The 57,671-nt window shown below is 64.3% G+C and carries 53 protein-coding genes and 3 pseudogenes (1 of these 56 only partly in view); 33 read left to right on the top strand and 23 right to left on the bottom strand.

The window, feature by feature from the left end; translation table 11 throughout:
• The 16 genes from D5687_RS04005 to D5687_RS03930 all read left to right on the top strand — a co-directional run.
• Positions 1-247, top strand: the 3' end of a protein-coding gene (locus D5687_RS04005) for a carboxysome shell carbonic anhydrase (protein WP_125198466.1). 1,316 nt of this gene lie to the left of the window's left edge; 247 of the gene's 1,563 nt are visible here — the last part of the coding sequence; its start codon lies off the left edge, out of view; it ends in the stop codon at positions 245-247.
• Positions 244-495, top strand: a complete 252-nt coding sequence (locus D5687_RS04000) for a carboxysome peptide A (protein ID WP_058575620.1) — start codon at positions 244-246, stop codon at positions 493-495. The genes D5687_RS04005 and D5687_RS04000 overlap by 4 nt, the downstream gene beginning before the upstream one ends.
• A 1-nt stretch (position 496) precedes the next feature.
• On the top strand, positions 497-745 hold the full coding sequence (locus D5687_RS03995) for a carboxysome peptide B (RefSeq protein ID WP_125198465.1): 249 nt from the start codon (positions 497-499) through the stop codon (positions 743-745).
• A gap of 44 nt (positions 746-789) precedes the next feature.
• Positions 790-1,086: a BMC domain-containing protein gene (locus tag D5687_RS03990; RefSeq protein ID WP_058575618.1), complete on the top strand. Its 297-nt coding sequence runs from the start codon at positions 790-792 to the stop codon at positions 1,084-1,086.
• A gap of 69 nt (positions 1,087-1,155) precedes the next feature.
• Positions 1,156-1,452 carry a BMC domain-containing protein gene (locus D5687_RS03985; protein ID WP_125198464.1) on the top strand — a complete coding sequence of 99 codons (297 nt, stop codon included), beginning with the start codon at positions 1,156-1,158 and terminating at the stop codon, positions 1,450-1,452.
• 139 nt (positions 1,453-1,591) lie between these two features.
• Complete coding sequence (locus D5687_RS03980) at positions 1,592-1,921, top strand: BMC domain-containing protein (RefSeq protein WP_125198463.1); 330 nt, start codon at positions 1,592-1,594, stop codon at positions 1,919-1,921.
• 39 nt (positions 1,922-1,960) lie between these two features.
• The gene (locus D5687_RS03975) at positions 1,961-2,371 is read left to right on the top strand and encodes a bacterioferritin (protein WP_158611739.1); all 411 of its coding nucleotides are present in this window, start codon (positions 1,961-1,963) and stop codon (positions 2,369-2,371) included.
• Positions 2,372-2,399: 28 nt separating this feature from the next.
• On the top strand, positions 2,400-2,678 hold the full coding sequence (locus D5687_RS03970) for a 4a-hydroxytetrahydrobiopterin dehydratase (protein WP_158611738.1): 279 nt from the start codon (positions 2,400-2,402) through the stop codon (positions 2,676-2,678).
• A gap of 35 nt (positions 2,679-2,713) precedes the next feature.
• Positions 2,714-3,352, top strand: coding sequence for a ParA family partition ATPase (gene parA / locus D5687_RS03965; RefSeq protein ID WP_125198460.1), 639 nt, complete (start codon positions 2,714-2,716; stop codon positions 3,350-3,352).
• Complete coding sequence (locus D5687_RS03960; protein WP_125198459.1) at positions 3,349-3,711, top strand: hypothetical protein; 363 nt, start codon at positions 3,349-3,351, stop codon at positions 3,709-3,711. The genes parA and D5687_RS03960 overlap by 4 nt, the downstream gene beginning before the upstream one ends.
• A gap of 70 nt (positions 3,712-3,781) precedes the next feature.
• Positions 3,782-6,133, top strand: a complete 2,352-nt coding sequence (locus tag D5687_RS03955; protein WP_125198458.1) for a nitric oxide reductase activation protein NorD — start codon at positions 3,782-3,784, stop codon at positions 6,131-6,133.
• A 111-nt stretch (positions 6,134-6,244) separates the two neighbouring features.
• Positions 6,245-7,927, top strand: a complete 1,683-nt coding sequence (locus D5687_RS03950) for an NADH-quinone oxidoreductase subunit L (RefSeq protein WP_125198457.1) — start codon at positions 6,245-6,247, stop codon at positions 7,925-7,927.
• A gap of 1 nt (position 7,928) precedes the next feature.
• Positions 7,929-8,675: a hypothetical protein gene (locus D5687_RS03945; RefSeq protein ID WP_125198456.1), complete on the top strand. Its 747-nt coding sequence runs from the start codon at positions 7,929-7,931 to the stop codon at positions 8,673-8,675.
• Positions 8,676-8,679: 4 nt separating this feature from the next.
• The gene (locus tag D5687_RS03940) at positions 8,680-11,820 is read left to right on the top strand and encodes a DUF2309 domain-containing protein (RefSeq protein WP_240031410.1); all 3,141 of its coding nucleotides are present in this window, start codon (positions 8,680-8,682) and stop codon (positions 11,818-11,820) included.
• Positions 11,817-12,143 carry a P-II family nitrogen regulator gene (locus D5687_RS03935; protein WP_058575608.1) on the top strand — a complete coding sequence of 109 codons (327 nt, stop codon included), beginning with the start codon at positions 11,817-11,819 and terminating at the stop codon, positions 12,141-12,143. Before D5687_RS03940 ends, D5687_RS03935 begins: the two co-directional genes overlap by 4 nt.
• Before the next feature lie 62 nt (positions 12,144-12,205).
• Complete coding sequence (locus D5687_RS03930) at positions 12,206-13,051, top strand: CbbQ/NirQ/NorQ/GpvN family protein (protein WP_125198455.1); 846 nt, start codon at positions 12,206-12,208, stop codon at positions 13,049-13,051.
• A gap of 365 nt (positions 13,052-13,416) precedes the next feature.
• Here D5687_RS03930 and D5687_RS03925 read toward each other — a convergent pair whose 3' ends face one another.
• The 5 genes and pseudogenes from D5687_RS03925 to D5687_RS03905 form a co-directional block, all read right to left on the bottom strand.
• Positions 13,417-14,007, bottom strand: a complete 591-nt coding sequence (locus D5687_RS03925) for a hypothetical protein (protein ID WP_125198454.1) — start codon at positions 14,005-14,007, stop codon at positions 13,417-13,419.
• Between the two features lie 254 nt (positions 14,008-14,261).
• A complete protein-coding gene (locus tag D5687_RS03920; RefSeq protein WP_125198453.1) occupies positions 14,262-14,765 on the bottom strand; it encodes a DUF2141 domain-containing protein in 504 nt (167 codons plus the stop codon).
• 159 nt (positions 14,766-14,924) lie between these two features.
• Positions 14,925-15,760: pseudogene (locus tag D5687_RS11410) on the bottom strand (oxaloacetate decarboxylase).
• Between the two features lie 185 nt (positions 15,761-15,945).
• Entirely contained in the window at positions 15,946-16,425 is a 480-nt protein-coding gene (locus D5687_RS03910) for a DsrE family protein (protein WP_125198452.1), read from the bottom strand.
• A 212-nt stretch (positions 16,426-16,637) separates the two neighbouring features.
• Positions 16,638-18,011 (bottom strand): DEAD/DEAH box helicase, encoded by a 1,374-nt coding sequence (locus tag D5687_RS03905; protein ID WP_125198451.1) that lies wholly within the window; start codon positions 18,009-18,011, stop codon positions 16,638-16,640.
• Between the two features lie 368 nt (positions 18,012-18,379).
• Between D5687_RS03905 and D5687_RS03900 the strand changes: the two genes are divergently transcribed.
• Positions 18,380-18,931, top strand: coding sequence for a DUF2058 family protein (locus D5687_RS03900; protein WP_125198450.1), 552 nt, complete (start codon positions 18,380-18,382; stop codon positions 18,929-18,931).
• 159 nt (positions 18,932-19,090) lie between these two features.
• A complete protein-coding gene (locus D5687_RS03895; protein ID WP_125198449.1) occupies positions 19,091-20,149 on the top strand; it encodes a DUF748 domain-containing protein in 1,059 nt (352 codons plus the stop codon).
• 15 nt (positions 20,150-20,164) lie between these two features.
• On the opposite strand, the gene rssA is transcribed toward D5687_RS03895, so the two are convergent.
• Positions 20,165-21,106, bottom strand: a complete 942-nt coding sequence (rssA, locus tag D5687_RS03890; RefSeq protein ID WP_125198448.1) for a patatin-like phospholipase RssA — start codon at positions 21,104-21,106, stop codon at positions 20,165-20,167.
• A gap of 544 nt (positions 21,107-21,650) precedes the next feature.
• A complete protein-coding gene (locus D5687_RS03885; protein ID WP_125198447.1) occupies positions 21,651-22,145 on the bottom strand; it encodes a DUF4174 domain-containing protein in 495 nt (164 codons plus the stop codon).
• A gap of 265 nt (positions 22,146-22,410) precedes the next feature.
• Between D5687_RS03885 and D5687_RS03880 the strand changes: the two genes are divergently transcribed.
• On the top strand, positions 22,411-23,634 hold the full coding sequence (locus D5687_RS03880; RefSeq protein ID WP_125198446.1) for an acetyl-CoA carboxylase biotin carboxylase subunit family protein: 1,224 nt from the start codon (positions 22,411-22,413) through the stop codon (positions 23,632-23,634).
• Between the two features lie 303 nt (positions 23,635-23,937).
• Complete coding sequence (locus D5687_RS03875; RefSeq protein ID WP_204742127.1) at positions 23,938-25,977, top strand: hypothetical protein; 2,040 nt, start codon at positions 23,938-23,940, stop codon at positions 25,975-25,977.
• 34 nt (positions 25,978-26,011) lie between these two features.
• On the opposite strand, the gene D5687_RS03870 is transcribed toward D5687_RS03875, so the two are convergent.
• From D5687_RS03870 to D5687_RS03860, 3 genes and pseudogenes are all read right to left on the bottom strand, one after another.
• The gene (locus D5687_RS03870) at positions 26,012-26,263 is read right to left on the bottom strand and encodes a Rho termination factor N-terminal domain-containing protein (RefSeq protein WP_125198445.1); all 252 of its coding nucleotides are present in this window, start codon (positions 26,261-26,263) and stop codon (positions 26,012-26,014) included.
• 88 nt (positions 26,264-26,351) lie between these two features.
• Positions 26,352-27,290, bottom strand: coding sequence for a cation diffusion facilitator family transporter (locus D5687_RS03865; protein WP_125198444.1), 939 nt, complete (start codon positions 27,288-27,290; stop codon positions 26,352-26,354).
• Positions 27,287-27,871: pseudogene (locus D5687_RS03860) on the bottom strand (substrate-binding periplasmic protein); the annotation flags it as partial. The pseudogene D5687_RS03860 and the gene D5687_RS03865, both read right to left, overlap by 4 nt.
• 405 nt (positions 27,872-28,276) lie before the next feature.
• Here D5687_RS03860 and D5687_RS03855 point away from each other — a divergent pair.
• Positions 28,277-28,720, top strand: a complete 444-nt coding sequence (locus D5687_RS03855; protein WP_125198442.1) for a hemerythrin domain-containing protein — start codon at positions 28,277-28,279, stop codon at positions 28,718-28,720.
• A 352-nt stretch (positions 28,721-29,072) separates the two neighbouring features.
• Here D5687_RS03855 and D5687_RS03850 read toward each other — a convergent pair.
• The 6 genes and pseudogenes from D5687_RS03850 to D5687_RS03825 all read right to left on the bottom strand — a co-directional run bounded on the left by D5687_RS03850 (position 29,073) and on the right by D5687_RS03825 (position 36,184).
• A pseudogene (locus D5687_RS03850) lies at positions 29,073-29,826 on the bottom strand (hypothetical protein).
• Positions 29,827-29,913: 87 nt separating this feature from the next.
• Positions 29,914-31,002, bottom strand: a complete 1,089-nt coding sequence (locus tag D5687_RS03845; protein ID WP_125198441.1) for a glycosyl transferase family 90 — start codon at positions 31,000-31,002, stop codon at positions 29,914-29,916.
• A 523-nt stretch (positions 31,003-31,525) separates the two neighbouring features.
• The gene (locus D5687_RS03840; protein ID WP_158611736.1) at positions 31,526-32,311 is read right to left on the bottom strand and encodes a class I SAM-dependent methyltransferase; all 786 of its coding nucleotides are present in this window, start codon (positions 32,309-32,311) and stop codon (positions 31,526-31,528) included.
• 196 nt (positions 32,312-32,507) lie between these two features.
• Positions 32,508-33,854: an amino-acid N-acetyltransferase gene (argA, locus tag D5687_RS03835; protein WP_240031409.1), complete on the bottom strand. Its 1,347-nt coding sequence runs from the start codon at positions 33,852-33,854 to the stop codon at positions 32,508-32,510.
• 162 nt (positions 33,855-34,016) lie between these two features.
• Complete coding sequence (gene argF, locus D5687_RS03830; RefSeq protein WP_125198439.1) at positions 34,017-34,940, bottom strand: ornithine carbamoyltransferase; 924 nt, start codon at positions 34,938-34,940, stop codon at positions 34,017-34,019.
• Positions 34,941-35,005: 65 nt separating this feature from the next.
• On the bottom strand, positions 35,006-36,184 hold the full coding sequence (locus D5687_RS03825; protein ID WP_125198438.1) for an aspartate aminotransferase family protein: 1,179 nt from the start codon (positions 36,182-36,184) through the stop codon (positions 35,006-35,008).
• A gap of 274 nt (positions 36,185-36,458) precedes the next feature.
• On the opposite strand from D5687_RS03825, the gene D5687_RS03820 reads away from it, so the two are divergent.
• From D5687_RS03820 to D5687_RS03805, 4 genes are read left to right on the top strand one after another with little or no spacing between them, the layout of a single operon-like run.
• Positions 36,459-37,805, top strand: a complete 1,347-nt coding sequence (locus D5687_RS03820) for a TRZ/ATZ family hydrolase (RefSeq protein ID WP_125198437.1) — start codon at positions 36,459-36,461, stop codon at positions 37,803-37,805.
• A gap of 50 nt (positions 37,806-37,855) precedes the next feature.
• Positions 37,856-38,584 carry a bifunctional 2-polyprenyl-6-hydroxyphenol methylase/3-demethylubiquinol 3-O-methyltransferase UbiG gene (ubiG, locus tag D5687_RS03815; protein ID WP_125198436.1) on the top strand — a complete coding sequence of 243 codons (729 nt, stop codon included), beginning with the start codon at positions 37,856-37,858 and terminating at the stop codon, positions 38,582-38,584.
• Positions 38,585-38,593: 9 nt separating this feature from the next.
• A complete protein-coding gene (locus D5687_RS03810) occupies positions 38,594-39,295 on the top strand; it encodes an HAD-IA family hydrolase (protein ID WP_125198435.1) in 702 nt (233 codons plus the stop codon).
• Entirely contained in the window at positions 39,292-39,873 is a 582-nt protein-coding gene (locus D5687_RS03805) for a hypothetical protein (protein ID WP_125198434.1), read from the top strand. Before D5687_RS03810 ends, D5687_RS03805 begins: the two co-directional genes overlap by 4 nt.
• A 20-nt stretch (positions 39,874-39,893) precedes the next feature.
• On the opposite strand, the gene D5687_RS03800 is transcribed toward D5687_RS03805, so the two are convergent.
• On the bottom strand, positions 39,894-41,075 hold the full coding sequence (locus tag D5687_RS03800) for a methyl-accepting chemotaxis protein (protein WP_158611735.1): 1,182 nt from the start codon (positions 41,073-41,075) through the stop codon (positions 39,894-39,896).
• 118 nt (positions 41,076-41,193) lie between these two features.
• Between D5687_RS03800 and D5687_RS03795 the strand changes: the two genes are divergently transcribed.
• Both D5687_RS03795 and D5687_RS03790 read left to right on the top strand, forming a co-directional pair.
• Positions 41,194-42,093 (top strand): squalene/phytoene synthase family protein, encoded by a 900-nt coding sequence (locus D5687_RS03795; protein ID WP_125198432.1) that lies wholly within the window; start codon positions 41,194-41,196, stop codon positions 42,091-42,093.
• Positions 42,094-42,150: 57 nt separating this feature from the next.
• Positions 42,151-42,921 carry an SDR family NAD(P)-dependent oxidoreductase gene (locus D5687_RS03790; RefSeq protein WP_125198431.1) on the top strand — a complete coding sequence of 257 codons (771 nt, stop codon included), beginning with the start codon at positions 42,151-42,153 and terminating at the stop codon, positions 42,919-42,921.
• On the opposite strand, the gene D5687_RS03785 is transcribed toward D5687_RS03790, so the two are convergent.
• The 5 genes from D5687_RS03785 to epmB all read right to left on the bottom strand — a co-directional run bounded on the left by D5687_RS03785 (position 42,922) and on the right by epmB (position 49,624).
• A complete protein-coding gene (locus D5687_RS03785; protein WP_125198430.1) occupies positions 42,922-44,103 on the bottom strand; it encodes a class I SAM-dependent methyltransferase in 1,182 nt (393 codons plus the stop codon). It abuts the gene before it with no gap.
• Positions 44,100-44,522 carry a dihydroneopterin aldolase gene (folB, locus tag D5687_RS03780; RefSeq protein ID WP_125198429.1) on the bottom strand — a complete coding sequence of 141 codons (423 nt, stop codon included), beginning with the start codon at positions 44,520-44,522 and terminating at the stop codon, positions 44,100-44,102. The genes D5687_RS03785 and folB overlap by 4 nt, the downstream gene beginning before the upstream one ends.
• Before the next feature lie 107 nt (positions 44,523-44,629).
• Positions 44,630-46,723 (bottom strand): EAL domain-containing protein, encoded by a 2,094-nt coding sequence (locus tag D5687_RS03775; RefSeq protein ID WP_125198428.1) that lies wholly within the window; start codon positions 46,721-46,723, stop codon positions 44,630-44,632.
• On the bottom strand, positions 46,720-48,363 hold the full coding sequence (locus D5687_RS03770; protein WP_125198427.1) for a hypothetical protein: 1,644 nt from the start codon (positions 48,361-48,363) through the stop codon (positions 46,720-46,722). Before D5687_RS03770 ends, D5687_RS03775 begins: the two co-directional genes overlap by 4 nt.
• A 328-nt stretch (positions 48,364-48,691) precedes the next feature.
• A complete protein-coding gene (gene epmB, locus D5687_RS03765) occupies positions 48,692-49,624 on the bottom strand; it encodes an EF-P beta-lysylation protein EpmB (protein WP_125198426.1) in 933 nt (310 codons plus the stop codon).
• 32 nt (positions 49,625-49,656) lie between these two features.
• Between epmB and efp the strand changes: the two genes are divergently transcribed.
• Both efp and D5687_RS03755 read left to right on the top strand, forming a co-directional pair.
• Entirely contained in the window at positions 49,657-50,226 is a 570-nt protein-coding gene (efp, locus tag D5687_RS03760; protein ID WP_125198425.1) for an elongation factor P, read from the top strand.
• An 11-nt stretch (positions 50,227-50,237) separates the two neighbouring features.
• Positions 50,238-51,227 (top strand): EF-P lysine aminoacylase GenX, encoded by a 990-nt coding sequence (locus tag D5687_RS03755; RefSeq protein ID WP_125198424.1) that lies wholly within the window; start codon positions 50,238-50,240, stop codon positions 51,225-51,227.
• Positions 51,228-51,514: 287 nt separating this feature from the next.
• On the opposite strand, the gene asd is transcribed toward D5687_RS03755, so the two are convergent.
• On the bottom strand, positions 51,515-52,429 hold the full coding sequence (asd, locus tag D5687_RS03750; RefSeq protein WP_125198423.1) for an archaetidylserine decarboxylase: 915 nt from the start codon (positions 52,427-52,429) through the stop codon (positions 51,515-51,517).
• Between the two features lie 128 nt (positions 52,430-52,557).
• Between asd and prmB the strand changes: the two genes are divergently transcribed.
• The 4 genes from prmB (at position 52,558) to D5687_RS03730 (ending at position 57,386) form a co-directional block, all read left to right on the top strand.
• Positions 52,558-53,523, top strand: coding sequence for a 50S ribosomal protein L3 N(5)-glutamine methyltransferase (gene prmB, locus D5687_RS03745; protein WP_158611734.1), 966 nt, complete (start codon positions 52,558-52,560; stop codon positions 53,521-53,523).
• A 191-nt stretch (positions 53,524-53,714) separates the two neighbouring features.
• Entirely contained in the window at positions 53,715-54,992 is a 1,278-nt protein-coding gene (locus D5687_RS03740; protein ID WP_125198421.1) for an NAD(P)/FAD-dependent oxidoreductase, read from the top strand.
• A 401-nt stretch (positions 54,993-55,393) separates the two neighbouring features.
• Positions 55,394-56,596, top strand: coding sequence for a cupin domain-containing protein (locus tag D5687_RS03735; RefSeq protein ID WP_125198420.1), 1,203 nt, complete (start codon positions 55,394-55,396; stop codon positions 56,594-56,596).
• Between the two features lie 10 nt (positions 56,597-56,606).
• The gene (locus D5687_RS03730) at positions 56,607-57,386 is read left to right on the top strand and encodes a hypothetical protein (protein ID WP_125198419.1); all 780 of its coding nucleotides are present in this window, start codon (positions 56,607-56,609) and stop codon (positions 57,384-57,386) included.
• Positions 57,387-57,671 lie beyond the last annotated feature (285 nt).

The following is a 57,671-nucleotide window of genomic DNA, read 5'->3' as shown; positions in this document are numbered from 1 at the left end:
CGTCGGGATCAAGATTTTCCGCAAGCTCAATGTGAGCCACGGACTGCCCATCCCGATCGCCATCCACTTCCGTTACGACGGTCGTGTTCCGGGTGGACGCGAACGGGCCGTGGCCCGGGCACAGCGGGTCTGCAATGCGATCCGCGAGCGTCACTCGGAGCTGGATGAACAGGACATGCTGTATTTCCAGCTGACCGTACAGGACCGCCCGTCGGGCAGCGAAATTGAAGAGGTTTCTCAGGCATGAAGATCATGCGGGTCGAAAAGACCTTGGTCTCGACCAATCGGATCGGCGAGCTGGGCCACCGCCCGCTCCTGGTCGTGACCGACAAGCCGGGCGGCACGCCGCAGGTTGCCGTTGACGCGATCGGCTGCATCCCGGGTGACTGGGTGATCTGCGTTGGTTCCTCGGCGGCTCGGGAAGCGGCTGGTAGCAAGTCCTACCCGTCCGACCTGACCATCGTCGGGATTATCGACCAGTGGTCCGCTGAGTGACATGGAGATCATGCAGGTACGTTCCGACCTGGTGGCCACGCGGCGTGTACCCGGGTTGAAACATGTTTCCTTGAGGGTGCTGGTCGACCAGTCCGGCAAACTCAACGTCGCGGCCGATCCGGTCGGGGCACCAGAGGGTAAATGGGTCGTCACCGTCAGCGGTTCCGCCGCCCGGTTGGCGCTCCCGGATCCCACGATCCAGACGGATCTGACAATTGTCGGCATCATCGATCACTGGGATCCTTGCTGACATTAGGTTTTCGTTTTAACAAGTCGTTCGAGAGGAGAGACAAGATGGCTGATGTATCCGGTATCGCACTGGGAATGATTGAAACACGCGGTCTCGTGCCGGCTATCGAGGCGGCTGACGCCATGACCAAGGCTGCCGAGGTTCGCCTGGTTGGTCGTCAATTCGTCGGCGGTGGCTACGTGACCGTTCTGGTCCGTGGTGAGACCGGCGCGGTCAACGCCGCCGTTCGCGCTGGCGCTGATGCGTGTGAGCGTGTTGGTGACGGTCTGGTTGCTGCGCACATCATCGCGCGTGTCCATTCCGAAGTAGAAAACATCCTGCCGAAAGCCCCGGAAGCCTAAGGCGGATTTACGTAATGTCGGCGTCCTGACGTCGCCGACTGATTCAACTACAGCTTGGGAGTAACTCAAATGGCTGATGTATCCGGTATCGCACTGGGAATGATTGAAACGCGCGGCCTGGTGCCGGCAATCGAAGCGGCTGACGCCATGACCAAGGCTGCCGAGGTTCGCCTGGTTGGTCGTCAGTTCGTCGGCGGTGGTTACGTGACCGTTCTGGTCCGTGGTGAGACCGGCGCGGTCAACGCTGCCGTTCGCGCTGGCGCTGATGCGTGTGAGCGCGTTGGTGACGGCCTGGTCGCTGCGCACATCATCGCGCGCGTCCACTCCGAGGTAGAGAACATTCTGCCGAAAACCCCGGACGCCTAATTCCGGGTACTTTGAGCAGGCTCCTGTGGTCGTGTCCCCGTGACACGACCCTGTCTGCCAACCAGATTCTTTTTCAGGAGCCGTACAGACATGAGTGCTGACGGCTCTTGTTGGATTGACTGACCCGAGGGTTCACTACATGGCTAATTCCGGTATTGCACTGGGCATGATCGAAACGCGTGGCCTGGTCCCTGCCATCGAGGCAGCGGACGCGATGACCAAGTCCGCGGAAGTGCGGCTGATCGGCCGCTCGTTTGTCGGTGGCGGTTACGTCACCGTCCTCGTGCGCGGCGAGACCGGTGCCGTGAATGCCGCCGTCCGTGCCGGCGCCGATGCCTGTGAGCGCGTCGGCGACGGCCTGGTGGCCGCCCACATCATTGCCCGCGTGCATGGTGAGGTCGAGTCGATCCTGCCGGAGGATGCCGCCCACTGCGAATCCTCCTGGTGCGTCCCGTCCATGGACGCGTAAACGTGGCTGATCCTATGAATTGAGGGGTTGACCATGATCATGCGATCGAATTCGCGTGTGATCGGGCTGCTTGGACGAGCCCTGGAACTGGAAATGGAATCCGCCCAGCAGCATGCCACCCGTGCCACGTTGGCATCGCTCTGGGGCCAGCACTCGCTGGCAGAACAACTGACGCGCCTGTCGGACGAGGAAATGGGGCACGCCGACCTCGTCACCCGGCAGATGCTGCTGTTGGGGTTCGCCCCGCCGGCGCTCTCCCTCGCCCCGGTCCGGCCCGGCCGGGACCCGGAGGAACTTTTGGCCCTCAGTCGGGCCAAGAAATGGGAGACCGTTCGGTTCTACGAGGATGCGTCCAACTGGTTCCGGCGTTTCCAGCCGGACGAGACCGGCGCCCTCTTCACCCACCTCTTCAACGAGGAGCTGGGCCACGTCCGTCAGCTCGGCGGTTAGGCAACACGAGTTCTCAGGGAGAACGCACATGGTTGAGACGACCGACATCCAGGTGGACGGCTGGCAGACCCAGAAGCGCCCCCCCATGCTGATCCGCAAGTTCGAGTTCGAGGACTATTCGCAGACGCGTGATTTTCTCGATCGCCTCGCCGAGGTGTCCGAGGAAATGGGCTACCACCCCAGCCTGCAATTCGACCGCACCCAGGTCAGCGTCAATGTCTCCCCGCTTGAGGAGACGCTCGGCGACCTCGAGGTGCGTTTCGCCAAGCAGGCGACCGAACTGGCCGAGAAGACCCAAGCGGGTTAACCAGGCAGGCTAAGCCCATCAAGGAGGGTGACACCATGGCCGCACACGTCATCGCACTGGCCAACCTCAAGGGCGGCTGTGGCAAGACCACGCTGTCGATCAACCTCGCCTCCGGACTCGCCCGGCGCGCCGAGGTGGGCCTGATCGACGCCGACCCCCAGGGTGCCCTGCGCCACTGGTCGGGCTGGGGCGAGGCCAAGTCCGGCCTCCCACGTCTGTTCGACGACCACGACGATGCCCACGCCAACCTCGCGGCGGCACGCCAGCATTGCGACTACGTGATCGTCGACTGTCCGCCGTCACTCGACATGAACGTGACCATCGAGTTGCTGCTTCACAGTCACCAGGTCCTGATCCCCGTTCTCCCCTCGCCGCTCGACCTCTGGGCGAGCGCCGACACCGTCAAGGCGGTGAACAAGGCGCGCGAGAACGGCAACCAATCCCTTTCCGCGGCTCTGTTGCTCAATCAGACCGAACCGCGTAGCGCCATGACCCGCGCCATGCAGAATGCCGTCGCGGGACTTGGCTTGCCCGTCCTCCCGGCGGCCGTCCGCCGTCGGGCCGCCTATCGAACGGCGGTCGTGGAGGGAGTGAGCGTCTACCAGCTTGGCGGCCGTGGTCGTGCGGCGGTGGACGAAATCGAGAACATCATCGACGAGGTAACGTCACCATGAGCAAGTTGGAAGACAAGCTGAGCGCCAGCGTGAAGTCGGACTCCGAGTCCAAGCCGACCGAGACCCCCAAGACCGAATCCAAGCCGGCCGCAACCAGCAGCACGGCAAGCAAAACGACGGCAGCAAGCAGCTCTGCAAGCAAGCCGGCGGCGTCCACCTCCACCGCCCGCAAGGCACCGGCCAAGCGATCCGCCCCGGCCCGCAAGGCACCGGCGACGAAAACCGCAGCCAAGAAGCCGACAGCCAAGCCGAGCACCGCGACCAAGTCCTCGACCACCCGCAAGCCGGCGACCAAGCCGAAGAAGGCACCGGGTCTGGGCGAACAGCCGCTGCACCCGCGCCGTGTTTGGCCGGACTGATCCCGCCTCCCGGCCGGCCTAGCGCCGGCCAACTTTCTTCCTTGTCAACAGCAGAGCCACGATCGACGTCATGACGAGTGCACGGCTAGAAGACCAGGAGCGCCTGGACGAACTGGGCGAATCCGCGCGCGAGATCCTCGAGATCCACTGGGTGGACGCCTCGCGGGTCTTCCCGCCGCGTGCCCTCGAAGCCTATCTCGAGGGTGCGATCAGCCTGCAATCGCTTGGACGTGGCGAGGAACTGGTCCTCGCCTATATCGAGAGCACTCCCCAGGTGGCACGGGAGCTTGGCACCGATGCCGCCTTCGAGTTGCTCTCGATGTCGATAAAGATGTTCTCCAAGACCAGTGCCGCGGTCCTCGTCCTGCTGTTCTCCACCGCTCCGGTGGCGGCGAGCCGCCTGGGCGAGGCCTCTCTGTTCCAGCAGTACCTGTCACTGGTCAACTACATTCTGGCGCAGGCACCGCGCGCCCTGCGCCCCATGCTCACGCAGCTCGACCACCTGCTCGAGGTGCTTACCCTGGGCGGCCTGCGACGCTGGGCCACCTGGGGCATCAATGCCCACCGCAACGACTTCGAGGCGCTGGACGCCTACTTCAGCCTGGCGAGTGCCGATGCCGACGCCGTCCTGCAGAAAGAGCGCCGCGGCACCCTGTTCGTCGACGTCCAGCGCCGCCTGGTGATGTACCTGCGTGCCCTGTGGGCGCGCAACTTCCTGCTGCGTCCCACCTCGGGCGACTTCGAAAGCCGCCAGGGCTACCGCCCGTTCATCGAGGGGCCGTTCATCAACCTGCCCGATGCCTTCGACGACTACGTCGACCGCGATGATTCCTCCGTCGATGGCGTCAACCTCTACCGCGCCTCGGCCGCCCACGCCGCGGCACACATGATCTACTCGGGCTTCGATGCCGAGTCGGAAGAGGCCACCAAGCTCCAGCAGACCTTCATCGGCCTGATGGAGGACGCGCGCGTTGAAACCCTGGCCGGCAAGGACTTCCCCGGGCTGGCACCGTTGTGGACGCGCATCGCGCGCATCGCGGTCAATCGCCACGAGGAAACCGATTCCGAGCGCGTGGGTCCGCTGCTCGACCGCATCGCCCTCGCCCTGCTCGACCCGAACTACGCCGACGATCACCCGCTGATCGCCCAGGCACGCGAGGCGGTGAGCTCCATCCGCGAGGATCTCGAGGACTACGAGCGGGTCCGCCAGGCCGGCTTGGCACTGGCCGATCGTTCCGAGCAGATGGGCCTGCACTTCAGCCCCAGCCAGGACGTGCCCAGCATCCCCTACCGCGACGACAACCGCTTCCTGTTCGAGAAGCCGGAGTCGGCCTTCGAGGTCCAGCAGCAGGGCAGCGTCGACGACAAGCGTCGCTACGTCTCGCTGCTGGAGATGCTCAACTCGCTGGACGTCGAGTACATCTCCGCCGAGGACGCCGACGAGATCTGGGTGCTGGGCACCGAGCTCTACGACAACCACGGTCGCAAGTACTCGGACATCTTCGCCGAGGACCGCACCCTATCGCCGGTGCACTACCACGAGTGGGACTACATGTCCCAGCTCGAGCGCCCGTTCTGGACCACGATCAACGAGAAGCGCCCGGTCGACGGCGACCCCGAAGCCATCGACGCGATCCTCGAGCGTCACAAACCGCTGGTCCGGCGTCTGAAGTACCTGATTGAGGGCATCCAGCCGCAGGGCGTGGTGCGCGAGAAGAAGGTCGAGGACGGCGACCAGATCGATCTCAACGCGGCGGTCAACGCGATGATCGACATCCGCATGGGTCAGACGCCCGATCCGCGCATCGGTATCCGCACCCGGCTGCAGGTCCGCGATCTGTCGGTGATGCTGTTGATCGACCTGTCCGAGTCGACCAACGATGCCATCGGCCGCGGCGACGACGAGACCACGGTGCTGGACCTGTCGCGCGAGGCGGCCACCCTCCTGGCCGACGCGATCAACCGGGTAGGTGATCCGTTCGCGATCCACGGCTTTGATTCCAACGGCCGCCACGACGTCGAGTACTACCGCTTCAAGGACTTCGGCGAGCCGTATGCCGACAAGGCCAAGGCGCGCCTGGCCGGCATGACCGGGCAGCTGTCCACGCGCATGGGCGCGGCGCTGCGTCACGCGGGCGCCGTGATGCGCCAGCGGCCCAGCCAGCGCAAGCTCGTGCTGCTGCTTTCCGACGGCGAGCCCTCGGACAACGATGTTCGCGATCCGCAGTACCTGCGCCACGACACCAAGAAGGCGGTCGAGGAGCTGCATCGCCAGGGCGTCGAGACCTTCTGCGTCACCCTCGACCCCAACGCCGACGAGTACGTCTCGCGCGTGTTCGGCCCGAAGAACTTCATGGTGCTCGACCACGTCTCGCGGCTGCCGGAAAAGCTGCCGGCGCTGTACCTGTCGATGACCCGCTGATCTGCCGGGACGGCGATCACCGCCCTACCCGGCCCAGGGCCCGGTCGGCGAGCGGAAACGAGATTTTTTTGCAGCGAACTGGCACCGGCCAGTGAAAGATGGAGTCAGGACATGATCAAACTGCAATGGTTGATCCCTTTATTGCCGGTGCTCTCCGCCCTGCTGGTGCACCTGCTGGCCGGTCGCCTCGGCAGGCGGGTCGCCCAGTTGAGCGTGGGCATGGGGGTGATCACTTTCCTCGTCGCCCTCTGGCAGATCGTGGTCTTCATCACGAGCAACCAGGGCCCGAGCTGGATGGGCATCGGCGGCAACTGGGGCAGCGTCTACCTCGACCCCCTGAGCGCCACCATGGCGCTGGTCGTCTCCGGCTTTAGTTTGATCGTGCACATCTACTCGGTGCGCTACATGGCCGAGGAGCCGGGCTACGCGCGCTTCTTCATGCTGCTCGACCTGATGACGGCATCCATCCTGCTGTTCGTCACGGCCGGTGACCTCATCACCCTGCTGATCGCCTGGCACCTGGTCAGCGTGATGATGTACTTCCTGCTCGGCCAGAACACCGAATCGCGGCCGGGCGAGCGCTATGCCTTCTGGACCTTCCTGACCTACCGTATCGGCGACCTGCCGATGGTGCTCGCGGCCGTGATCCTGTTCCAGGCCTACGGGGCGCTGGACTTCCCGACGTTGTTCGACCGGCTGATGGCCGCCCCGGACACCGAGGTGTTCGGCATGCCGGCGGCGATCACCGCGGCCGGGCTGATCGCCGTCTCGGCCTTCGCCAAGTCCGCCCAGTTCCCGCTGCACACCTGGCTGCCCTACACCATGGACGGCCCGACCCCGGTCTCGGCGCTGATGCACGCGGGCATCGTCAACGCCGGCGGCATCATCATCAACCGCTTCGCCCCGGCCTTCGTCAATGCCGAGGGGGTGCTGCACCTGCTGTTCGTGGTCGGCCTGCTCACCGCCGTGATCGGCTCGGTGCTGATGCTCACGCAGAACGACATCAAGAAGTCGCTGGGCTACTCCACCATGGGCCAGATGGGCTTCATGATCATGGAAACGGGCGTCGGGGCGTTTTCGCTGGCCGTGTTCCACCTGATCGCCCACGGCATGTTCAAGGCGACCATGTTCCTGAGCTCGGGTGACCTGATCGGTGATGCGCGCCGCCACGACGACGTGCCGCAAAACCCGCTGTACACCTTCCTCGTCGATCGCAAGACCGGCAAGCCGACGCGGCTACCGTGGCTCGCCATCGGCGTGGTGACCCTCGTCGTTCCGCTGGCCATCCTCCTGCTGGCGCACTGGGCGGTCTCGCCGGACTTCTTCCAGAAACAGGGCGCGATCGTGCTCTTGTTCTTCGGCTGGATCACCGGCGTGCAGGTGCTGTTCGCCACCCACCGGCTGGATGCGACCAACCCGGTGCGCATGATGCTGATGATCCTGCTCTCGTTCGCCCTGATCGTGATCGGTTACAGCATCATCGGTCACACCTTCGAGACCTTCCTCTACCCGGATGCGGCCTTCCGCGAGGCGCTGTATCACGCCGCGGGCCTCGATGCGGTGACCTTCGACGGGCTGGTCATCCTGCTGGGCCTGGTCGTGCTGGTCGGCTGGATCGGCAGCTATCTCGCCAGCCGCGAGGAATCGCTGTTCGGCAACCGCTTCTCCGAACTGCGGCTCACGCTCTACTCCCTGATCTCGCGCGAGCTGTACATCGCCGACCTGTACGAGCGGCTGAGCCAGGCCCTGCTCGAGGGCTCCAAGCGCATCAATGTCTGGATGAGGTGGCGCTGACATGAACACGCTGTTGCTGTTGCTGGCAGGGTTCTTCCTGCCCCTGTTCCCCCTGAGCATGGCCTTCAACTGGCTGCTCGGGCGGTTCAACAACCCCGTGGTTCGCGTGCTGCTGATCCTCGTCTGGCCGCAGATCGGCGTGCTGCTGGTGCTGGCCGCCGGCGTGCCGCTGACCGGAAGCGTCTTCCTCTGGTGGGGCCTGATCACCGCCGCCTTCTACGCCTGGCGCCTGCTCACCGTGCGCGAGCTGGGCCAGTGGGCGGCCATGCTGGCCACTTCGGCCTTCGCGCTGACCTGGGTGATGGCGGCCGACGGCGCGCGGGCAATCGACCTGCATGCCTTCGTGCTCGGCTTTGCCGTCGCACCGGCCCTGCTGGTAGTGATCACCACGCTGCTGGAGCGCCGCCTGGGCGCGGCCTATTCCGGCCTGGTCACCGGCATGGCACGGGACATCCCCCGGCTCGCCGGCCTGATCACGGTGGTGCTGCTCGCCGCAATGGCACTGCCGATTTCGCCCGGCTTCTTCGTCATGCTCGACCTGCTGCTCGAAAGCCACCCCGCGCCGGTGATCGTGGCGCTGTTGACCTGGCTGCTGTGGAGCTGGGCCGGCACCCGTCTGCTGCGGGACACCGTCTTCGGTCCGCGTAGCGGCAAGAACGTCGCCGACCTGCCCGTCCCCCTGGCCTGGGCCTTCGCGGGCGTGATCGTCGCCGCGGTCGTGTTGAACCTGATCTGGACAGGAGTCTGACGCCATGAGCCGACTGACGCTGGGCCATCGCCTGAAAATCCGCTCCATGGTTCACATGGCCGCCGAACCGATCCCGTTCTTCTGGCCGATGCGGACCTTCATCCACCACAACCCGCTGCACGGCCTCGAGCACCTGCCCTTCGAGCAGGGCGTGCGCCAGGGCGAGCAGCTGTTCCACGGCCGGGGCTTCCTGCCACGAACCGACTACCAGCGCTATCATGCCGAGGGCAAGGTCGACGACGCCACGCTCGGCGACGACATCCGACGCTTCCTGGCCGAGCGTGATGCCATCGGCGAACTCGACCTCCAGGGCCTGCTGCAGACCCTGCTGTGCCGCACCCCGGAAACGGTTGGCGTGCGGCTGGACCTGGCCGATGCCGACGACATCAAGTGCGCCATCGACGGCGGGACCTCCTGCGCCGAGGAAACCGCCGACATCGACGCCTTGCACGAGCGACTTGCCAGGCAGTTCCCGCCCGAGCGGCCCCTGTACGAATCGATCGACCTCCTGTTCGGCACCGAGATCGGCACGACCCTCGACGAGCTGGTGATCAAGAGCTGCCTGGACTTCTTCGACGAGGGCCAGTCCACCCTGCAGATGCCGGGCCGCGAGCACGGCTTCTTCACCGCCTGGAGCGCGCTGGCCAAGCGCAACCTGCGCCTGTTCCTGCGCGGCCTGCACATCAAGAAGATCCTCGCCCAGGACGCGTCCGCCGAGGGCGTGATCGCCTACGTGCTGGGTGAACTGGGTATCGAGGAGGCGCACTGGGACGGGCTGATTACCCGCGAGCTGACGCGCCTGCACGGCTGGGCCGGCTTCATCCGCTGGCGCTCGTCGGCCAAGCGCTACCACTGGTCGCAGACCTATCCCGGCGACCTGATCGACTTCCTGGCCATCCGGCTGGTGCTGGGGCTGGCGCTGATCCGCGAGCATGCCCGTCGCAAACGCCTGCCCGCCACCTTCCCCGAGCTGTCACACTACCTCGAGCAACACACCGCCGAGTGCTACCTGCGCCAGGCCTACCACGGCGGCACCGTCCAGCCGGAATGGGCCCACCGCGTCGACGACGCCCTGGCACACAAGCACCCCGGCCGCATCAACCGCCTGCTGCCCGAGTACCTGCAGGCCGAGCGCATCGCCGAGACGCGCCGACAGGCCGACCGACTGCTTTCGCTGGCCGAGGCCGCCGGGCAGACCGAGGCGCTCAAGGCACTGGACGCCGACCAGACCGACGCCCTTCTCACCCTGCTCGACGAGTTCGAGGATGGCGAAGGCATGATGTGGCTGCGCGCCATGGAGGCGGTCTACCGCAAGTCGGTCCTCAACGAGATCAAGCTGCTGCCACCGGCCAAGCGCGAAAAGCGCCCGTTCGCCCAGGCGCTGTTCTGCATCGACGTGCGTTCCGAGCGCATCCGTCGCCAGCTCGAGCACGTCGGCGACTACCAGACCTTCGGCATCGCCGGCTTCTTCGGCGTGCCGGTCAGCTTCATCGGCCTGGGCAAGGGCACCGAGCTCGACCTCTGCCCGGTACAGATCACGCCCAAGAACGTGGTGCTGGAAGTGCCCACCGGCGCGACGCAGATCGAGACCGATTTCTACTCCTCGGCCAGCCACGTTCTGCACGACGTGAAGAGCTCGGTGCTCTCGCCCTACTTCACCGTCGAGGCCATCGGCCTGCTGTTCGGCTTCGACATGATCGGCAAGACCGTCGCACCGCGCGTCTACGACCGCTGGCGCAATCGCATCGAGCCCAAGGACGCCTCGACCCGTCTGCTGATCGACAAGCTCTCACGCGAACAGGGGGACTCGATCGTCCGCTCGTTGCAGCGGGTGACGATCGTGCGCGCCATCGGCCAGGAGCTCGGCATCGACCGCGACGCGATCACCGACTCGATGATCCGCGAGCTGCGCGAGATCGCGATGGGCAACAAGGAGGGCACCTCGGAATTCGCCCGCCAGTTCGCCTTGAGCCCCGCTGCCGAGGCCGATTTCATCGAGACGCTGCGCGACGAATACCGCATCAACCCGTCATTCGTCTCCATGCAGATGGAGCGCCTGGGCAAGATCGGGTTTTCCACCGACGAACAGGTCTACTTCGTCGGCCAGGCGTTGCGGATGATGGGCATGAAGGAAACCTTCTCGCGTTTCGTCATCCTCGCCGGCCACGCCAGCGAGTCGGACAACAACCCCTACGAGTCCGCGCTGGATTGCGGCGCCTGCGGTGGCGGCCACGGCCTGGTCTCAGCGCGCGTGCTCGCGCAGATGGCCAACAAGTCGGAGGTGCGTCGTCGGCTGGCCGAACAGGGCATCCACATCCCGGATGACACCTGGTTCGTCCCGGCGCAGCACAACACCACCTCGGACGAGATCGTCCTCCACGACCTGGACCTGCTGCCGACCAGCCACCTGGTCTACATGGAGCGCCTGCGCAACGGTCTGCGCGCGGCCAGCCGCCTGTGCGCCGCCGAACGCCTGCCGACGCTGGAGGAAGGCGTCGACCCGAACCTCGACACCACCACGGCGTACCGCCACATCCAGCGCAACACCAGCGACTGGACCCAGGTACGCCCCGAGTGGGGCCTGGCGCGCAACGCCGCGGTGGTCGTCGGCGGCCGCCACCTGACCGAGGACATGAACCTCGACGGGCGCAGCTTCCTACTGTCATACGACTACAAGCTCGACACCAAGGGCCGCCTGCTGGATACCATCCTCTCCGGCCCGTTGATCATCGGCGAGTGGATCAACCTCGAGCACTACTTCTCCGCCGTCGACAACGAGGGCTTCGGCAGCGGCTCCAAGGCCTACCACAACGTCGCCGGCCGCTTCGGCGTGATGACGGGCAACCTGTCCGACATCCGTACCGGCCTGCCCTCGCAGACGGTGCTCAAGGACGGCCGCCCGTACCACGAACCGTTGCGCCTGCTGGTGATCGTCGAGGCGCCGGTACCGCACGTGCTGGCCGCCGCCGGCCGGGTGCCCAAGGCACTGAGCCTGATCGTCAACGGCTGGATCAACGTGGTGGTCGCCGACCCCGAGAGCGGCCACCTGCACTTCTTCGATCGCGGCGAATGGCACGACCTGGGACCGGCACCCCAGCGGGCCAAGCAACTGGAATCCATTGACGCAGAGGAGAGCCCTGCATGAGCAATCTCAAACTCAACCCGCTGAAGAAGCTCGAGATCATCATCGAGGGCGAGCATCAGGAATTCGCCACCGATCTCCTCGACCGCGCCGACGTCAAGGGCTACACCATCGTCGGCAACCTGTCCGGCAAGGGCAGCCAGGGCTTCCACGAAGGCCACCTGATGTTCAACGAGGACGAGGTGCTCATCATGATCATCGCCGCGGTCCCGGAAGAACTGGTCGAGCCGCTGCTCGAGGGCTTCGCCCCGTTTTTCGACAAGCACAGCGGCGTGGTCTTCGTTTCCGACATCCAGGTCAGCCGACTGGTTAAGTTCAAGGGCTGATCGCGGTAGGCTTACGCCCCAAACGTCGCCACCGACACCCCAAATCGAATCGAGAGTGCAACATGCTGTTTGATCAATCCCCCCAGAGCGGCACCAGCGACAGCAACGCGAACGCCGACGAATACCGCATCAAGACCGAGCCGTACTACCGGACGGTCCACGACGAGGTCAATCTCTACGAGGCCGCCTACAAGGCCCGCATGCCGATGATGCTCAAGGGCCCGACCGGCTCGGGCAAGACCCGCTTCGTCGAGTACATGGCCTGGAAGCTGCAGCGTCCGCTGATCAGCGTGGCCTGTAACGAGGACATGACCGCCTCCGACCTGGTCGGCCGCTACCTGCTCGACAAGGACGGCACCCGCTGGCAGGACGGCCCGCTGACCACGGCGGCCCGCATTGGCGCCATCTGCTACCTCGACGAGATCGTCGAGGCCCGCCAGGACACCACCGTCGTCATCCACCCGCTGACCGACCACCGTCGCGTCCTGCCGCTGGAGAAGAAGGGCGAGCTCGTGGAGGCGCATCCCGACTTCCAGATCGTCATCTCCTACAACCCGGGCTACCAGAACCTGATGAAGGACCTGAAGCAGTCGACCAAGCAGCGTTTCGGTGCGCTGGACTTCGACTACCCGGACCCGGAGACCGAAACCGAAATCCTCGCCCACGAGACCGGCGTCGACCGCGACACCGCCGGCAAGCTGGTCGAAATCGCCCAGCGGGCGCGCAACCTCAAGGGCCACGGCCTGGACGAGGGTATCTCCACCCGCCTACTTGTCTACGCAGGCCAGCTGATCGCCAAGGGCGTCGACCCGCGCGATGCCTGCTCGATGACCCTGGTCCGTCCGATCACCGACGACCCGGACATGCGCGATACCCTCGACTCGGCCGTCAGCGCGTTCTTCTCCTAACAAGGAACGCCGGTCCGAACGACAAACGCCCAGCCAATCAGCTGGGCGTTTTGCTTTCAATATCCAAATAACCACGTTTAGTCCCAAACAATCTGTACCCAGGGATCCATCTCCACGCTTACGGTGCAACCCCCAAACCCCAGACTCCAGCGCCGCAGCCGTTGTTTAACGGAGGAGTTCGTCCTTGGATCACATTTGATTCAATCTATCAGGCGGGCGATTCCTAATCTCTAAGGCATTGATGCAGCGCGAGCATCGTGGATCATCTTCATGTCGTCCCTTGCTCCTATTTGGGCAGTTCTCAGTTCAAACTCCACATCTTTCACGAAACCAACCCCCGAACCGAGAACTCGGTTTAGTTTTTTTCACGCACTCCAATCCCCTGTTCTTATCCAATTAATCAACCGACCAATAGTCTGTGAATATAGGACACTCACAAGGAATGAGAGAGCCGAAAAAAGCAGAGCAATAAGTGACCATGGGTAATGGTCTTCCAGATTATCACCCAAACGCCAAACAAAAATATGGGACGTAAACTCACGCTGAGACACGACGGTTCCGCATGAATTTAAAACGTCTTTAAAAACATCAAAACTCAACCTTTGCACACACTCACCGCCCAAGCATATCGCCTCTTTTGTGGATAAAAGGTTAGCAAGATCTACCTTCTCTTCCACGGTAAGATCAATATCCTCTGCGATGGTAAATTTCTCACCCGACTCTATTTTATCGAAAGTCATCATTCGTAGATATCCATATTTATCGACATGAGAGCTAGCAATAAAAAAATCCTTAGCAAAAAATTCCAACCCACCGACTATTTTTGCAGCGCAGGAAGTATCTATCCGGGTAATTGTACGCTGAGCTCCCCCGCCACTCGACGCATCTCGCCACTCGTTTTGGGGGCGAATTTCAAATGGCGATGGGAAGACTGAAAGCGCGAACAGAGAGGTCACACTAAACAAGAAAGTTAGAAAAAAAAACCCGTTTGAAAGGTCGATCCAGGGTCCGCATGGGTCACCATATTTTTGGTTATAAAAATAAATCCTATTTTCTTTTCGAATTAGAAATTAATATTCCTCAGTATAGAATACTATCTCACCGTAATAGGAAGCGGAACACGCAGAAGGGGGCCAGAACCCTTTTAAGACCCAGCCAGTCGGCTGGGCGTTTTGCTGTCTGGCAAGCGACTAACGACAGGACCGCTCCGTCAATAATTAAGGCTGATCGTCATGTCGAGATTCTGTCCGTCATAATCGAAGGCGGCGGCATCGAACCCCGGCGCACCCATCGATGCGCTGGCATCGTTGGAAAAGCCGTAACCCTCCTTGGGCACCCCCAGCCAGTTGGTGGCCAGCTTGCCGTCCACGTTTTCATCATGGATAACGGCCAGCGCATACGTCCCCGGCGAGATGTCGAGAAAGTGGCAACGAGCCCGCGACTCCCGAATTTCCAACATCGCGATATTGGTCGCGGATTTCACGAACTCCTTCGGAAACCCCTCCGACGATTCGAACAGGGCGCAGGCCACCTTGCCGGTGCTGTTACGGATATCCAGGATAGACACGTGAATGCCCGGGCATGGTTCTTCGGCAAGCGCGAAGCCGGGGAGATGCGCCAACATCAGCACGGCACACACGGCAATGCCTCCAGGACCCATGGAGGCCCGCTGGCCCGAGAGCCGCGCCAAAGTGCGTTCGATCAACTTACCCATAAGCCACCTCGTGGCCCCGACATGATTCGCCGGATGTCACAAGACCATAGCCGAAATACTCATCGACGAGCTGACAAATTTAGCCCGCGGGCAAGGGTAAGAGTCGGTCAGCGGTGGTCGCGAGTGGCGACCCACCACGCCGCTTCAATCCGAAGCGGGTTACTTGCCGAATAGCGAGTTGAGTTCCGCCCCGGAAGGCACATTCCCCAATCCATCGAACCGGCCCTGCTCGGCAATCGAGCGCGCCGCTTGCATAAAGCCACCCCAAGCCGCACGAGCCAATGCACCGCCGAGGCTGATGCGCCTGACGCCGAGGTCGGCGAGTTCCTGCACGGTCAAGTTGCTGTCCCAGCCGATCAGCACATTTACCGGCTTGGGTGCGACGGCGGACACGACGGCACGGATTTCGTCAGGCGTCTTTATGCCGGGGGCGTAGAGGCAGTCCGCCCCGGCATCCGCGTAGGCTTGCAGGCGTACAAGGGTGTCATCGAGATCGGGGCGGCCGACGAAGAAGTTCTCCGCCCGCCCGACCAGCAACGTGTCACCGCCGTTCGCATCAATCGCGGCACGCGCCGCCCTCATTCGTTCAGCCGCATCGTCGATTGACCGCAACGGCCGGTTCCGATCCCCGGTCGAATCTTCGATGGAAATGCCGCCCCCCCCGTCTCCACCGCCAAACCCACGCTTTCCGCAACACCCTCGGCGGTCTCGGCGAACCCGCTCTCGAAATCGGCGTTGACGGGCAGATCGGTGGCGTCAACCATCGCGCGAAGGTGGGCCAGGGTCTCGGCACGCGAGAGCTGTCCATCGGCACGGCCACACGACCAGGCGTAGCCTGAACTGGTTGTGGCCAGCGCCTTGAATCCCAGCCCCGCCAGCATCCTGGCACTACCCGCATCCCAGGGATTCGGCAACACGAAGCAGCCCGACTGGTGCAACTCACGGAAGGCAGCGCGTTTCTGGGAAACACCGGGAGAAATACCGGGAGGAGTCATGGAGTCACCTTGCGAATGGGTTGATTTGCCATGCATGGATGAAGCGCCGCGCGGGCTCCTGACAGTCGCGAGCCGCTTGAAATAGTGGGCCACGATCGGCTTGGAAGACAGGCCCCCTCCCACCCCATGACGGTTTCTGGAAAGGAGCAGCCCCCTTACCCGATTTCAGATTAATCAGGCCGTGATCACTTCATGTAGGCATAGCCCTCGTGCTGCAGTTCGATGATCTCGGCATCGGCCATGGGCACCACGTTGACGAACCCATGTACGTCCTCGGGCTTGACGTCATGGAGTGCCGCGGCGGCCGCGCACATGCGGTACTCGATGTTGCCGGCCACGGTAAGCGACTGGGCCCGCTCCATCAGCTCCTTGTTCTCCTGATATTTCTCAACGGTGAACAGCGGGATCTCGTCGCCATGCAGGACCACGACGATATGGGCGTCGAAGACGTCGCCGGCGTATTCGTTGTTCAGGTGACTGACCCGGCCAATGATGCTGTTGAGCGCCTCGGCATCGGCGGCCGCCACGTCGTAGACGACCTTGTCGGGCTGGTAGTCCTTCTCGGTCAGTTCCGCCGTGCCCCAGGGGCGGTTATCACTGGCCATGGCGATAGGAATGGCCATGGCCGGCAGCAGGCAGGCCAACAGCAAGGCACGCTTGGTCATCGGTTTCTCCTCGCATCCCTGAGGGATTGGTTGGGTTCTCCCTTCCGACGGTAGCCGACCCGACGGGCAATACCAATTACTTTGCCTGTTATTCGATAAGGGGCTACACACCCGGCCACATAGTGCGCGCCCCAAACGAACAACGCCCGGCTGAGTAGCCGGGCGTCTCGATTCTCGATCACCGGCCGCAGCCGACGACCAATGCGGTCTGGTTAGCGGTTGCCGCTGCGACCACCGCCCCCGCCGCCGCGGGCACCACGGCCACCGGGACGACCGCCCGGGCCGCGACCGCCACCACCGGGTCCACGCCCCTGGCCGCCGCCGGGACCACCACGACCACGCGGACCACCCTGGCCGCCACCGGGACGACCACCGCCACCACGGCGACCACCACCGGCGTTGTTGCGGCCGTTCGGGATCGGCTCGGGCTTGGCGTTCGGGTCCGGCTCGAAGCCGGGCACGACGTGGCGGGTGAACTTCTGCTTGGTCAGGCGCTCGATGCCGGCCAGCAGCTTGTGCTCGTCGATGCAGACCAGCGAGATCGCCTCGCCGGACTCGCCTGCGCGACCGGTGCGCCCGATGCGGTGGACGTAGTCCTCGGCGACGTTCGGCAGCTCGAAGTTGACCACGTAAGGCAACTGGGCGATGTCGATACCACGCGCGGCGATATCAGTGGCGACCAGCACGCGGATGGTGCCGTTCTTGAACGACTCCAGCGCCTTGGTGCGGGCCGTCTGGCTCTTGTTGCCGTGGATGGCCATCGCTGGGATGTCGCGCTTGGACAGGTACTCGGCCAGGCGGTTGGCGCCGTGCTTGGTGCGGGTGAACACCAGCACCTGCTGCCAGTCCTGGTCGATCAGCAGTTCGGCGAGCAGCTCGCGCTTCTTGTCGCGATCGACCTCGTAGACCGACTGGCTGACCGCCTCGACGGTGGTGTTGCGCGGCGTGACGGAGATCTCGGCCGGGCTGTCGAGCAGCTTGCCGGCCAGGGTGCGGATCTCGTCGGAGAAGGTGGCGGAGAACAGCAGGTTCTGGCGCGCTTCCGGCACGATCTTGAGGATCTTCTTGATGTCGTGGATGAAGCCCATGTCGAGCATGCGGTCGGCTTCGTCCAGCACCAGGACTTCCACCTGGGAAAGGTCCACGGTGCGCTGGTTCTGGTGATCCAGCAGACGGCCCGGCGTGGCGACGAGGATGTCGACACCCTTCTTGAGCTTGTCGATCTGTGGATTGATGCCCACGCCACCGAACATGACCATCGACTTGAGCGGCAAATGGTGGCCGTAATCGAGCACGCTCTGCTCGACCTGGGCGGCCAGTTCACGTGTCGGGGTAAGGATCAGTGCGCGAATCGGACGCTTGCCACCCTTGTGGCCGCCTTCCGGGTGCGTCTCCATCAGGCGCTCGAGCAACGGCAGGGTAAAGCCGGCTGTCTTGCCGGTACCGGTCTGCGCCGCGGCGAGCAGGTCCTTGCCGGACAGTACGGCGGGGATGGCCTGGGCCTGGATGGGGGTCGGTTCGGTGTAGCCGCGCTCTTCGATGGCACGCTGGAGTTCCGGGCGAAGGCCCAGTTCTGAAAACAACATAGAAATGATTTTCCTTGGGGACGAGAACGCTCAGCGCATGGAGGCCATGACGAAAATGGCGTCTCGAATGGCGTGGCGTTTCCCGTCACACGGCCCCGGGAGGGGACGCACGCCAGTCGGCAAGGAAAACGCGGGGTTGATGGCGTGCCGTGGGCACATCATCAGTAATGAAATCGGCAGGACTGGTCAGACCGAGCTGGCGCAGCATAGCAGCTTTGCCCGATCGGCATAGGGAAATCTGCGATGACTAGCGCTTGATGCGGCCGCCGCGCGGCGATATCGATCATGCGCCCCATCGCCACGCCCGAGTCGGTCGCCCGGTCGAACTGATAAACTCTTCGACCTAAATCACGACAGACGGCAGGTTCATGAGCAAGGCATCGCTTCAGGATCAACTACTCAAGGCAGGCCTCGCCAAGAAGGGTGGCAAGCAACCCAAGCAGAAGAAGTCGGCCTGGGGGCGCGTCAATCGCCACGACAAGGACGCGAACACCAAGCCACCGGCCGAGATCGAAGCGGCCAAGAAGGCGGCCGCCGAGAAACTCGAGCGCGAGCGCCAGCAGGCGCGCGAAAACAGCGCCCGCCAGCGCGAGGAAGAGCAGCGCCGCGCCCAGCGTGCCGAGGTTCGCCAGCTGATTCTCGACCATGCCGAGAAGCTCGCCAGCCACGGCGAGCCGTTCTACTTCGTCGATCAGGGACGGATACTGAGCCTGCCGGTCAACGCCCGCCTGCGGCGCGGACTGGCGACCCGCAAGCTGCGCCTGGCCACGTGGGACAAGCGCTACTACATCGTCTCGGCGACCACGGCCGAGAAAATCGCCCAGCGCGACCCGGCCTATCTGCTGGCCCTGCCCAGCGGCGGCGAGATCCGCGATCCAGCCTATGCCGAATTCACCGTTCCCGACGACCTGATCTGGTAATCCCTCCCTTGGGACACGGCTTCCTGTCGGCACCTGCCGGAAAAGCTAAGCTCCCGTAAGCGAACTGAATCGTCGACCCGCCTGTCCAATTCAAGCAAACGACGCGGACGGCAAACGATCCGGAGACGCGCACCCGCCCCGTACTCCCGGGAGGAATCCATGAAGGGCATCAAGAAAAGAAGCGTGGCCTTCGGCCTGATCGCGGTGATCGTGGTGCTGTTGATCTTAGGGCGCGCCTATCTGCCCTACTGGGTCACCGACTATCTGAATACCCAGATTGCTGCCCTCGACGGATATGCAGGATCCTTGGAGGACGTGGACATCCACCTATGGCGCGGCGCCTACGTCGTTCACGGGCTCGAGATCCACAAGTTGGAGGGCGGACTGAAAGAACCCTTCGTCGCCGCGGAAACCATTGACCTGTCGGTGGAATGGAGCGCCCTGCTCGATGGCGCGGTGGTCGCTGAAATCGACATCCACGACGCCGACCTCAATTTCTCCCGGACCCAAAGCGGCGAAGGTGCAGGTTGGCAACGCTTGGTGGAAGCCTGGTCGCCGTTCGATATCAACCGGCTGACCATTCACGGCGGCCGGGTGGCGTATATCGATTACAGCACCGAGCCGAACGTGCATCTGTTTATCGATGACATCGAGGCCCGGGTGACAAACCTGCGTAACGTCGAGCGCGGCGATCCAAGCCTGCCCTCTGACCTGAACATCACCGGCCACTCGATTGGCGACGGGGAGTTGACGGTCGAGGGCAAGTTGAACGTGGTCAAGTCGACGCCCGATTTCGACATCGACCTGGCGTTGCGGGGCGCCTCCCTGGCGGCTTTCAACGACTACACCAAGGCGGCTGCCGCGATCGACTTCGAGAGCGGGACTGTCGGCCTCTTTTCAGAGCTCGCCGCGGTGGACGGGCGCCTGACCGGCTACCTCAAGACGGTGGCCACCGACATTTCGGTGGTCGACCTGAGCGAGAGCGACCAGAACCCGATCAACGCCCTGTGGGAGTCGGCCGTCTCCGTGTTCATGGATGTCTTCAAGAACCAGCCGGAAGACCAGTTCGCCTTCCGCATCCCGATCGAGGGGAACCTAAACGATCCGGAACGAGGCACCTGGGCTGCCTTCCTGAGCATCTTCGACAATGCCTTTGGCCAAGCCTTCACGCGCGACACGGATGGCAATATCCGCTTCGAGGAATTGCTGGAAGACTAACCCGCCAATAGGCAATCACGACCGGTTCTTGTCGCCGATCTCGACGATAAGGGCCGAATCGTCAAGCGCCCGGCGCGCCGCTTCATAGCCTTTCTCGATTGCCTCGTCGGCACGCTCGAATTCGAGCAGGCCGATGTGCGACAGCTTCGGTGAAACCATCAGTTCCGGCGGGTCGCCGGCCATGCGGCTGCGGGTGATGCGGTCCTGCATGATGTTGATCGCACCAGCCATGACGTCGAGCATGCCCGGCGTGGGCTCAGCCTTTTCACGTTCTTCCAGCCACTTGCCAATCCGGCCATCGAGCAGGCGCTCGTCCAGACCGTCGACCCACTTGCGCAGCCCGCTTTCGTTGTCGGTATCGTGCCGCGCCGCTCCGCGGATGTCGCGCACATGCCGACCCACCAGATCGCTGTTGAGATTCACGGCGATCACGACGTCCGCGCCCAGCGCCCGACACAACGACACCGGCACCGGGTCGGTCAGTCCGCCATCGACCAGCCACCGGCCCTCGTTGCGTACCGGCGACATCAGCCCCGGCACGGCAATCGAGGCGTGGACGGCGTCTATCAGGCTGCCCTCCCGCAACCACACCTCGCGGCCGGCTTCGAGGTCGGTCGCCACCGCGGCAAACGGTATCCGCAGTTTCTCGATGTCGACCGGCTCGACCTGCTTGGCCAGCGAGCGCATCAGATCGTCACCCTCGATCAGCCCGCCACCCAGCCGGACATCCAGCAGGCGCATCACGTCCCAGGAGCGGATGCTGCGCGCCCAGGCCTCGAGCTTGTCCATGGATTCGCCGGCGTAGCCAGCCCCGATCAGCGCACCGAAGGAACAGCCGGCGACCACCGTCGGACGGATGCCGGCCTCTTCCAGCGCCTTGACCACGCCAATATGCGCCCAGCCCCGGGCCGCTCCGCTGCCCAGCGCCAGGCCAATCGTGGGTTTGCCGTCGGTCATTGATCAATTCCCTCTCGTTCCATCGAAAAACCCGCCCTGAAGGCGGGTCATATCCGGCTTTTGCCAGCCTTGGGAACGGGCTGCGCGGGTTCGATGCTGCTCTGCGTGTCGTGTGCCGGGCAGATGCAAGGCGCCCGTTCGCCGCGGAAGGGTCATTCCCTTTCCAAGAACGGTAACGCGGCAGGTGCCCGGCTCACGCGCGCCCTTCGGGCCCAACGGGCCAGAGTGGCATCGAACCCGCGTAGGCCGTTCCCCTAATCGTACACCGGGATCAGAGCGTAGACGTTGTTCTGGTAGCCCATCTGCGGCGTTACAGCCCTTGTAAAGGGCGGACGGCCCTTCACAAAATCTGCGCCCTTGGAGGTCCCGCAGAGACGTCATCGAATCGTGCAGCGTTTTCCTAGATAAAGCCGACAAAACGAAGCCGGCGAACGATTAGCCTCTCCTCTCATACTTGCGCGGCGCATCGTCCAAATCAATATCCGGATGATCGAATTTTCTGATCGTGGGCCGGTAGGCGGGTATGGCTCCACGCCGGACGCGATCAAGGGCCCTGGCAGTCATCCGGATCGCGGGCCAGTTCCTTGCGCCGCATTGGCATGCGATCGATCAGGGCCCAGATCGTCTCCAGCGCATCGGGCCGACCGCTGTACTTGCGTTGCCCATCGAGGCCAAACAACAGCAGGCGCGTGTCATCGCCCCTGGACCAGCCCACCCGATCGCGTACGATGGTTGCTGCACTCTTATCCAGCCGCGTCGACTCGAAGTCCGCCGCCTCGCCGCCGTCGAACCGGCGCCACACCGCACCTTCCTCGTCGATGACCAGCCAGTGAATGCGACGCTCGGCCAGTGCGCAGCGATCGTCCCGCAGCCGTTCGGTCCATTCATCCGCCTCCGGACCGCCCTCCACCAGCACCAGCGGGCGCACCTGCCACTTGAGCTTGTCCCAATAGGTGTCGGCCACGGCAGTCGACGGGACCACGCCGAGGCTGACAACGAAGCAAACCCAGGCGGGAACGAATCGAACAAGACGGGGCATGGGGCCTCCGGCGCGGTGCGTTGAACCACAAGGCTAGACCCGATCATCCCACCCGTCTCGACCCGCCTCGGGGCGAGAGTGGTGCCGATCGCATCGCTACCACGCCGAGATGCCTCCCGAATCCACATGGCGTCCCGACCACGTAGCGACCGTCAGTCGACTAGGCTCTATGCCACAGCTTTACCGATTCGCGCGGCACAGGTGGAGGTGCCGGTAAGCCGGTTGTCGGCTCAACATTCCATTTCGCCCGAATCAGAGGTACCCCATGGAGAAGAATCCCGAGAAAGGTTTTGTCGCGCTGCTGGGCTGGTCGCTCAATGCCGTCGAGGCCGCGGAAACGTTCGATCGTCGCTACGTCGTGGTGGCACCCGACTGGGCCGAGGAATACTGCAAGAAGCACGACATCCCTTACATCCCGTGGAACTTCGAGCGGCTGAACGATCGCTCAATGGAGATCGCGCACACCCTGCAGGAAAAGGGCGTGGACGTGGCCATCCCGCTCTACGAGGAAACGGTCGAATGGGCCGGGGCGATCAACTCGGTGCTGCTCGACCAGCCCAAGCTGTTCGGCCAGTCGATGCTGCTGCGAGACAAGGCATTGATGAAACGTCGCGCCCAGCTTGGCGGCATTCGCGTGGGCATCTTCGAGGAGGCGCATGACAAGGAAGACGTGGTGCGCTTTCTCAAGCGGGTCAACCAGACCCTGCTCAAGCTCGACGGCGATCCCAACGACCCGATCCACCTCAAGGCCTTCGACAAGGCCGGCTGCCTGGGTCACCGCGTGATCCGTACACCCGACGAGGTCGATACCATCCCGGAAGAGGAATTCCCGGTGCTGATGGAGTCCCACCTCGATGGCTGGGAATTCGCGGTCGAGGCCTGGATTCACAACGGCAAGATCCGCTTTCTCAACATCTCCGAATACGTCACGCTGGGCTACTCGGTGTTCGTGCCGGCCACCCCGGAGCTTGAGCGGTACCGGCCGCAGATCACCGCCCAGATCGAGAAGCTGATCAAGACCTTCGACATCGAGTTCGGCTTCATCCACCCGGAGTACTTCGTCACCAATGACGGCGAGATGTACTTCGGTGAGGTGGCCTATCGCCCGCCGGGCTTCAAGGTGTTCGAGCTGCTGGAACGCGCCTACGGCTTCAACGCCTACCAGGGCCTGATCCTGTCATTCGATCCCAAGACCACCGAGGAGGAGATCACCGCGTTCTTCCCCAAGGAAGTCGTGGATGCCAAAGGCGTGGCCGGGTGCTTCGGTGTCTACCCGCGCCGGCGCGTGGTCAGCAAGCTGGAGATGCCGGCGGAGACCGAGGACCACCCCTACTTCGAGTCGCATGAGCTGACCCCGCCGCTGGAAGAGACAGTCACCAAGCGCACCGCGTTCGGCACGCACTGGGGCTTGATCTACTTCTTCGGCGACGATCCGCACACGATGCGCGACCTGCTCAAGCGCCAGGAGGATCTGGACTTCTATGTATAATCCCGCGCCATATCCCAGGCACGAGGAGCGCGAGGGAACCTCTGCACGGATCGATGGTGCCTCTGGCTCGCGGGTTTGTTCGCAATCAAGGCGCCGGGCCGAAGGCGGGCTCGTTGCCCGTCGAGGGCCAGTAACGACGAGTGCGGGCAAACCCGCGAGCCCCGCCCGGGCGGGCCGCCAAGGGCCCATCTGCGGCGTTGCGGCGCTTGCGAATGGCAACGACCATTCACGGCACACCGCGCCTTGCATCTGGACCCTGGACGGTCCCGCAGAGACACTATCGATTCGTGTAGAGGTTCCCAAGTGATCAGCGAAGTCGACGAACAAGCGCCCGGGGCCCTGCTGCCCGGACTCCTGCAACGATTCGACGAGGCGATCGAGGCCCTCGATTCCGCACCCGAGTTCTCCAAGCCCACCCGGCTGCGCCGGGTGCTGGACGGGGCCAAGCGGGTCCTGCTCCAGGAAGGAGGCCCGGCGGCCATCGAGGCACGCGCTCAGGCCATCGAGAGTGCCGGGACCTTCAACGGCTCGGACTGGGCCTATCCCGAGATCCTGATCCCGTCGCTCTCCGCCCATGCGCTGGGCAGTGCGGACGCGGATACCGTGGTGATCGAGGCACTGAGCGACCTGCGCATGCTCGCGGTGGCCCGCGAGGCCTATCCGCATCCGCGGCTGTCGGCCGAGAATGCCCACCATCACCTGACCCAGGTACTGGCGATCAACCTGCAACGGTTGTTCATGCCGCCCAGCGAGGCCGAGCGTGAGACCCAGGGGCGTCTGGCCCTCCTGTCACGCGCCCTGCTCGGCCACCTGGCCGAGCGGATCGGTTACGAGCACATCGTCGACCAGTTGATCGACGAGATCTGGCGGATCCTGCAGCAGCGGCCGATCCAGACCGAACCGGTCAAGCAGATGATCACGCAGATCGCCATTTGCCAGGGCAGCCCGGACATCGACCTGGGCAGCAGCGGACAGGGCGCCGACCGCCTGGTCAGCAGCCTGTTCGGACCGACCCAGGCGTGCCGCGAAGATCCCGGTGTGCCGGTCTACAAGGAGCGGCTGGAAAGCATGGATGCCGTGGCACGGCAGAACGAGGCGACCGGCTTCGCGCGCGCCATGCACGACACCGGTCTGGTCTCGCCCTACCACGCGGCCCTGCTCCGTCACCTGACCGATCACGGCGATCATCTGCTTTCCGAGGCCATGGGGCTGTCGTCGACCGGGCGGGACTGCCTGCTCTGCTACAGCGAGCTGGTACACGCGCTGATCGACCAGTCGGTGTTTCCCGAGACGGCCCAGGCCATCTACGGGCTGGCCCTGATGCTCGAACGCGGCATTCTCTACCAGCCGCCGGTGGCCCCGGCCCTCTGGCGACAGCTGAGCCTGCCGCTGTCGGCCTGGTCACGCGAACGCCTCGCGATCGCCTTCGGTGAGACCGTCCCGCCGCGCACCCGTCTGCTGGAGGGCGTGCTCTGCATGCTGGGCCAACCGCTGGGCGTGGGCCAGGGCAACAACCCCACCTGCCAGTCGGCCCGCGCCCTGTCGATGTGGGCGTACAACGACCCCGACTACATGCTGCAGATGGTGGCCTGGGCGGCGCGCGACGACGAGATCATCATCCACTTCGAGGGCCAGCCGATCTCCTCGATGGCCTCGCTCAGCGGTGTTGCCACCACCCTGCCGATCGACCTCGATCCGGTTTCCCTGCTGGTGGTACCGCATCTGGACCGCATCTACGCCGAGATGGGCCGCCGTTGCATCGGTCGCGAGGGTGACCCGCACCGCTGGATCAACCCGGAATTCCACGGCTGGTGGTCCGGACGGGGCTTTCGAATCAACGTGGACGTCGCCACCGGGAAGCTCGAGGCGCTGGAGGATTTCCTGCGGCACTTCTACGCGAGCTACCACCCCTACTACAACGGCAACCAGCCGCTGATCCACCCGCAGCCGATCGGCATCGCGGCGACCGACAGCGCCGCACGCTTCATCGGCTGGCACGCGATCACCCTGCTGCGGGTGACGCTCGATCCCAAGGAAGAGATGCGGGTGTACTTCTACAACCCCAACAACGACAGCGGCCAGAACTGGGGCGATGGTGTTCAGGTAAGCACCGCCGGCAACGGCGAGCGCTTCGGCGAATCCTCCCTACCCTTCGAGGAATTCGCCTCGCGCCTGTACATCTTCCACTACGACCCGCTGGAGCACGGCGAACTCGCCTCCGTGCCGCAGGACTCACTCGATCGAGTGATCGCCATGGTGCACCGCACCTGGGGTGCTGATCGCATCCCCGAAGCGCATCTGACGCTCAACCTCGACGACCCGGCCACCGGCACCGAGGCCTGAACCCTCATTCGCATCCGCCCAATGAGGGGTTGCGCTAACGCCTCAGGGCTCGGATCAGTTCACCTTTGTTCATCGTTGACCGGCCCTCGATACCCACTTCCCGGGCCTTGTCATACAAGGATTCCTTGCTCCAGTCTTCGTAGCGTTCACTCTTGCCGCCCCGGCGGCCGGCCTTGGAGCGATCGGTGTTCGCAATGCGCGCCGCCTTTTCCTTGCTCATGCCTTCGTCGCGCAAGGCTTCGTACTGCTCATCGTCTTTGATGCTGTTGCCGTGATTCTTGGTCATGGTGTCACCTCCGGAGTGGCTTGGTCGTTACGCTCCGTTCCGGGACAGCCCAGCTGAAGTCGGACATACCCTCACTGATCGGAAACGATCACGACCGCACAAGTTCCACCGTCAGGTCGTGCATCCGCCAATCGACTGCCTTGGCGCACTCGATCGCTTCGGCCGTGCGTTCGATCGGCGAGCGATCATCGACAGGCTCGACATACGCCTCACCGAAAAATACCTGCCCCGCCTCGCGCATGCGCACGTCGACCCGGCGCACCCACGGCAGCGCGGCAATCCGTTCCTCAACCATTCGCGGCAGGTCAGAGGGTTTTCCATCCACGGTGTTAGGTCGCCGATCCATCAGGTCAAAGACGCTGGTTCTCAGATGCGTCACCCCATCCTTGAGCACATCGAGACCGATCACCAGCGCCGCCACGCTATCGGCCCACCAGAAGCCGTACGCGATACCCAGTATGCCGACCCCCGCCGCAGCGGAAGTCATCCAGTCCGCCTTGTTCATGGCGGCATCGGCAATCATCGCCTTGTTATGCAATGCGCGGGCGGGTGCGAGCTTCAGTCGACCAAGCACACTCGCGGGGAGTGCGCTGTACATGAGAGCCGGCAACATCAACCAGCCAAGCCAAACGGCATGTCCGAAAACTTCGAGCGTCCCGATTGTCGGGTGCTCCTGCGCGAGAAGGCTTGTTCCGGAGTCATAGACGACATAGAGCCCTACCACGCAAAGGGCTATCGAAGCGGCTTGGAACGAGATCCCCAAGGCACGATGAAAGCCGTAGGGGTATTTCTCGGTGGGCGGACGATTGCGCATGTGCAGCCCGACGAGGACCACGATCGCGGGTACAAGACTGATCGTGTCCTCCAGCCAGGCCGCTTTCATCGCCTGGCTAGACCCCATCGCCAGGTACATCACCACCACCACGGTCAGGCCGTAAATGACGGTAATGCCTTCCAGCAGATACGCTCGACGAAGCGTCTTTTCCAGCTCAGGGGGAAGCTCGACACGGCTGGTGAGTGTGTTCATCGCGAGGCCACCTCTGACAATGATGGTCGGATGCGTGATTCCGGGTTTGCAACGGACAACTGAGAACGAATCATCGCCGGCACATCGTCTCGCCTTTCGAACAAGAAGCGCTGTACGGTTTGCAGCCAACCGTTTTCGCCGGGCGGCAATGCAAATACCCGCTTATGGGTATCCAGCACGGGCGGGCTAGCTCGGAGGCCCCAGGCGCTGATCTGCCATTCTTCGGCGGCAACCGGCAAAGGCTCGCTGGGCTGCCCACGCAAGGCGACCGGCACGGCACCACGATCCTCCAGCTTCCTCACCGCCGAGGTGTGTTGCTGCACGGCAATGCGGATCGCATCGAGCTCACGAGTCGCAGACCGCCCCGTTGGCCACCCCACCATGATCCGGCTGACGTGGTAAGGACGAGTAAACGCCACTTCCTTGCGCCAGGGAGAGGAGCGGTCGATGCCTCCGATCACCAAGTCCAGTTCGAACGCCGCGAGCGCTCGAAAAAGTTCGGTATCCGAACCGGAAACCCACTGGATATCACTCTGGATTCGCTCGGCGAGTTCACGCACCAATTGCACCTCGACGCCACGCGGCTTCCCGGAGTGCCACGCTACCTAAGGAGCGGCGCCATCAATCACCCCGACGCGCAAGACCCCGTCGCGCACGCGATCTTCGGTTCCCTCGATATCCCGCGGCAGATCACAACCAGCCAAGAAGATAGCAACCAGTAATGCCAGAAACGGTCTGATCACGTAACAGCCCTGACGCGTAGGCGAAGCACAAAACGCTCTCACGGATTGCCCTTGCCACCATTGCATACTGCATACCTGCTGTCTTAATCAGTGACCACAACGGTAGACCAAGTTGGCGCGGATGTTGGGATTGCGAGTCGTCATCCCGGGGACACAGGTGACATTGCTTTTTGGGATAAGAGGCGACTATGGTCAAAACCCTGTGAAACACCGCAATCCGTGGAAAATGCGAGGAGGAGACAGATGAATATCTTTGAAGCATTACGCTGCGATCACGATGTCCAACGAGACCTGCTTGATCAGCTGACGGCGACCCACGGCCAAAGCGAGCGTCGAGAGAAGCTCCTTCGTGAGACACGCGACGCGCTGGTGCACCATGAAAATGCCGAGGAAAAATATTTCTACGTTCCGTTGATGAACGCTGATCTGACGCAGGAGCAGGCTCGGCATAGCATCGCGGAACATCACGAGATCGATGAGGCCCTCGAAACCCTCGAAAACACGGAAGCAAGCTCCCCAGCGTGGTTGATGCATGCCAAAAAGCTGCGCGAAATCGTCCTTCACCACCTCGAGGAGGAAGAGCATCAGGTGTTTCAGCAAGCCGGCAAGGTACTCACCGAGACAGAAAAACGTGAGCTCGCCGACAAATATCGGCGGGAGATGAACGAACAGGCGCGCGGCGAATGAACAGGCTCGACCAACGCAGAACGTAGTGCTGCGAGCGCCTCGGGAAACGTTAAGTCAGGACGTAACGCCTGGCGGTGTACCTAACAAGGACCAAGGCTGCCCGGTTCGCATCCCTGGGTGCCAGCGGCACCCAGGAACGATCAGCGACAGTGGCTTCCAGCGGTCGCTGGTCGAATTGAGACCAGCCGATGCATCGGTCACACAGATTATCGCGACGCCAACGCACGAATTCCGTCGGTGAACGGTTCCACCCGAACGCCAACGTGTCGTTGCAGCGAGGGCGATTCAACGCACTGCGGTCACACCCACAAACGGCCGTCGAGGCACACGCACACAGGCAACCGCTTTCGCCCTATGCATCACTGTTAAACAGATCCCGCGTGTAGACCTTATCGGCAATATCGTGGATATCCGGGGTCAAGCGATTCGCCAGAATCAAATCACTGCGCTGCTTGAACAGCTCAAGGTCTTTGATCACCTCGGACCCAAAGAATTCGGCCTCATCCAGTACCGGCTCGTAGACGACAACCTTGATGCCTTTCGCCTCGGTGCTCTCCGTAAACAGCGTGGGCACATCCGTCTGGAGCGCGCCTTCTTGCAGTAGACGTGCAAACGTTTCCGCCCGCGCCGATCGCTCCCCCGATGACAATACGCGAGGGGTAGAGGTTGCCCTTCGCGCAGGAACTCCGCCGAGAAAATCAGGTTTCCCGTCGAATCGCTGTGAAGCCTCTGCCGTAAAGCCCACCGGTACCGTGGACTTGATCACCATCACGGCCCCCGGGTTGATCGACATCACGGACTCGATCACCCCCTCTACGCTACGCGCATCGAAGGTGTTGGTTTTGGGGTCGTAGTCCGTCGGGGTGGCAATGATCACGAAATCTGCATCTCGATAGGCCGCCTCGGGGTCGAGCGCTGCCTTGAGGTTCAGGGACTTGTTCGCGAGATAGTCGCTGATTTCGGCATCGTCGATCGGCGATTGCCGATCATTGATGAGCCCTACCTCTTCCTGGATCAGATCAACCGCTGTCACCTCAGTCATGCTGCGCCAGCAAAACGGCGTTGGACAGACCCACGTATCCCGTTCCTGCAAGTGCGATTTTCATCATGAACCATCAGTCAGCGGTGTCCCGCCATGTCCGCAACCACCAACAAAAAAAATAACAAGATGCCCCATAACCAGAGGACGGAAATCAGCCTTCAACCATTGACTTGTATTTCTTATAAATCATCCGACACATCTCTTTCTCATTCGCTTCATCAAAAAACATCTCCATGTACCGCTTTCCATTTTCGGCGATCCGGCGACAATGCTCGTCGTTACTCAGACACCATGCATAGACCTCATCCAGGTCATCGAGGCCATCACTAAGCGGCACATAGTGGACATAGGGGATGAGCTGCGACTCCAGCAACCAGCTCTCGAATGTCGGGTGCGGCATGATCGGAACAGAGTTTGATGCAAGTATCCATTTCAAATTGGTAGCAACATCATTCCCTTCCAGGCTCACGACATATTTGCTTTTCAGCTGTTCCTTCTTGCCAAGAACACCTTTAACAAAAGGCTCGCAAACTTTGTCACCCTGCGGGCCAAGCTTGGAGAATCCGACGTCGTAATTTGCCGAGTAGTTTTTTACAAAATTCAATCGGACGTTGTCGTCCCAGGACAGGCTTCGATTCCCATGGGTGCCGGTTGGCTGCCCCCGCCAGACAACATTGTCATCTTTCTCTCCCCACAGGTAGAAATCAGATGGATCCAAGTTATCCCAGTGGCGAGCGGTGTTGAGCTTCAGGACAATCCCTTGCCCACCAATCGGGCGACTTTTCACAAAAACTGGTCCGAGCAGCATTTCGGCCTTATCCAGCGCCTCATCCCCGAACTTGACAAGCACACGGTCATCCATTTCGCCGCAGGCTGTCAGGAAAGCTTTCATATCTTCGACATAGCTGCCAACTGCAACTGCCTGGTCGGAGGTCTCTACAGAAAACGCATTTACCTCTCCCTTCACGTAGCCCTGACGAGCCTTCAGCTGTTTGCCTTCGTGATGCAACTTGCCGACCGTAGACTGACCGATACAAAGATCAAGCCTTTTTTCATTACTTAGATAGAATGGCTTTTGATGCCTTGCCTCGTACTCAAAAATCTTCTGCTTGATCAGGGGGCCATGCGGCCTGTAATTTGCCGCCAGCCTCATCAGTGCATGCGAAACATCTATCGAGATGTCCTCATGATAAATCGCAAGGTCACGAACAATATCAATTGCACGCTCTGTTGTTGACATGACAAAAATCCCATTGAATTTTGCAATGACGGCCAAAAATAGCGCATTGCTTACGTTTTCGCACAAGACAGCAATGCGCTGCTATAAACGCTTCTATTTTGTATAACACCATCACCGACCACGACCCGTCACCAGAATATATATTCCTTTTCGGCAATACGTTCCGTGCCGCCTCGATCAACAGCAGGCCGAAGCCGTTTTGCCCTAAAAAGCAGCGACGGTCGGACAGGCGCGGTAATAGACAGCGCCCAAGTGGAATTAGTTCACTGGTGGTGGCGACCGGATAGGCCGTAATTTCCTACTAGGACCATGAGGTTTAGCGCCCCATTTCGAGCAGATACCCTCTAGCAGATGTCAGGGTATAGGCATATGCCTTAATGAAAACATGCACCCAAGGCGAAACGAATAGGTGGTTCCGTGGATCCAAGGCGACGTGACACTTCATCGGACGAGAAGAGCGCGGTTCATTTCGATGGGGCGCCAGTCCCGGCTACCAACAACGAGTTCTGACCCGAACCTTGGATCACCGCAGGTAGACGTCGAAGCGCAGTCTCCCGGAGCGGTAATCGATATCCGGGGTGGTGGCATCGATGGTGGGCGCCCCCGGCGGACGCTTGACCACCCAGCGGGCGCCGGGCTGGCGTCGGGCCCAGACAAACAAGGCCGCAGCGTCCGGGTCTTCTCCCACCAGTTGATGGAAGATGCGCATGGGCTTTTTCACCAACGCGGATTTCTTGCGTTCGGGGAACATCGGATCGAGGTACCAGACCGTCTCCTCACCGCTGACGAGCGCCGGGGGATGCTCTCCCAACACGTCACCGAAGACAGGATGGATCCGAGCGGTGATTGGCGCCAATGCCGGCTGGGCCATCGCCCGGTCGAGTGCATCGGTCAGCAGCAGCCAGACCACCGGATGGCGCTCGACAGCCGTCACTTCACAGCCTCCGCTGGCCAGCGCCCAGGCATCACGCCCCAGCCCGGTGGTGAGATCGACCACCGGCGGGCGATACCCCGCCTTCCAGCCGGTTGCCCGCGCCAGGGCATCCTTGCGCGCCAGCGGCCGGGCGAACCGCGGATCGGCGGCGAAGTCGATTACCAGCGGGTGTGAACCCAGATCTGGACGGTCGAGGGGAGGAATCAGACCGATGCGCCCATCCTGAATCGCCAGCGTGAATCGGGTCGGGGCGTCACCGGGCGCATCCACCCAGTCCAGCGCCCACTTCTCGGCAAACACCTGCAGGCGCCCGGCCGCAGGGCTGCCCCCCTCCGGGCGACAGGCGACCACCGGCAGCGGAGCTAGCCCGACCATTTTATGCATCCGAGTGAAAAAACGTTCCGGACAAGCCCGGACATTCCATGAATTGCGCACGATGATCGCGCAGGATATTGGCCGCACAAGGGATTTTTTGAAGGAGCGGCGTATCGGTGATTACGGCCGACTGAAGAAAATTCCTTGTGCGGACAAGAGACAAGCGAGGGCGTGGGCAATTCATGGAATGTTCGGGCTACAGCCACTTGCGGAAGATCCGCGAATTGCGCTTGAGGTTGTAGAAGGCGCGCCGCTCGGCGGGCAGTCGCTCCAGGCTTTCATCGGCAAAGCCCTTTTCGCGGAAGAAGGCCATGGTCTGGGTCGAGAGCAGGAACAGCGATTTCAGGCCCAGCGAGCGCGCCCGGCTTTCCATGAAGCCGAGCAGGCGCGAGGCCCGGCCGCCGCCCTGGTAGGCGGGGTGCACCACCAGCGCGGCCAATTCGGCGGTGCCGTCCTCGGGGAAGGGATAAAGTGCGGCACAGGCGATGATGTCGCCGTCGCGGTCGATCACGACGAAGCGATCGGTCTCCAGCTCCAGTTGCTCCCTCGAACGGCGCACCAGCACGCCGGCCTGCTCCATCGGCTCGATCAGGGCAAGGATGCCGCCGATGTCATCGAGGGTGGCCGGGCGAATGCGCTCGTAGGGCTCGCTGGTGATCAGCGTGCCACAGCCGTCACGCGTGTAGAGCTCGACCAGTAGCGCCCCGTCGACCTCGCGATCGACCAGGTGAATCCGATCCACGCCCTTCGAGCAGGCGCGCACGGCGCTGTGCAGGTGCAACTGAAACTCGGTCGACAGGTTGTCGCCCTGGCGCTCCAGCAGCCCCTCGACTTCGGAGAGGCTCATGGCGGTGGGCAGGTCGTCGAGCGGGTCGGTGAGGAAGATCAGCTTGTCGGCCCCCAGCGCGACGGCCATGCTCTCGGCGACATCCTCGGCGCGCAGATTGAACAGCTCGCCGGTGGGTGAATAGCCGATGTTCGACTGCACCACGATCGAGCCGTCGCCGAGTGCATCGCGCACGCCGTCGACGTCAACGCGACGCACCGCGCCGGTATGACCGAGATCCACCCCGTCGATCACGCCCATGGGGCGCGCGGTGACGAAATTGCCGGTCAGCACCCGCTGGGCCAGCCCGGAACCCGAGGCCAGACTCAGGCGTGCCGACAGCCAGGAAATCACGTCGAACTGCACCGCACCGACCGCCTCGGTCAGCAGGTCAATCATGTCCGGCTCGGTGACGCGCAGTCCCTGGTGGAAGCGCTCCTCAAAACCGGCTTCCTGGAAACGGCGGTTGATCTGCGGACGGGCCCCCGGCACCAGCACGAGGCGCACGCCGAGATCGGCGATCAGCACCAGGTCGCGGATCAGCCGCTCGAAGCTGGCCGGCTCGTCGAGTGCCTCGCCGCCGAAGGCGACCACGAAGACGTGGTCCTCGTGCTCGCGGATGTACGGGACGGCATCGCGCAGTCCCTGCACCAGCACCCGCGCCTCGCCGGAGGGCTGGCAGGTGACGTTCGAGGCTTGATCCTTGCTATCGGTCAACGCGTGACCTCCCTACGACGGTGGCTGGGGTGGGATTCGTCTGACGTGAGGATAACCGTCGCGCCGGTTCGGGGGAAATCAGCGGGCCAGGACGTAACGAGGCCCGGCCCCGCTCATGCCGGGACCGGGCCTCTGCTCCAGGTCGGTTAGGACCGGCGCGAATCAGGAAACGCCGGGAAACTCGCCCAGGATCAGGAATTCGACCAGCGCCTGCTGGGTGAACATGCGTGCCTCGGCCTCGTCCCAGACGACGCTCTGCGGGCCGTCAATGACCCCGGCGGTGACTTCCTCGCCGCGGTGGGCCGGCAGGCAGTGCATGAACAGCGCGTCATTCTTGGCACGGGCCATCAGCTCGTCGTTGATCTGGTAGTCGTGGAAGTCGCGCAGGCGGCGCTGGCGCTCTTCTTCCTGGCCCATCGAGGCCCAGACGTCGGTCACCACGAGATCGGCGTTCTCGACCGCCTCGGCCGCCGTTCCCACCAGCTCGACGCGATCCCCGGCCGCTTCGACCACCTCCGGGTCGGGCTCGTAGCCCTTGGGTGCGGCAACCATAAGCTCAAAGCCGAAGGTGCGCGCGGCATTGATGTAGGAGTGGCACATATTGAAGCCATCCCCAACCCAGGCGACGCGCTTGCCGGCGATGGAGCCGCGGTGGCGCTCGTAGGTGTAGATGTCGGCGAGCAACTGGCAGGGGTGACTGCGATCGGTCAGCGCGTTGATCACCGGCACGCGGCTGTTCGCGGCGAAGGTCTCGACCATGCCGTGATCGTTGGCGCGGATCATGATGGCATCGACCATCCGCGACATGACGCGCGCGGAGTCTTCCACCGGCTCGCCGCGACCGAGCTGCGTGTCGCGCGGCGAGAGGAAGATCGCCGAGCCGCCCAGCTGCGCCATGCCCGACTCGAACGACAGCCGGGTGCGGGTGGAGGCCTTCTCGAAGATCATGCCCAGCACGCGACGCTCAAGCGTGTTGGGACGCTCGCCGCGCTCGCGGGCGGCCTGCAGTTGCCCCGCGCGCTCGAACAGGGCGCGGTACTCGTCCGCGGTGAGATCGAACAGGCTCAGGAAGTGACGTGTGGACATAACGATATCGATTCTGTCGGTTGAGGAGCGCGCCCGGGTCTAAACCCTGGGCAAGCCCCGAAAACTCAGTTGGCCGCGTACCAGTCGCGGATGACGCCGATCACCCGATCGGCGATCAGGTCGGCCTGCGATTCACTCAGGATCATCGGCGGCAGCAGACGCACCACCGAGCCGGCGGTGACGTTGATCAGCAGGCCCTGCTCCAGCGCCCGGCCGACCAGCTCGCCGGCCGGACGGTCCAGCTCGATGCCGATCATCAGGCCGCGACCGCGCACCTCGCGAAAGCCATCGAGACCGGCCAGCCCGTCGCGGATACGCCCGGCGATGGACTGGCCCAGCTTCTCGGCCCGCATGACCAGCCCGTCGCGCTCGATCACCTCGAGCACGGTCGCCGCCGCGCGGCAGACCAGCGGGTTGCCGCCGAAGGTCGAACCGTGGCTGCCCGGGCCGAACAGGTCGGTGGCCCGCCCGGCGGTCAGACAGGCGCCGATCGGCACGCCGTTGCCCAGTCCCTTGGCCAGGCTCATCACGTCGGGCAGCACCCCGGCCTCGTGCTGGAAGCCGAACCAGCGTCCGGTGCGGGCGATGCCGGTCTGCACCTCGTCGACCATCATCAGCCAGTCCTGCCGGTCGCACAGCGCGCGCACCGCGGCCAGATAGCCGGTCGGTGCCGGGCGAACGCCGCCCTCGCCCTGCACCGGCTCGAGCAGCACGGCGACGATTTGCGGGTCTGCCGCTATCTGCTCCAAGGCGTCGATGTCGCCGTAGGGCACACGCACGAAGCCATCGAGCAACGGCTCGAAGCCCTTCTGGATGGCGGCGTTGCCGGTCGCGGCCAGCGCGGCCAGCGTGCGGCCGTGGAAGCTGTGCTCCATGACCGCGATCTTCGGGTTTGCGATCTCGCGGCGACGACCATGCAGGCGGGCAAGCTTGATCGCCGCCTCGTTGGCCTCCGAGCCGGAGTTACCGAAGAACACCTTCTCCATGCCCGAGAGTGCCGCAAGTCGTTCGCCCAGGCGCTCCTGCCACGGAATGCCGTAGAGATTGGAGGTGTGGATCAGGGTCTTGGCCTGGTCGCACAGGGCCTCGGCGATGTCCGGGTGGGCGTGCCCCAGGCCGGTCACTGCAATGCCGCTGACCGCGTCGAGGTATTGCACGCCCGACTCGTCCCAGAGGTACGGGCCTTCGCCCCGGACGAAACGGACGGGCTGTCGATTGTAGGTGGGCAGCAGAAAGTCGCTCACGGCGTTCCTCGAAAACCGATTTCGCCCGGAATTTCCGGGCGATACAAAACCAAAAAAGCGCTCCCCGGAACGACGAGCGCATTAAATCCATTGCGTTTTGTGCCCACTCGACGAACAACGACGTCACTGGCCAAAATAATTTGGCGCGGATTCGGAGGGGCAAGTCAAGGAGCATATCACGAATCGAATCGATTTCGACAAAGGCCGCCACGGCGCGGCATGCTAGGCTTCGAAACCCGCTTTAGTCACCCTCAACGGCACACAGATTCCCGTCATGGCAACCGACCACCCCATCCAGATCCTCGCCCCCCGCTGGCTGATCCCCGTCGCCCCGCGCGACGAGGTGCTTGAAGACCACGCGGTGTGGATTCGCGACGGCCGCATCGAAGCCATCCTGACCCGCGAGCAGGCCCGTGAACGCCAGCAGGCAACCGAGGAACCCATCGAATGGGTCGACCTGCCCACCCACGCCCTGATCCCGGGGCTGGTCAACGGCCACACCCACGCGGCGATGAGCCTGATGCGCGGGCTGGCCGACGACCTGCCCTTGATGACCTGGCTCGAGGAACACATCTGGCCGGTCGAGGGACAGATGCTGGGCCACGACTTCGTCCATGACGGCACGATGCTGGCCGCCGTCGAGATGATCCGCAGCGGCACCACCACGCTCTCGGACATGTACTTCTTTCCCGAGGCGGCGATCGAGGCGGTGCAGGCCGCCGGCCTGCGGGGGGTGTTCGGCATCGTGGTGATCGACGCGCCCAATCGCTGGTCGGCCAACGCCGAGGAGGCGCTGGCCAAGGGCGTGGATCTGGTCAATGACTGGCGCCATCACCCGCGCATCGAGTTCACGCTTGCCCCGCACGCGCCCTATACCGTCGGCGACGCTGCGCTCGAACGGGTGCGCACCATGAGCGACCAGCTGGACCTTCCCGTACACATGCATGTCCACGAGACCGCCCACGAGGTCGAGTCGGCCCTCGCCGCCACCGGCGAACGACCACTGGCGCGGCTCGACCGGCTGGGCCTGCTCAACGAGCGCCTGGTCGCGGTGCACATGACCCAGCTGACCGATTCAGACATCGCCCGGTTGGCGGTGACCGGCACCCACGTGCTGCACTCACCGCAATCGAATCTCAAGCTCGCCTCGGGCTTCTGCCCGGTGGCCAAGTTGCTTGAGGCCGGCGTCAATGTCGGACTGGGCACCGACGGGGCGGCCAGCAACAACGATCTCGACATGTTCGACGAGATGCGCACCGCCGCGCTGATCGCCAAACCCGTGGCCGGCGATGCCGCGGCGGTCAGCGCCCACCAGGCCCTGCACATGGCGACCCTGGGTGGCGCACGCGCCTTCGGGCTGGAGCATCGCATCGGCTCGATCGAACCGGGTAAGCAGGCCGATCTCGTGGCCGTCGATCTCGACATGCCGGAGACCCAGCCGGTCTACGATGCCGTCTCAACGCTGGTCTACAGCGCCTCGCGACGGCAGGTAAGCGACGTCTGGATCGATGGTCGCGCACGACTGCGCGCCGGGCAGTTGCGTGGGCTGGACTGCCGCGCCATCATCGACCGGGCGAACCGCTGGCGAGAGCCGATCCTGCGCGCCAAGCCGCAAACGTGACCGCTCGCCGCCCACCCCTTCAATCGTCTGCACTCGCCGGGAACACCGCGATGACCCCGACCACCGACACCGTTGACCGCTCATCCAGCGCCTCGCCCGACGAGCTGGCGCATTTCAACCGCCTCGCCCAGCAGTGGTGGGACAGCGACGGCCCGTTCGCCTCGCTGCACGCGATCAACCCATTGCGCATGGCCTTTGTCGAGCGCTACAGCGACGCCGGCGACAGTCGCGTGCTGGACGTGGGATGCGGCGGTGGCATTCTCGCCGAGGCACTGGCCCGCAGCGGGGCTGCCGTCACCGCGCTCGACCTGGCCGAGGACGTCATCGACGTCGCCCGCGACCATGCGCCGGACTATCTCGACATCGACTACCAGGTGGCCGACGTCACGCGCTTCGCCCCCGAACACGCCGAGGCGTTCGACGTGGTCACCTGCATGGAGATGCTCGAGCACGTCGAGGAACCCGGCCGCATCATCGCCGCGCTTGCCGAAGCGGTACGCCCCGGCGGCCACGTGTTCCTCTCGACGCTCAACCGCAACGCCAAGTCGTGGTTGTTGGGGATCGTCGCGGCCGAATACCTGCTCGACATGGTGCCGCGCGGCACGCACGATCATCGCCAGTTCATCCGCCCCGGGGAGCTCGCGCGGATGGGCCGGGCGGCGGGCCTCAAGCCGATCGCGTCGACCGGCATCGTCTACAACCCGCTGACCCGTGAGTTCTCGCTCCACGATCGCGATCTGGATGTGAACTACCTAATGGCCTTTGTGAAAGACAGTTAAGGAGTCTTGATGCCCCTCTCCGCCCCACAAGCGATCCTGTTCGATCTCGACGGCACCCTGCTCGACACCGCCCCCGACATGGCCGCCGCGCTCAATCGCGTGCGTGCCGAGCAGGGGCTCGAGCCGATGCCGTTCGACGAGATTCGACCGCACGTCTCCAACGGCGCGCGCGGACTGCTGGGGATCGGGCTGGGCATTACCCCGGAGCACGACAGCTACGACGGGTTGCGAGAACGTTTCCTGGCGCTCTACGCCGAGGACCTGGCCGTGCACACCTGCCTGTTCCCGGGGCTCGAGGCGCTGGTCGATTCGCTCGAGCAACGTGCCCTGCCGTGGGGCGTGGTTACCAACAAGCCCGGCGAATTGACGCGACGGCTGCTGGAGGCATTGGAGATTACCCCGGCGGTAGTGGTTTGCGGTGACGACCTCAAGCGGGCCAAGCCCCACCCGGACCCACTGCTGTTCGCGGCCGGCAAGCTGCGCCTGTCGCCCAACACGATCTGGTACATCGGTGACCACGAGCGCGACATCATTGCCGGCAACGCCGCCCACATGCCCACCGTCGCCGGGCGCTGGGGCTATCTAGACGGTGAGCGCCCCATCGAGACCTGGGGGGCCACGGTGGTGATCGATCGGCCCGAGGACATCGCCATCCTTCTGACTCGGTCGGCAGAAAATGCCGCAAGCGCGGACGCGGTAGACGCGAAATGATCCCGCGAGTCGCCTCCCTGCTCGGCTGGCCCGTGGACGCCCGGCAGCTTAACGCCCCGCTGGCGCCGGCCAGCACGCCGGAGAACATGGGTGAACTGGTCACTTTCTACCGCGAGCGTCTGGCCGCTTTTCGCCCACCGTGGTTCGAGCGCCTCTCCCCGACCGACCAGTCCCGTGTCGACGGACTGCTCACCGCCGTGCTGCTGGTCGACGGCTGGCTGGACGCGGCGGCCGACCGCCAGGCCGAGCACGCCGTGCGGCTGCCGGCCGACGAACTGGCACAACTGGGGGTGACCGACGCCCACTGGAACGACCAGCGGGTCGACTTCGCCTTCCGGCGCTTCAACGAACGTTTTGCCGGACGCATCCGCGGCATCCTGCAGGGCGCGGCCCCGCTGGGTCGCCCATGGCTGGCCGGCTGGCGTTATCGGCTGACGATCGTGCGGGTCGAGCAGATCCTGCGCGAACGGCAGGTCGACCCCTCTCTCTGGTTTCAGACCGAGACCGCGCGCTCGCCCGTGGCGTGGGCGACGGCGGCGATTCGCATCACCTGGCGGGTTGTCGCCGGCCGCGGCTGAGACCAGCGGCCCCGTCCCGGTCACAACCGGAAACGCGCGACCTGACTCACCAGGCGATCGGCCTCGCGGTTGACCGAATCGACCGCCTGGTTCGCCGACTGCATGGTCTCGGCATTGCGCTCGACCACCTCGATCAGCGAGTTGAGATCCGCGGTAAGCTGCTCGATCGCCATCTGGTGACGTTGCCCGTGACTGGCCGCCTCCTCGGTGAGCTTGACCGTGTCGGCCACCGACTCGAGCACGTCGGAGAGCCCGCCAGAGGCCGTCTGCAGGGAGCGCTCGGCGTCCGCGGAGTACCGACTGGCCTCCTGCATCTTCTCGTCGGCGGCGGTCACGTCGCGCCCCAGTGTTTCCATCACCAAACCGATCTCCCGGGCCGCCTCGCCACTGCGCCCGGCAAGCTTGCGCACCTCGTCGGCCACCACGGCGAAACCGCGCCCGTGCTCGCCGGCACGGGCGGACTCGATCGCGGCATTCAGTGCCAGCAGGTTGGTCTGCTGCGCGACGGCATCGATGGTCGCCGTCATGCCGCTGATCCGGTCGCGGGCGCCCACCAGCGAGGTGATCAGCGCGGCGGTTTCCTCGACGCGCTCCTGTGAACGGGCGATCGAGGCGACACTCTCGCCGACCTGGCCGCGGGTCTGCTCGGCACGCGACTGCATTTCGCCGGCCTGCTGACCGGCCTCGAGGATTGCCTCGACCAGCCGCCCGCCGCCGTCTGCCACCTCGCGTGCCTCGCCCAGGGTACGCTCGCGCTGTGCCTGGACCCGGCCCTGCGCCGTCATCACGCTGGAAACACTTTGATCGAGGCTGCCGGCGGCCGCGGATAGCGAATCGCTGCTGCGGTTGAGATCGCCCATCTGGGCATGCAACTGGTCGATCATGCCGTTGACGCTGGTCACGATCTCGCCGAGCGAGTCATGGCTGACGATCTGGCACTTCTCGGTGAGATTGCCCTCCCGCACAGCACCCGCCAGGCGCGCCAGCGCGCCCATGCGCCGCAGCAGGATCAGGTGGGCGAGCCCGTAGTTGACGAACCCGACGGTCAGGCCCGCGCCGAGACAGCCGACCACGAACCAGCCCAGCATGCCGTCCCGGAATTCAACGAAGAACGACGCGAAGACCGGAAAGATCGCGCCCATGACAATGCCCATGCCGACAAAGGACCACTTCAGGCGACGCAGGATGCTGGGCTGGCTCATTGGGGATGGCACCTTGCTCGGGGTTGATGGCGGGAAAGGATAGACGCTTGCTGGTGTATCGGTCGGCCGGGCAATTTCTTGAGGGGCGACGGCGGCCGGATACCCGGCTGGCGAGCGGATGGAACTGGTAGAATCCCTGTCCATGAATGCCGAATCCACCCGCCCGTCGGTCGAGCCCCATCTGGCTGCCGCCGAATGCGAACGCCTGGCCCGCCCGGTTGGCAGTGCCTTTCGGCTGGCCAGCCTCAAGCTCCCCCCCGCCCGGCAGCGGGCGGTGACGGCCCTGCGGGCGCTGGATGTCTCGCTGGCCGAAATCCCGGAGACCGTCAGCGAGCCCCAGGTCGCCATGGCCAAGCTCGACTGGTGGCGCGAGGCGCTGCTGGGCATGACCCAGGGGCGAGCCGAGCACCCGGTGATCCAGTCGCTCGCCGCGGGGCTCGACGAGGTTGGCCTGGGCGCCGAGGCGCGCCGCGAGGACTCGCCACTGATCGCCCGCCTGGAGGAGCGGCTCGGCGCGGCGCGCATCGAGCTCGAATACCAAGGCTTTGCCGCCGAGGCGGACCTCGAGGCCTTTCTCGACGCGCGCTATGCCAGCCTGTTCGCCCTGTACGGTCGCCTGCTGGACCTGCCCGACGAGCAGACCGAGGCCGCGGCCCGGCTGGGGCGTTGGCACGGCCGACTCGATCGCGCCCGGCTGCTGGGGCGGCACGCGCGTATCGGACGGGTCTATCTGCCGCAGGACACGCTCAATCGCTTCGGGCTGGACGAGGCCGACCTGTACCGCGAGCCCGCGCCCACGGCGCGCGGGGCACTGTTCCGCCATGAACTCGACACCATTCGCGCCGGGTTGGGCGACTGGCAGGCGAGCGGCCGACCGCCGCGCCTGTTCCGCATCCTGCGCGCCATCGACCACGAGCATCTGCGACTGATGCAGGAAACGCCCGCGCAACTCACCGGCGGCCGCGTTGAAATCAGTCCCGTGCGCCAATGGTGGCTTGCCTGGCGTGCCGCCTGGTGATCCGAACTCCGATCCCTCAGCCCGATCATCACGGGCTCACACTCCCGAGACATCCCGATGACCGACACCCGCTACTTCGATCCGTCGACTGATACCTCGTTCGCCGACCAGGTCGTGCTGATCAATGGCGCGACCGGTGCGCTGGGCACCGCCACCGCCCAGACGCTGGCCGCCCGCGGCGCGACGGTGATCCTGCTGGGCCGCAAGCTCGATCAGCTCGACCGACTTGCCGACGACATCAATCAGCGGGTGCTCCCCGAGGTGCCCGCCGAGGCACGCGGCGAACCGCCCGTGATCCAGCCGGTGGATTTTTCGGGCGCCGCGCCGGAGGACTACGCGACACTCGTCGACGGGATAGAGCAGGCCTACGGCCGCCTGGACATGCTGGTTCATGCCATGGGCACGGCCGGGGAGATCGCGCCGCTCGCCCAGGCAGACCTGATGAAGTTCCAGGAAAGCCTACACGTCAACCTGACTGCGCCGTTCGCCCTGACCCGCAGTGCGTGGCCACTGCTGGGGCAATCCGACCGGCCGCGGGTGCTGTTCTTCACCGACCGCGGCACCGAGGCCTACGGCAGCGCGCACGACATCGCGCACGCCGGGGTCGAGCGGATGATCCGGCAATGGGCGGCGGAAACGCCGAAGGTGTGGATCACCGGCTTCGATCCCGGCGCGGTCAACAGCCGTCTGCGCCACGCGCGCTTCCCCGGCGAGCTGACCGAGGATCGCCAGCCGCCCTGCGCGGTCATGCCGGCGCTCCTCGACTGGCTGGAACACGGCGAGTCGGGAGCGATTCAACGTCTCGAGGGGACGTCTGAGGCGACCTGATCAGTCGCCGATACGCAGTCGCATCACCCGAAAGCGCTCGCCCATCTCGGTGGGCATCACCAGCTCGCGGAACTCCTGCGCCAGGCGGGCCTGATCCGTCAGCGAGTCGCGCGCCTGCAGTTCACGCTCGACCAGCCGGGGGACGTCGGTGCCCAGCAGCCACTGGGCCTGGCTGCGCTCACCGTCGATCGCGAACCCGGCCGCGCGCGCGGCCTGCTCGACGGCCTGAAAATCCACCCAGGCGGTAATGTCCTGCAGTCCCGGGTAGACGAACGGGTCTTCGTGAGCCAGGTGCCGGTAGTGGCACTTGAGCGTGCCCTCGTCGCGGTCACCGCGGTAAATATCGGCGGTATGACTGCCGTAATCAAACAGGTAGACCCAGGTCTCGCCACCATTGCCGAGCGCTGCGCGCATCTCGCCCAACCAGTCGGCAAGATCAGGGTTGTACTCGGCCAGCACGGTCTCTCGTGGCGTGACGATCGGACGCTCGATGCGCGCGGTGATCGCCTCGACCGCCGCCTGCAGCGGTGCGTCGGGCGGTTGTTCCTGCCAGACGAACCGTTGGCCGTCGAAACCCACCATCAGTCGCTCGGCCGTTTCCGGCTTGCCCGGCCACCAGCGAAAGCGCTCCACCGGCATGGCATCGAGCACCTCGTTGGCGACCACGATGCCGCCCGACCACACCAGTTGCGACCAGGCATCGATCCAGCGCACGCGCTCGACCACCGCCGGCGGCAGCGATTCGCGCAGGTTCCGTGCCTGACGTTCGGCGAGTGCCGGGGAGATCTCGAGGATGGTGTAGCGCTCGGGCAGCGCGTCGTCTGCAGCCAGCCGTTCGAGCAGATCGATCGCCAGACGCCCCGAACCGGCGCCGATCTCGAGGATCTCGCCGCCCAGGTCGACGGCCCGAGCCTGGTGCCACTCGTAGGCCAGCCCGGCGGTGAAGAATCGGGAGCGTTCCGGGGCGGTAATGAAATCGCCCCCGGCGCCGAAGGCAACCTGGCCGCTGCCGTAATAACCCAGCGTGGGGTGATACAGCACCGTGGCCATGTAATCGGCAAACGAGATAGGGCCGTCACGCATCCGCTCGACGAGTTGTTCGATCAGCTCGAGGCTCTTGGCCTGGTCGGCCTGGCTGGGGGCCGGGAGTTCGAATCCTTCCTGGCGTGAACCGGGACTCATGCGCCCTCCCCGGTGGCCACCTCACGGGTAATCTCCACGCCCACGCCGGCTGCCTCGGCCAGTGCGTGCGGCTTGAGCGCGCGCATCGTGACGCGACGGACCGGGAATTCGGCCAACAAGGCCTGGCAGCAGCGCTCGGCCAGCGTCTCGACCAGCTGAAAACGGCCCTCGCGGGCGATCTCCATGACACGCCGCGACACGGCCGCGTAATCGACCGTCTGGTCGATATGCTCGCTGATCACGGCCCGCCGGAAGGATTCGACCTCGAGCACCAGGTCGACCCGCAGCGGCTGTGGCGTTTCGCGCTCAGCGGGCAGGATGCCGATGATGGTCTCGAACTCGAGACCCTGCACCAGGATCCGGTCCGTGGGCAGGGTGGTCGGCAGTGGCGGGGCAAGCGGCTGGTCGGCGTCGGTCACGGCGTCAGTTCTCGGCGGTTTTCAGTGCAACGGAGGGTTAAGCGCGGCATGCCCGGACAGCGTCCGGGGCGCGCTCATCTTACCGTCATGCCCTGCGCGACCGCGAATCAGAACTGCGCGAAATCGAACTCGAGGCTTTCCTGCGGGGCCTGGATGAAGTCGCCCTGAACGAAATCCACGCCCATCGGCCAGAGGATCTGCAGGCTGGCCGCATTCTCGACGTTGGGCACGATCACCGCCATCTCCTCGTCCTTGGCGTGCTTGACCACCTCGCCAACCCGTTCCTGGTTGGCGCTCTCCTGGGCGAAATTCTCCAACAGCGGCCGGGCGATCTTGATGGTCGAGACCGGCAGGTGATCGAGGATGCGGAAACCGTCGTCGCCGGAACCGAAGCCGTCGAGGATCAGCTCGCCGCCCAGCGGCTGCAGGGCCTGCTGCATGTCCGCCAGGTGCCGCAGGGCGTGACCGGCCTTGTCGACCGACACCTGGATGGCGAGCAAGGTGTCCGGCAGCCGGGTCATCTGCAACCGCTGGGTGAGCCATTTGGTGAACTCGGGATCGTGGAGCGAGGCGTCGCTGATGCGGATGTAGAGCTTGGGCTTCTCGCCGTTCTTCACGCCGTTGTGGATCTGCTTGACCGCCGAGAGCACCACCCAGCGGTCGATCGACTGGATCAGCTCGCCACGCTCGGCCTGCGAGAGGAACTCGGCCGGTGAAATCAGGCTGCCGTCCTCGTCAAGCATCCGCACGAACACCTCGTAGCGACTGATCTCGCGATCCCCGGTGAGTGAGACGATCGGCTGGAACACCAGCGAGAAGCGGCTCTCGCGCAGTGCTGTCTTGATCTTTCGCGCCCAGGCCTCGTCCTGCTCGCGTTCCGAGGCGGTTTTGAGATCAGGCTCGTACAGACGTGCCTGGTACTTGCCTTCCTGGGCGGCGCGATTGGAGGAACGCTCCACCCGGTCAACCAGTTCGGCGGCGTTCTGCGGGGAGTTCTCGTCGAGCACCAGGTAGCCGGCCGAGGTCGAGACGGTCACCGAGGTCGTGCCCTGTGTGTAGACATACTCGCGCGCCAGCTCGTTGAGCGCCTCGGCCAGTTCGGCGGTGCGGTGGCGGTCGAGCCTTCCCAGCAGGATCAGGAAGGAGAATGCGCCATGGCGCGCGACCAGACCCTGCCCACCGACCCGCTCCTCGACCTTCTTGCCGAATTCGGTCAGCAGGTTGTCCATGCCGGTGGTACCGACATGACGCTTGATCTCGTCGTGGTTGAGGATCTCGAGCAGCAGCAATGCCCCGGTCTCCTCCTCGTCACCGTTGACGATCTCGGCGCGGCGCGCCTCGATCTGCTCGAACAGGTAGTTGCGGTTGTACAAGCCGGTGAGCAGGTCGCGTCGCGCGAAGTACTCGAGTTGCTCGGAGATGTCGGCGACGTCCTCCTTCACCTGGGTGGCGAAGATCTGCAGACAGGGCTCGCCATCGAAGGAGGCGGCGGTGCTGTGGATCCGCACCTCGATCTCGTGACCGCCGTTGGTCTTGAGGGTGAAGGTCTCCTCGGCATCCTCGGTCTTGAGAAAGGCTTTCAGGCGCTGGGCCGAATCGCCGGCGGCCAGGTCGAGAATCGGCTCCTCGCGCAACTCCTCGATATCGGCAAAGCCCAGCAGGTCGAGATAGGTCTGGTTGGCGTAGATGTGCAGTCCGTCCTGCAGGTAGGCGACCGCCTCGGACGAGCCGTCGATCAGCTTCTGACAACGCAACTCGGACTTCGAAAGCTGGGCGGCCTTGCGCTCGCGATCCTGGTAGAGCAACGCGAAGGCCACGGCACGCATCAGCAGCGGTTCGACCAGCGACTCGTGGCTGATCACCGAGAACGCCCCGGCCTCGAGAAATGCCTCGGTCTCCTCGATCCCGCCGATGTCGTCGTAGACGACCACGGGCACGCCGGCCAGCACCGGCTCACGGGCAGCCAGTTCGCGCAGCGCGGTCAGCATCTCGAGGGCATTCGCGCCGTACTCGATGTAGATGATGTCGACCGGGGTACGGGTGATTTCGTGGCGCGCGGCATCGAAATCGGCGGCATTGTGCACCGAGGCCTGCAGGCCGGCATTGCGCAACTCCCCGCGCAGGGCAATCGAGTCGTTGACCGAGCCGATGATGTGCAGGATGGAAAACGGCGTGTTTTCGACGGTTTCGATGGGCGTCACGAATTGCCTCCCTTGTCAGGGCTTGTCTCCATCACGACCAGATGGGAACCCACCATCACGATACGCTCCAGGTTGATGTGCGTGTCCTCGCCCTGCTCGCGGATCACGGTCACGCGGCGCCCGCGATCGGCGAGATCCGGCGGCAGGATCAGTTGATCGATCCGGTCGCCGTCGATGCGCGCGAGCACCGGCCAGGTTCCGGCCGTATTCGGTCTCTCCTCGGCCGGATGGGCAAAATAGGCCATCCAGTCACCCGGCAGGCGCTCGACGCCCATGTCGATCGTGCGATTGTCTTCATCGAGGTGACGCACCCAGCGGATGACTCCTACCCCGATCACGGCGGCCAGGCCGCCGACTTCCTCGTCCGGGTCGCGCTCGATCAGGATCAGCTCGTCGACCGCCGCTCGGCTGTTGTCGGCCAGTCGCCAGTGTAGCCGCAACCCCCGCTCGGAGAGGTTGACCACGTCCCAGGTCGCCGGCTCGTTGAGGCGCGGCGTCGCCCGGCGGCCCTCGGCATCCGGCATGGCCTCCCAGTCGATATCGTTGCGACTGCCCGAGTCGATCTCGAGCTTGAAATCATGAATGCTCGGCCCGTCCTTGACCTGGCCATGCACTGGCCGCTCGAGGCCCTCCCAGTCTAGCCCCGAAAAGGTCAGGTGCTGCGAGGCGCGCAGACTGTAGAGCATGTCATCGAGCAGCCGGTGATGCACGCTGTGAAAACCGATGGTAATCAACGATCGCTCGCCAATCTTCCGATCGAAGTGATCGTGGCGGCGCGCCTCGCGCGAGCTCAGGAAAAACTGCAGCCGGCGCAGGAAGCCTCGCAGGGCCACCCGACACTCGGCATCGAGCCCCCGGATGGTCTCGCGTCGATACAGCGCATCCACCCCAACGTACACCGCACCGTCCGGGTTGGCCCTCCCCCCGCTGATGGCGATATGCGGCGCCAGTCGACCGGTCATGTCGACGAAGCGCGCCGACCCCGTCGGCCGCTCGGCGGTAATCTCCACCGCCCGCCCCACTTCGCGCAGGCAGGGATAGAGCACCGCCATCTCCTCGACGGTCAGCGCATAGGGATTGACCATCCCCAGGAGTAATACCGCCACGTAGACGTCACGCACCGCGCTCCAGGCCTCGGGTTGTGACCCCTCGAGATCCCGACAGGCCGCCCGGGCGAACTGATGCAGGTCCGCGTACAGCGGCTTCGGCACACCCACGTAGAGCTGATAGCAATCGAGGATCAGGCGCGCGGCCCACTCGACATGCTGGCGATGAGCGGCCGCCTGCGCCTGACCGACATCACCGCTCTGGGCCAGGCCCAACCGCAGGTTGGCCAGCGATTGAGCCGCTCGATACAGTGTGAACAATGCAGAGAGCTGCTCACGCGCCCGGGCCGAAATCGGCAGCGGGCTCTGTCTCAGGCTGCGGCGCAAGGCCTTCGCCGTGCGCTCGACCTGCGGCTCGAGCCGGGCAATCAGGCCACTCAGGGCCTCGTCACTGATCTCTTCCAGATCCGTCCGGCCAAGAAAGCCGGCCAGCAGACTGGCCGCCTCGGTCGGAGCGACGATCGCGACCCGCTCGAGCAGGGTCTCGAGATCATCCACGGCAGGTGATTGGGGTGGCTGAGATAAACCGGCCATCGACGAACTCCTTGTCTCGTCCCAAGGGAAGGTCTTCACGAATAGCCAACGCCTCTGAAGGTCGTCAGACGTCCAGATGCAAGGCGCATTGCGCCGCCCAATGGCCGTCGCCATTGGCAAGCGCTGCAACACCGAGCCCGCCCTCGAATCGGCGCCTTGATGGCGAACCAGCCAGTCAGCCAGAGGCATTGGGTATTCGTGAAGGCCTTCCCTAACAGGACATTGCCTCCATGCGTCCCGCCAACACGGGATCGAACACCGATCATACTGTATTCAATGCTACCGCTCGAATCCACGTCCGGCGCGCCATCGGCACGACCGCCTTCGCTCAGCTGATCGGCGTCTTGCTGGGCTCACCGGCCTGCTCGACCACGAACCGCGGCACGAGATAACCGGGCAGACGGGCACGCAAGGCCTCGATCCGCTCCCGACCCACCTCGACGTCCACCGCAAAGTGGGCGGCGCCGGCGACCGGGTCGAGCTGGTGCAGGTAGTACGGCAACACCCCCTGCTCGAACAGTGCCTCGGACAGCTCGGCGAGCACGTCGGTGTCGTTATTCACCCCTTCCAGCAACACGGTCTGGTTGAGCAACGTGACCCCGGCCTCGCGCAGCCGGCCGAATGCCGCGGCACTCTGCGACCCCAGTTCCCGCGGGTGGTTGACGTGGGCCACCAGCACCACCTGAGCGGGAAAGGCCGCCAGCATCTGGCACAACGACTCGTCGATCCGCTCGGGCGAGACCGTGGGGATACGGCTGTGGATACGCAGGCGGCGCAGGTGGGGCAAGGCGGCGAGACGTTCAATCACGGTCGCCAGACGCCGGGAGCTCAACACCAACGGATCACCGCCGGAGAGAATCACCTCGGTCATCTCCGGGTCGGTGGCGAGATAATCGAGTGCCTGCTCGAGCGCGTCCTCGTCGAGCCGCTGATCGCCGTAGGGAAAGTGGCGGCGGAAGCAGTAGCGGCAATGCACAGCGCAGGCACCGGTCAGCACCAGCAGGGCCCGGCCGCGATACTTGTGCAATACGCCCGGCACGGCATTGGCGGCGAGATCGCCCACCGGATCGGCATCGAAACCGGGCACCTCGAGCGCCTCGCGCGGATCGACGCGAAACTGGCGCGCGACCGGATCGTCCGGGTCGGCGAAGTCGATCTGCGACTCGACCAGCGGCGTGGTCAGCTCGACGAAATCGGCGTCTTGACGAGGCCGCGCGGCGGGCTGGGACGATGACGGGTTATCGGGTATGATCGCGGCCATTTCCAACGACTTCGATTAACTTGCAGGTTCCCATGGCTAGTTACAGCACCAACGAATTCCGCGCCGGCCTCAAGGTCATGCTCGACGGCGATCCGGCCACCATCGTCGAGAACGAGTTCGTCAAGCCCGGCAAGGGCCAGGCGTTCAACCGGACCAAGCTCAAGAACCTCAAGACCGGCAAGACGATCGAGCGCACCTTCAAGTCGGGCGACTCCCTCGAGGCGGCCGACATCCATGAGCAGGAAATGCAGTATCTCTTCTCCGACGGCGAGGAGTGGCACTTTATGGACCCCGAGTCCTTCGAGCAAATCATGGCGACCAAGGATGCCGTGGGTGACTCGGCCCAGTGGCTCAAGGAACAGGACATGTGCCAGGTCACCCTGTTCAATGGCGTACCGATCCAGGTGCTGCCGCCCAACCACGTCGAGCTTGCGGTGGTCGAGACCGATCCGGGTCTGCGCGGCGACACCGCCACCGGCGGCACCAAGCCGGCCAAGCTCGAGACCGGCGCCGTGGTGAAGGTGCCGCTGTTCATCGAGGAAGGCGAGGTGCTGCGCTGCGACACCCGCACCGGCGAATACCTCTCGCGCGTCAAGAACTGATCCGACGCGACGTGTCCGACCCGGAGCAGGAGACCTGGCGCCCCGGCGCCAGTCCGGAAACGCTCCGCCAACGCGCCCGGCTCAAGCGCTGGCTGCGCGAGACACTGGATGCGCGTGACTGGCTGGAGATCGACGCCCCCGTCCTGATCGACAGCCCCGATTTCGAGCCCAACATCGCCCTGTTCCGGGCGACCCTCCCCGACGGCACCCCCGCCGGCAGTCTGCACAGCTCGCCCGAACTGTCGATGAAACGCCTGCTCTGCGCCTACCCCAACTTGCCCGGGGCCTACTACCTCGGCCCGGTCTTCCGCGCCAATGAGGCCGGTCGGCGGCACAACCCCGAGTTCACCATGCTCGAGTGGTACGACAACGGCGCCACGCTCAAATCGGCCATCGACACGACGATTTCCCTGATTCAGTCGGCGAGAGAGGCGGTTGGGTTGTCGCCAGCGCCGGTCGAACACCACGATTACGGCGCACTCTTTCGCCGCCACTGCGCCCTCGACCCCTACCAGGCGGACACCGACACCTTAGCTCGGGCCGCGGGGCATCTCGGCATCGATCTCGCCGACCCGGCCGATATGACTCGCGACGACTGGCTGGATCTCCTGATGAGCCTGGTGATCGAACCGCGGCTCGACACGGCCGCACTCACCGTGGTGACAGGCTACCCGGCCAGTCAGGCCGCGATGGCGCGCATCCAGCCCACTCGCTTCGAGGGCCGGGATATCCATACGGCGGCGCGCTTCGAGGTCTACGGTGGCGGGCTGGAACTGGCCAACGGCTACCACGAGCTCGTCGATCCCGACGAGCAGGCCCGCCGATTGGATTCGGCCGGTTCACGGCAGCCCTCACCCAGCCAGCAACACTTTCTCGCCGCACTTGCCCACGGCCTGCCCGAGTGCAGCGGTGTGGCCATGGGCGTGGATCGTTTGCTGATGTGGCTGACGGGCGCGGAGGATATCGACGCCGTGCTGCCGTTCTCGGCGCGGCGGGTTTAGGGGCCACAAGAGGCGCGTGGATCACAGCAGAACCCGGCGGCTTCGATCAGTGGATTCCCGCTTTCGCGGGAATGACGTGGGTAGGAGCCTTTCGAATTTGGCTGCTAGCTCTATCGCGCTGCCAAGTCGACGATCACGTTTGGCTCCGCAGACTCCGGCTTGATCAACGAGCCCTAAAGAAACCGTCATTCCCGCGAAAGCGGGAATCCAGCAAACCACGGCACGACACTCGAACGAGCCGCCAAGCCACTCGAGGCCAGCCGCGTCGAGTCGAACTGCCCGACGCCTTAACCTTCGGTGCTCACCCCACCCTCATCGGCAATCTCACTCGCCTGCAACCGCTGCCCCAGCTTGATCGGCATCTCCGCCTGCCAGGCGGTGTCGAACTCGACGCCTTTGGCTGTCAGCAGGATGACCGTCGAGCCCATGTTGAAGCGCCCCATTTCGGCACCACGCTCGAGGCGAATCGACAGCCCGGTGTCCCCACCATACGTCCAGCGCCCGACCTGGCGCTGCGGCGAGGGCGTGACCAGCCCGGCCCAGACGGTCTCGATGGCCGAGACGTTGATCGCCCCGACCAGCACCATCGCCATGGGCCCATCGTCGGTGTCAAACAGGCAGACCAGGCGTTCGTTGCGGGCAAACAGGCGCGGCACCTCGGCAACCGTCCCGGTCGAGACCGAGAACAGCCGCCCCGGCACGTGGATCATCTCGCGCAGGGTGCCGGTCACCGGCATGTGAATGCGGTGGTAGTCCGAAGGCGAGAGGTAGAGCGTCGCGAACGAGCCGTCCTTGAACGGCTCGGCCAACGACTTGTCACCGCCCAGCAGTTCGGTGGCCGTGTAGGCCCGGCCCTTGGCCTGGAAGATATTGCCCGACTGAATGTGACCGATCTGGCTGATCCGTCCGTCGACCGGGCTGATCCACTCGTGCGCTTCGCCCTTGATCGGCCGGACGCCCTCGGCCAGCGCGCGGGTGAAGAAGGCATTGAAGGTCGGGTAGTCGGCCGGGTCGGTCTTGGCCGCCTCGCCGAGGTTGACCCCGAAGGCCTTGACGAACCGCTGGATCAGCCAAGTCGTCCAGGGCGCGCGCCAACGCGTCACCCGGAACACCAGCCCGGAGATCAGGTGGTGCGGCAAGATGTACTGGATGCGCGCCCACAGGCGCGATTGCCATTTCACATTATTACTTGGGCTGGTCATATCGCCTCGAGGTGATCTTGGTGATGAGCAGAGGCCTCCCGGCCCCGGCCGCTCTGCAGGTACCATTGTGCCAGAGCAGCCGTTCCTCGATACGTGCTTTCGACTACCCCTTGCCGAAGAGCCATTGCATGAGCCACGCCCCGTCCGATACCACCCCGGAAACCCGACCCGAGACACTGGGCAACCACGACCACCTGGAGACCATCCTCGATTTCGTCCGCTGGGCTGCCAGCCGCATGGACGAGCACGGCGTGTTCCTCGGTCACGGCACCCATAGCTACCTCGACGAGTCCGCCTGGCTGGTGCTCGAGGGCCTGCGGCTGCCACCGGACCTGGGCAATGACTGGTGGCAGGCGCGCCTGACCAGCGAGGAGCGCACCACCCTGGTCGAGCTGATTCGTCGGCGCTGCCTCGATCACACGCCCACCGCCTACCTGCTCAACCGCGCGTGGTTCCTGGGCCAGCCCTACTACGTCGACGAGCGTGTGCTGATCCCGCGTTCGCCTTTCGGCGACCTGATCCGCGACGACTTCAAGGGGCTGCTGGCCCGCAGCCCCACGCCGCAGCGACTGCTCGATATCGGCACCGGCTCGGGCTGCATCGCCATCGCATTGGCCGAGCATTTCCCGCAAGCCGACGTCGTCGGCAGCGACATCGATTTCGGCGCCCTGGCGGTCGCTTCGCACAACGTCGCCGACTACCAGCTCGCCGATCGCGTCGAGCTGATCCAGTCCGACGGCTTCGACCAGCTCCTGGATGCCGACGACAAGCCGCTGGTCTTCGACCTGATCGTCAGCAACCCGCCCTACGTCGATCCCGACGAGGCCGAGGACCTGCCCGACGAATACCACCACGAGCCGGCCGGCGCGTTGTTCGCCCCCGACCAGGGCCTGGCACTGGTCGAACGACTGCTCGACCAGGCCACGGAGCACCTCTCCCCCGGCGGCTGGATCTTCATCGAGATGGGCAATGGACGGCACTGGTTCGATCAGCGCTGGCCCGAACACCGTGGGCTGTGGGTGGATCTCTCGCCCGCCCCGTCGTCGATCGTCGCCTTCAAGCGCGAACAGCTCGACCAATGGCGCGGCGAGTAAACCGCCTAATTATTGAATACTAATATTCCATTTCGCCGGGAAAACCACGTCAAACCATGATGTTGCGCACGGCCAGTCAGCGGAAATTGCATTCCTTGTAGACCAACCCTTGTTTTTCCCGAGCCACGAGGGAACAATCGGTGCAACGGTATCGATCGCGAGCCGATCGTCACGAACAGGGAGAGCACGTCATGGCACATATCGTCATTCTGGGCGCCGGCATCGGTGGCCTGCCCGCCGCCTACGAGGCCCGCGAGGCACTGGGCGACGAGCATCGCATCACGGTGATCAACGCCGAGCCCTACTTCCAGTTCGTGCCGTCGAACCCCTGGGTGGCCGTCGGCTGGCGCAACCGTGACGACATCACCTTCCCGATTGCCCCCTACGTCGAGCGCAAGGACATCGGCTTTATCGCCCAGTCGGTCCAGCGCATCAATGCAGAGGCCAACCAACTCGAGTTGGCCGATGGCGAGACGGTCGATTACGACTACCTCATCATCACCACCGGCGCCAAGCTGATGTTCGACGAGGTCGAGGGCGCCGGCCCGCATGGCGGGCACACCGAATCGGTCTGCACCATCGATCACGCCGAGCAGGCCTACGATGACTTCAAGCGACTGGTGGAAAACCCCGGCCCGGTGATCGTCGGCGCCATGCCCGGTGCGAGTTGCTACGGCCCGGCCTACGAATACGCCTTCATCCTCGACTCGGCGTTGCGCAAGAAAAAGCTGCGCCACAAGGTACCGATCACCTACGTCACCGCCGAACCCTACATCGGCCACCTGGGCCTCGGTGGCGTGGGCGACTCGAAGGGCATGCTCGAATCGGAGATGCGCTCCCACGACATCAAGTGGATCACCAACGCCCGCACCACGCGGGTCGAGGACGGCACCATGCACGTCGAGGAGCTCAACGAGGACGGCGAGGTCAGGCAGACCCATGCCCTGCCGTTCCACCATTCAATGATGCTGCCCGCCTTCAAGGGCGTCGACTGCGTAGCGAACGTGGAGGGGCTGTGCAACCCGCGTGGCTTCGTGCAGGTCGACGACTACCAGCGCAACCCGACCTACAAGAACATCTTCGCCGCCGGGGTCGCCATTGCCATCCCGCCGGTGGAGAAGACACCCGTACCCACCGGCGCGCCCAAGACCGGTTACATGATCGAGTCGATGGTCACGGCCATCGTGCACAACATCCAGGCGGAACTGACCGGCGAGGGCGAGCCCAACTCCAAGGGCTCCTGGCAGGCCATCTGCCTGGCCGACTTCGGCGACCGCGGCGCGGCCTTCATCGCCCTGCCCCAGATCCCGCCGCGCAACGTCAACTGGTTCGCCGCCGGCCGCTGGGTGCACCTGGCGAAGATCGCCTTCGAAAAATACTTCATCCGCAAGATGAAGAAGGGCACATCCGAGCCGCTGTACGAAAAATACATCATGCGGGCGATTGGGCTGAACCGGCTGGAGAAGTAACGTACCGCCGCGACAAGGGGCCGATGCAAAACCATTAACGGCGCGCCTCCGGGTGCGCCGTTTTTCGTGCTACGAACGACACGGCCTGACCGTCTCGCACCTCCCTGCGCCACCGACACCACCGGATCCGTCATTCCCGCGGAAGCGGGAATCCACAGCCAGGTTGTCGGCATGACTCACCGGCCCAACGCTCTTGGCCCGTTACGACTGGCAGCCATCCGTTAGCCCCATGACTCCGTTCACTGGATTCCCGCTTTCGCGGGAATGACGGGTGTTTGGTCATATTCGCGGGACTGACGGACCTTCGGGCCGCCCCCCGAGCGTCGGCCGGATGGCACTCTCCCCCACCCCGCCATATCCGTTAGACTTGATCCCACTTACCCAACTGCAGGGATACGGCCATGACCGGTTCGACGAATGCCTCCATCGACCACGTCCTCGGCGACCTCTCCGTCGAGACATTCCTGCGCGACTACTGGCAGAAAAAGCCGGTCCTGATCCGCGGCGCCTTCCCGGGCTTCGAGAGCCCGATTTCCCCCGAGGAATTGGCCGGGCTGGCCTGCGAGGCGGATGCGCCGTCGCGCCTGATCCTGGAGCATGGCGACGAGCGTGACTGGCAACTCAAGATGGGGCCGTTCACCGAGGAGAACTTCCGCGCCCTGCCGGACGACGGCTATTCCCTGCTGGTCACCGACTGCGAGAAGCTGGTGCCCGAGCTGATGGAAATCGTCGAACAGTTCCGCTTCGTGCCCGACTGGCGCATCGACGACCTGATGATCTCCTACGCCCCGCCGGGCGGCTCGGTGGGTGCGCATATCGACGACTACGACGTCTTTCTGCTGCAGGCCCATGGCCAACGCCGCTGGCAGATCGAGAACCCGCCGGTGCACACCGCCTACCGCGAGGGGCTGGACGTACGCATCCTGACCGATTTCACCCCCACCGACGAATGGGTGCTCGAGCCGGGCGACATGCTCTACCTGCCGCCCGGCATCCCCCACCACGGCATCGCGGTCGACGACTGCATGACCTGGTCGATCGGTTTCCGCGCCCCCACGCAGGCTGATCTCGTCGGCGGCGTCTGCGACCGTCTGGCCACGCTGGCAGCCGAAGAGCGCTACCGCGACCCGGATCTGGCGGTGAGCGACAATCCCGGTGAACTCGAGCCGGCCACGCGCCAGCGACTGCGCGAGTGGGTGCTCGAGGCGATGACGGCCGATGCCAACCAGCTCGATCGCCTGATCGCCGAAACGCTGACCGAGCGCCCGGTCGACCACGCCGACCTCTACCCGCGCTATCACGAGGAGGAGATCGTCGGCATCCTCGATCACCTGCACGAGATCAGCGAACTGCAGCGCACCCCGGCCTCGCGCTGGCTGCTGCTCGAGCCGAACGGCGACGATCCCGGCCAGCTATGCATCGACGGGCAGAGCCACGAACTGGATGCCGAATCCCTGCCACTCGCGCGCATGCTGACTCAACACGTCCACGTCCCCGGCGAGGCACTCGCCGAGCGGGCCAGCAACGCCAGCGCGCGCATCCTGCTGGAAAAGATACTCACCGCGGGCCAGCTGCTGATCCCCGACGAAGACGAACAAAACTGAGGAGATGTCCATGACCCAGCCGTTTGCCACCGAGTGGGGCCTGATCGGCGCCGGCGAGATCGGCGGCGTGCTCGCCCACGGCCTGCTGAAGACCGGCCACCCCGTCTTTCCGATCGGACGGGACACAAACATCCAGGCCGCCCTGTCCTCCCGCCCCTTCCTCGATGGCCTGCTGGTGGCCGTCGGCGAGAAGGACCTCGATTCGGTGCTCGAACGCATCCCGACCGCCTGGTACGACCGCGTCGTGCTGATCCAGAACGAACTGCTCCCCGACGACTGGCGCAAGCACGGCATCGAGACGCCCACCGTCGCCTCGATCTGGTTCGAGAAGAAACCCGGCAAGCCGGTCAAGCCGCTGATCTCCTCGCCGGTCTACGGCCCCAAGGCCGACGCCCTGGTCGCCGCGATGGAATCACTCGACATCCCCGCCCATCGCGTTGATGACAGCAGCGACATGCTTGAGGAACTGGTGATCAAGAACGTCTACATCCTGACCACCAACATCGCCGGCCTCGAGACCGGTGGTGATGTCGACGATCTGTGGAATAACCACCAGTCGTTGGCACGGGATATCGCCGCGGATGTCATCGCCCTGCAGGAAGCGCGTGTCGGCAAGTCACTCGACCACCAGCGCCTGATCGACGGCATGGTGAAGGGCTTTGATGGCGATCCGCAGCACCAGTGCATGGGGCGTTCGGCGCCGCAGCGGATGGCTCGAGCGTTGGCTCAGGCGGAAGACCTTGGCGTGGAGATGCCGATGATCAAGGCGGTGGCCGCGAAGCACGGGTGATTTTCGAGCAGGATGCCGCCACTTCTTGATCGGGCTATGCAAACCGTCAAGCGCTCAGGCTTCCCGATAACGTCATGGATTCCCGCTTCCGCGGGAATGACGTCCTGGTGGTGCAACCCCGATGCTATGGATTACTTTTGGCTCCGTGGATTCCCGCTTCCGCGGGAATGACGGCCTTCCGGTTTGAAGGCATCCAGCTAAGCGAGGGGCTCCGATCGAGCTGAGAGACCTGGGAACACCAACCCCATTAGCCGTCGCCAACCGCCCGTCATTCCCGCGGAAGCG

Source organism: Guyparkeria sp. SCN-R1 (assembly GCF_003932495.1).
Lineage (GTDB): Bacteria > Pseudomonadota > Gammaproteobacteria > Halothiobacillales > Halothiobacillaceae > Guyparkeria.
This window is presented reverse-complemented; position numbering and strand designations above follow the sequence as displayed.

Bases quoted from the DNA above. Each gene is read 5' to 3' on its own strand.
- D5687_RS04000 (WP_058575620.1), top strand. From the start codon at position 244: ATGAAGATCATGCGGGTCGAAAAGACCTTGGTCTCGACCAATCGGATC.
- D5687_RS03995 (WP_125198465.1), top strand. From the start codon at position 497: ATGGAGATCATGCAGGTACGTTCCGACCTGGTGGCCACGCGGCGTGTA.
- D5687_RS03990 (WP_058575618.1), top strand. From the start codon at position 790: ATGGCTGATGTATCCGGTATCGCACTGGGAATGATTGAAACACGCGGT.
- D5687_RS03985 (WP_125198464.1), top strand. From the start codon at position 1,156: ATGGCTGATGTATCCGGTATCGCACTGGGAATGATTGAAACGCGCGGC.
- D5687_RS03980 (WP_125198463.1), top strand. From the start codon at position 1,592: ATGGCTAATTCCGGTATTGCACTGGGCATGATCGAAACGCGTGGCCTG.
- D5687_RS03975 (WP_158611739.1), top strand. From the start codon at position 1,961: ATGCGATCGAATTCGCGTGTGATCGGGCTGCTTGGACGAGCCCTGGAA.
- D5687_RS03970 (WP_158611738.1), top strand. From the start codon at position 2,400: ATGGTTGAGACGACCGACATCCAGGTGGACGGCTGGCAGACCCAGAAG.
- parA (WP_125198460.1), top strand. From the start codon at position 2,714: ATGGCCGCACACGTCATCGCACTGGCCAACCTCAAGGGCGGCTGTGGC.
- D5687_RS03960 (WP_125198459.1), top strand. From the start codon at position 3,349: ATGAGCAAGTTGGAAGACAAGCTGAGCGCCAGCGTGAAGTCGGACTCC.
- D5687_RS03955 (WP_125198458.1), top strand. From the start codon at position 3,782: ATGACGAGTGCACGGCTAGAAGACCAGGAGCGCCTGGACGAACTGGGC.
- D5687_RS03950 (WP_125198457.1), top strand. From the start codon at position 6,245: ATGATCAAACTGCAATGGTTGATCCCTTTATTGCCGGTGCTCTCCGCC.
- D5687_RS03945 (WP_125198456.1), top strand. From the start codon at position 7,929: ATGAACACGCTGTTGCTGTTGCTGGCAGGGTTCTTCCTGCCCCTGTTC.
- D5687_RS03940 (WP_240031410.1), top strand. From the start codon at position 8,680: ATGAGCCGACTGACGCTGGGCCATCGCCTGAAAATCCGCTCCATGGTT.
- D5687_RS03935 (WP_058575608.1), top strand. From the start codon at position 11,817: ATGAGCAATCTCAAACTCAACCCGCTGAAGAAGCTCGAGATCATCATC.
- D5687_RS03930 (WP_125198455.1), top strand. From the start codon at position 12,206: ATGCTGTTTGATCAATCCCCCCAGAGCGGCACCAGCGACAGCAACGCG.
- D5687_RS03920 (WP_125198453.1), bottom strand. From the start codon at position 14,765: ATGGGTAAGTTGATCGAACGCACTTTGGCGCGGCTCTCGGGCCAGCGG.
- D5687_RS03910 (WP_125198452.1), bottom strand. From the start codon at position 16,425: ATGACCAAGCGTGCCTTGCTGTTGGCCTGCCTGCTGCCGGCCATGGCC.
- D5687_RS03905 (WP_125198451.1), bottom strand. From the start codon at position 18,011: ATGTTGTTTTCAGAACTGGGCCTTCGCCCGGAACTCCAGCGTGCCATC.
- D5687_RS03900 (WP_125198450.1), top strand. From the start codon at position 18,380: ATGAGCAAGGCATCGCTTCAGGATCAACTACTCAAGGCAGGCCTCGCC.
- D5687_RS03895 (WP_125198449.1), top strand. From the start codon at position 19,091: ATGAAGGGCATCAAGAAAAGAAGCGTGGCCTTCGGCCTGATCGCGGTG.
- rssA (WP_125198448.1), bottom strand. From the start codon at position 21,106: ATGACCGACGGCAAACCCACGATTGGCCTGGCGCTGGGCAGCGGAGCG.
- D5687_RS03885 (WP_125198447.1), bottom strand. From the start codon at position 22,145: ATGCCCCGTCTTGTTCGATTCGTTCCCGCCTGGGTTTGCTTCGTTGTC.
- D5687_RS03880 (WP_125198446.1), top strand. From the start codon at position 22,411: ATGGAGAAGAATCCCGAGAAAGGTTTTGTCGCGCTGCTGGGCTGGTCG.
- D5687_RS03870 (WP_125198445.1), bottom strand. From the start codon at position 26,263: ATGACCAAGAATCACGGCAACAGCATCAAAGACGATGAGCAGTACGAA.
- D5687_RS03865 (WP_125198444.1), bottom strand. From the start codon at position 27,290: ATGAACACACTCACCAGCCGTGTCGAGCTTCCCCCTGAGCTGGAAAAG.
- D5687_RS03855 (WP_125198442.1), top strand. From the start codon at position 28,277: ATGAATATCTTTGAAGCATTACGCTGCGATCACGATGTCCAACGAGAC.
- D5687_RS03845 (WP_125198441.1), bottom strand. From the start codon at position 31,002: ATGTCAACAACAGAGCGTGCAATTGATATTGTTCGTGACCTTGCGATT.
- D5687_RS03840 (WP_158611736.1), bottom strand. From the start codon at position 32,311: ATGGTCGGGCTAGCTCCGCTGCCGGTGGTCGCCTGTCGCCCGGAGGGG.
- argF (WP_125198439.1), bottom strand. From the start codon at position 34,940: ATGTCCACACGTCACTTCCTGAGCCTGTTCGATCTCACCGCGGACGAG.
- D5687_RS03820 (WP_125198437.1), top strand. From the start codon at position 36,459: ATGGCAACCGACCACCCCATCCAGATCCTCGCCCCCCGCTGGCTGATC.
- ubiG (WP_125198436.1), top strand. From the start codon at position 37,856: ATGACCCCGACCACCGACACCGTTGACCGCTCATCCAGCGCCTCGCCC.
- D5687_RS03810 (WP_125198435.1), top strand. From the start codon at position 38,594: ATGCCCCTCTCCGCCCCACAAGCGATCCTGTTCGATCTCGACGGCACC.
- D5687_RS03805 (WP_125198434.1), top strand. From the start codon at position 39,292: ATGATCCCGCGAGTCGCCTCCCTGCTCGGCTGGCCCGTGGACGCCCGG.
- D5687_RS03800 (WP_158611735.1), bottom strand. From the start codon at position 41,075: ATGAGCCAGCCCAGCATCCTGCGTCGCCTGAAGTGGTCCTTTGTCGGC.
- D5687_RS03795 (WP_125198432.1), top strand. From the start codon at position 41,194: ATGGAACTGGTAGAATCCCTGTCCATGAATGCCGAATCCACCCGCCCG.
- D5687_RS03790 (WP_125198431.1), top strand. From the start codon at position 42,151: ATGACCGACACCCGCTACTTCGATCCGTCGACTGATACCTCGTTCGCC.
- D5687_RS03785 (WP_125198430.1), bottom strand. From the start codon at position 44,103: ATGAGTCCCGGTTCACGCCAGGAAGGATTCGAACTCCCGGCCCCCAGC.
- D5687_RS03770 (WP_125198427.1), bottom strand. From the start codon at position 48,363: ATGGCCGGTTTATCTCAGCCACCCCAATCACCTGCCGTGGATGATCTC.
- epmB (WP_125198426.1), bottom strand. From the start codon at position 49,624: ATGGCCGCGATCATACCCGATAACCCGTCATCGTCCCAGCCCGCCGCG.
- efp (WP_125198425.1), top strand. From the start codon at position 49,657: ATGGCTAGTTACAGCACCAACGAATTCCGCGCCGGCCTCAAGGTCATG.
- asd (WP_125198423.1), bottom strand. From the start codon at position 52,429: ATGACCAGCCCAAGTAATAATGTGAAATGGCAATCGCGCCTGTGGGCG.
- prmB (WP_158611734.1), top strand. From the start codon at position 52,558: ATGAGCCACGCCCCGTCCGATACCACCCCGGAAACCCGACCCGAGACA.
- D5687_RS03740 (WP_125198421.1), top strand. From the start codon at position 53,715: ATGGCACATATCGTCATTCTGGGCGCCGGCATCGGTGGCCTGCCCGCC.
- D5687_RS03735 (WP_125198420.1), top strand. From the start codon at position 55,394: ATGACCGGTTCGACGAATGCCTCCATCGACCACGTCCTCGGCGACCTC.
- D5687_RS03730 (WP_125198419.1), top strand. From the start codon at position 56,607: ATGACCCAGCCGTTTGCCACCGAGTGGGGCCTGATCGGCGCCGGCGAG.